Source organism: Nocardia sp. NPDC020380, assembly GCF_044386975.1.
Taxonomy (GTDB): domain Bacteria; phylum Actinomycetota; class Actinomycetes; order Mycobacteriales; family Mycobacteriaceae; genus Nocardia.
Genome location: NZ_JBIRVQ010000005.1, coordinates 1 through 56,690, shown reverse-complemented (window position 1 = coordinate 56,690; position 56,690 = coordinate 1). Strand labels below are relative to the sequence as shown.

Here is a 56,690-nt window from a genome sequence, read left to right as displayed (position 1 = left end):
CGACGGCCGCGGCGGCACCGTCTCCGCCTCGTCCACGCATTACACGCTCGTCGTGATGAGCTGGGTCGCGGTGGCCATGGTGCCGATCGTCCTGATCTACCAGGCCTGGACGTACTGGGTGTTCCGCAAACGGCTCACCGTCGAACAGATCCCGCCGTCCATCGGGCTGTCGCTGACGGACACCGCGAGCAAGTGACATCCACCCCGCAAGTGAACTCATGAGCGAGCGTAGCGAGCTCCAATAGACACAGCCGCGAGTGCGCTCGTGCTGGAGCCGAGCGCCAGCGAGGCGGAGGCATGAGCGCGCCGGTTCCGTAGTTCAGGAACCGGCGCGCTCGCTCGTAGGGCAGGAGACAGGACAATGGCCCGACCCGTGGACCCCCGACTGTGGCGGCACGCGCGATCCGCGCGCCGCTACCTCACGCTCAGCGTCTGGCTGTCACTGGTGATCACCGGCGGCATCGTGGCCGCCGCACTGGCCCTCGCCCGGATACTCGCGGGCGTCATCACCGATCCCGCACGCCGCGATATCGGGTCGTGGACAGCCGAACTGGTGATCTTCGCGGTCGCCGTCGGCTGCCGGGTCGCGGCCACCTGGTGGCAGTCCCGGCTCGCGCACCGCGCCGGAGCGCAGGTCGTCGCCGAGCTCGAGACCGCGGTACTCGACGCAGGCGCGCACCTGCCGCCCCGCGAATTGGAAAGCCGCCGCACCGAACTCGCGGTGGTGGTCGGGTCCGGGCTCAGCGGGCTGCGCGCCTACCTCGCCGGATACCTGCCCGCACTGCTGCTGTCCTGCCTGGTGCCGCCCATCGTGCTCGCCGTCATCGCCGCCCACGACTGGGTATCCGGGGCCATCATCCTGGTCACGCTGCCGCTCATCCCGGCCTTCATGATCCTCATCGGACTGCTCACCCAGGGCCGCGCCGCCGACACCCTCACCGCCACCACCCGGCTCTCCGACCAGCTCCTCGACCTCTTCGCCGGCATGCCCACGCTGCGCGCCCTCGGCCGCGAAACCGGCAGTCCCGCCGCCGATTCCCGCCACACCATGGCGCAGCGCGTCCGCACCCTCGGCGACGACCTGCACCGCCGCACCATGTCGGCGCTGCGACTGGCCTTCCTGTCCTCGATGGTCCTCGAACTGCTCGCCACCCTCTGCGTGGCCCTCGTCGCCGTCTCCATCGGCATGCGGCTGGTCTTCGGGCACATGGGGCTCTACGGCGCCATCCTCGCCCTCATCCTCGCCCCGGAGGTCTACCTCCCCATTCGCGCCGTCGGCGAACGCTTCCACGCCGCCCAGGACGGAATGGCCGCCGCCGAAAAGGCTTTCGCGGTCCTCGACCCGGTCGACGACAGCCGCGCTGCCGCAGGTGGCGACACCGCCGGAGCTGACAGGCCCGCGGCCGCGCCGCTACTGACCCCGAACATCCACGGCCATCTCGAGATCCGGAACCTCTCCGTCGCCGCCCGCGACGGGTTCGCCCCGCACCGGCTGTCGGCCGTCCTCCGACCCGGTGCCGTCACCGTTCTGGCCGGCCCCAACGGCAGCGGCAAATCGACTGCTCTGCAAGCGATCCTGGGCCTGGTCACCCCGGACTCGGGCGAGGTGCTGGTGGACGATGTCCCTGTCCCCGCCGTGGACCCCGACCATTGGTGGTCACATCTCGCCTGGCTACCGCAGCGCCCGGTCCTCGTGCCCGGCACCCTCCGTGCCAACCTCGAACTCCTCGGCCCGCCCTCCGGCCCCGAAGCCACCACGGCAGCTTGCGCCGCAACGGGTTTCGACGCCGTCCTGGCCGAACTGCCGGACGGCTGGAACACCCTGGTCGGCACAGGCGGCATCGGCCTGTCCCTCGGCCAGCGCCAGCGCCTGGCCCTCACCCGCACCCTCGCCGCCGACCGCGCCGTCCTCCTCCTCGACGAACCCACCGCCCACCTCGACCCCGACTCCGAAGCCCGCGTCCTCACCGCCCTGGTCGCCCGCGCCCGCGCCGGAGCCACCGTCGTGATCGTCGGCCACCGCCCCTCCGTGCTGGCTGCCGCCGACTGTGTCGTGCCGGTTCGCAACGACTCATTGTCGGCGCCTGTGAAAACTGTGGATATCTCCGAAACAACACGATTCGAGGTGGCCGTCCGATGAAGAACGTGTTCACGGACTTCCGGCGGACCCGGCAACTGCTGGAGTTGTCGCGAGCGCGCATGGCGCTGTCCGTGGGATGGGGGACGCTCGCGCTGGGGAGCGGGTTGGGGCTGGCGGCCTTGGCGGCCTGGCTGATCGCGCGGGCTTGGCAGATGCCGCCGGTGCTGGATTTGAGCGTGGCGGTGGTGACGGTTCGGGCGCTGGGGATTTCGCGGGGGTTGTGCCGGTATTTGGAGCGGCTGGCAACGCATGATGTGGCATTGCGGTCGATGAGCACCGCGCGGACCACCACCTATCGGACCTTGGCGGCGGCGGATATCTGGCGGCCGCGGCGCGGAGGGGCCACGGCTTCGGGTGCCGATGCCGTAGAGCGGGAAGGGGATCCGACTCAGTTGCGGCGGGGGGAGTTGCTGGGGCGGGTCATGGCGGATATCGATGATCTCGGGGCCGTGGTGGTGCGGGCGTTCGTGCCCATCGCCGTGGCGTTTCTGCTGGCGGTGTTCGCGGTGGGGTTGATGGCGGCCATTTCGGTGCCGGCGGCGTTGATTCTGGCGGGGGCGCTGGCTGTTTCGGGGGTCATCGCGCCTTGGCTGTCGGCGCGGGCCGCGCGGGAGGCGGAGGTGGCGGTGCGGGCCGATCGCACCGAGTTCACCGCGGAGGCGTTGACGGTGCTGGACCATGCGCCCGAATTGCGGGTTGCCGGAAGGCTTCCGGAGGCGGTGGCCACGGCTACGCGGGCCGGGCAACGGGCGGTGGCGGCCGAGGATCGGGCCGCGTCGCGCAGTGCGTGGTCGGCGGCCGTGCTGCCGCTGTCGATCGGGGCCAGTGTGCTGGGGGCGTTGCTCATCGGAATCGTGTTGTACGGCAGTGGGAACGGGGTGCCGACCGGTGGTTTCCAGACGGTGGCGCCGGGCGGGATCACGCCCATGGCGCTCACGGTGCTGGTATTGCTGCCGCTGTCGGCGTTCGAGGCGGTGGCCGTGCTGCCCGCGGCCGCGCAGGCGCTCACCACCGGGCGGGCGGCGCTGCATCGGCTCGAGCGGCTCGAGCAGTCCGAATCCGGGGATGGGGCAATGGATCTGCCCGAGATGCCGGAGGCGCGGCGGATCGCCGTTGTGGGGCCCAGTGGGGCCGGAAAGACGACGCTGCTGATGTCGTGGGCCGGATTGTTCGGCACTCCGCGGCCGGGCGTCACATTCTTCGCCGAGGACGCGCACGTGTTCGGCACCACCGTGCTCGAGAACCTGCGCGTCGCGCGCGGCGACATCACCGAGCAGGAGGCCGACAGCGCATTGCGGGCCGTCGGCGCGGGGGAGTGGCTGGATTCGCTGCCCGACGGCCTCGATACCGATCTGGTCGGTGGCACCGCCGCGGTCTCGGGCGGGCAGCGTCGTCGCATCCTGCTGGCGCGGGCGCTGCTCTCCCCGGCGCGTGTCCTGCTGCTCGACGAACCCACCGAGCATCTGGAGGCCGAGGCCGGATCGGAGCTGCTCCGGCGCCTGCTGGACGAGTCGAGCGGCCTCGTCGATCCGGATCGCACCGTGGTGGTGGTGACCCATCAGCTGCCCCCGAACCACAAGGCGGATCTTGTTATTCCCGTAAAAGCCGCCTGACCTGTGCGTTCACTTTCCGGAAAATACGTTGCCGCCTTTGTCTCAGCCGACTAGTTTCGTCAGTACACAGGAAGGAGGTGGTTCGAGAATGATTTCTAGGACGCGTGAGGTGGCTGCCAGCTAGGCGCCTACCGCTGCAAACGGATCACCGTGTGCGCGAGCGCATAGCGAATCCAAGGCAGTCACCCGGCCCCCGAGTCCCGGTCAGTCCGACCGGACCTGCGTGAAAATGTTGCATCTTCCGCGGGTATGGCTCGGGGGCCGTACCCTTTTCGGCCACAGAGCGATCGCCTGTACAGCCGCAAAAGCAATTCGGCCCGGTCGTCCGCAGACGACCGGGCCGAATTGTGTTGTCTCTCAGCCGATATAGCGCTGCAGGCGAGCCGACAGGCGCGGCTCCAGGGCGCCGTCGGCGGCGATGCGCTCCTCGACGTAACCCAGATCACCGCCCTCGACAATGCCGTACAGCCGCTTCGCGCCGCCGACCACGATGCCGGACTGGCTGCGGATCACCACATCGGTGGCCAGCTCCCAGGACGACTGGGTCAGGGCCTGGCCGTAGAACAGCTCCACGATGCCGGTGGAATGCGTGAGCAGCAGCTCCAGCACCTCGTCGTCACCGTCGATGCCGACCCGCCAGAAACCGCTCTCCCGCAGATCCGGCCCGGCGTAGCCGCCCTTGGCGTCGAGCTTCCAGGACCGCGATTCCCAGGCCAGATAGTCACCGCCGTCATGGGAGACGATGATCTGCTGGCCGAACCGGTAGTCACCGGTGTCGGGATCGTTGCCCTCGCCCTCACCGCGCCACACGCCGACCAGCGGCAGCAGCGCGAGCATGGAGGAACTCAGATCCGGGCCGAGCCGCAGGTTCGCGGTGTCCTCGGGCAGCGGTAGATCGGGGAGCGACGGAATGTTCAGCACTCCGGTGGCCTTGGCGCGCTCGACTGCCTCCGCGACCGCCTGATCGCCACTGCGACGAGCGTCGTCGGGGCGTGCGGCCGGCGCAGTGCCATTGGCCATTCCGTTGTCGGCGTCCTCGCGGGCCGGCTCACTCACGACTCGGTGAACAGCCGGTAGAAGACGTAGGCGGCGAAGCTGATGATGATCACCGTCATCACGCCGAGCAGGATCTCGAAGAAGGTCGCAGCGTTCACGAGGGGAAGTCTAGTCCCGGCGCCGCCGACGTGTGTGAACGACCCCGGGGTGAGAAAGACAACGGCCCCGGGATCATGAATCCCGGGGCCGTTCTTGGTCTTTCGCCTTACTTGGCGACGGTGACATCCACGCTGTGGATGCCGGCACCGTCCGGCTTCACCTCGGCGGAACCGTTGCCGGAGGCCGACAGCGCGCGAATGGTCCACGCGCCCGGCGCCGCGAAGAAGCGGAAGTCACCAGTGCCGGAGGCCACGACCTCGGCGGTGAAATCGCCGTTGCCGTCCAGCAGGCGCACGAACGCGCCACCGACGGTCTGGCCGTCAGCGGTCTTCACCTGACCGGTGATGACCGTCTCCTTCTCGACATCGACGCCGGCCGGAATGGCCTGACCCTGGGTAGGTGCTGCACACATAGGTAATTACGCTCCCAACTCGATCGGTGCACCGACGAGGGAGCCGTACTCGGTCCAGCTCCCGTCGTAGTTCTTGACGTTCTCGTGGCCCAGCAGCTCCTGCAGCACGAACCAGGTGTGCGAGGAACGCTCGCCGATGCGGCAGTACGCGATGGTCTGCTTGGAGCCGTCCAGGCCGGCGTCCTTGTAGATCTCGGTCAACTCGGCGTCGCTCTTGAAGGTGCCGTCCTCGTTCGCGGCCTTCGACCACGGCACGTTGATGGCGGACGGGATGTGACCCGGACGCTGCGACTGCTCCTGCGGCAGGTGCGCGGGCGCGAGGATCTTGCCGGAGAACTCGTCGGGGGAACGCACGTCGACCAGGTTCTTGGTGCCGATGGCGTTGATGACCTCATCGCGGAACGCGCGGATGGACAGGTCCTGCTCGGAGGCCTTGTACGCGGTCGCCGGGCGCACCTTGACGTCCTTGACCAGCGGGCGGCCGTCCAGCTCCCACTTCTTGCGGCCACCGTCGAGCAGCTTCACGTCCTGGTGGCCGTACAGCTTGAAGTACCAGTACGCGTACGCGGCGAACCAGTTGTTGTTGCCGCCGTACAGCACCACCGTGTCGTCGTTGCCGATACCGCGCGCCGACAGCAGATCCGAGAACTGCTCACGGTTCACGAAGTCGCGACGGACCTGATCCTGCAGGTCCTTCTTCCAGTCGAGACGCACGGCGCCCTCGATGTGCCCCAGATCGTAGGCCGAGGTGTCCTCGTCGACCTCTACGAGGACGACGCCCGGGGTGTTGAGGTTCTCTTCGACCCAGTCTGCGGAGACCAGGACATCGGAGCGAGCCATGTTGTTCCTTTCGGTGGTGATGCCGGGAGAAGGCGTGTGAGGTTGGTTGAGTCGATTTGTCAGACAGAAGGATTCGGGGCCGCGGACCGGAAGCGCGCGACGAGCGGATAGATCTTGCAGCCCAGGCAGATACCGAAGGCCGCGTTCAGGAAGGCCGCGAACAACGCGAAACCGGTGAAGATCGCGCCGAGCACGGTGAGACCACTCACGAACCCGAGCAGGCCCAGCACCGCGAACACCAGGCCGACCAGCTGCGCGAAACGTAGCGGCGCAACGGGTTCCAGCTCCGACGCCGGGCCGATGCGCGGCGCGACCACGCTCCGGTAGATGCGGCCGTACGGACTGCGCCCCGGGCCCTGCGTGGCGCCGAGCGCGAAGCCCACGGCCTGCACGGCCAGCAGCACGGCGGCCGCGGGGACGGAGAACGCGGCGATGATCAGGACGAGAGCCAGGACGCCGGTGGTGATCCAGGCCGAGAAACGCGGGCCACGGACATCCACCTGACCGGCGGGCGGGGTGTTCGGATTCGGGTTCGACATATCGGTGCTCCTGCGCTGAAAGGACTATGGGTCGAATCGCCGGAGGATCACACGACCACTCGACGGCGGGGACACATCCGGTCGGCGTCAGAAGGAAGACGAAAGAGCCGACCGGCTAGATGCACAGGCAGCAACAACCACCGAGCCGGCACAGGTCCACCGTGCGGCGTCGGGTGAGCATCAGCTCGCGGTTGGAATGCACGAGAGGGAGTTTACCCAATTTTCGGGGGAAATTGGACCCGGGGTTCGTAATGCTGGTCACTCGTCCGTACCAGGAACCGTCAGCGGGGCCACTGACCTGCGCAGATCCGCCACCTTCGGCACGCCCGCAATACGGAAGCGTTCCAATCCTCGAGAATCCAATACGAAAGTGGTCGGCAGCGAGAGCACGTTCAGCTCCCTGGACAGCTCCGGGTTCGCGTCGATGTCGACCTCGAGATCCAGCGGCGGCGCGGGCGCGTCGCCCAGTTCCGTCACCACGCCCGCGACCACCCGGCGTACCGCCGCGCACGGGCCGCACCAAGCCGCGGAGAAGTGCAGTACCGTCGGCCGCCCGTCCAGCACCCCGGCGGCGGACAGCAGGGCCGCGCGCCGCGATTCCGGTTGCGGCGCCGCGCTTTTCGCGGCCCGCACCCGGCCCTCATTGCGGCGCACCAGGACTCCCACCCCGAGCGTGGCCGCCAGGGCGATGACGAGTACCAGCACCGCGGTCATGGCTGCTGTAACCGATCCAGGTCGACGGTGACGTTCTGCCCCTTGCCCACCACCACGATCTGCCCGGCGCTGGCCTCCACGGTCGCGGGCCGGATGCCGAACGGCAGATCCTTGGTGTCGATGGTCTTGGTGAAACGGGCCAGCACCGCGGCCTTGTCGGCCTCGGGGACCAGCGCGGCGGGCGAGGCCTCCGAACCGCGATAGATATCGGTGGCGGTGATCCGCACCTGATCGCCGTCCAGCCGCAGATCCGCCAGCACGTTCACCAACCGGCCGCCGGTCGTGCCCGGCAGCGCGGGGGTATCGGTTTCGGAGCTCAGCGGGACGGTGCCCTGCAGGATGATGGCGCCCGTGGTGGTCATGCCCGAACCGCCGGAACCGCCGGAGCCATCGGACTTGTCGGGGGCGGGCGGGCCGAACACCTGCAGGTCCGGGATCTTGAACAGCCGGCCCAGCTCGACCGGTTCGATGCGCATGCGCGCCTGCACCGCGTCGACCGGGACATTGCGCACATTGCCGTCCACGAGATTGCGGAACGACAGGTGCACGCCCTTCAGATTGGCTTCCACGCTGATCTCGCCGGGGATGTCGGGCCGCATGGCCCGGGCGCGGATGTCGACGTTCTTATAGGTGTCGTCGTAAGCCTGTGCCACGAACGGGAATCCGTGGAAGGTCACCTCGGGGTCGGCGCTGAGGTTCGAACCGTCGCGCAGCAGCCGCGACACGCGGTACTCCGAATAGGCCGCCATCCCGAAGTCGAGCACGATCGCGAGACCGGCCACCACCAGCAGCCCGATGACCATCCGGCGGAACACGAGCCCACCGCGCGGCCCAGCTAATCCGCCTCCCCGCGCCTTTTGCCGACCGATGGGTGCCGCGACCGCGCCGCTGCGGACCGGCGGTTGCGTGCGGGGTCGGGTTTCGGGCGTCCCCGGTGAGTTACCCATACGGGCACGATATCTGTCGTCGCCTCGGGGAACGACCTGACGGGCGCTCGCAGTCGGCTAGTGAGCGGGTATCGGGCCGGTCGCGGGCGGGTGAAGGGCAGATTAAGCGGAACCGGACCAGACCAATCGGTTGCGACGGACGGCCGGAATACGTGGCAGTCGGCCGGGACACGCTAATGTAGGCAGCGATTACCTGTGATGACCTGCATGAGGTAGTGGCGGACAGTGCGGTAGCCACACACATGCCAGATGGGATGGAGGGCCCCCATGGAGCTGCTCCTGCTGACCTCCGACCCCAACCCCGAGTCGGTGCTGCCCTCACTGTCGCTGCTGCCGCACCACGTGCGGCCCGCACCGACGGAGGTGGCATCGCTGCTCGAGGCCGGGTCCGCCGATGTGGCGCTGGTCGATGCCCGCACCGATCTGGCCGCCGCGCGCGGACTGTGCCGTTTGCTGGGAAGCACCGGATCCTCGGTGCCGGTGGTGGCCGTCCTCACCGAGGGCGGTCTGGTTGCCGTGAACGCGGATTGGGGTCTGGACGACATTCTGTTGCCCGGCACCGGTCCGGCCGAACTCGATGCCCGGTTGCGCCTGCTGGTGGCGCGCAACGGCGGTGTCGCGAGTCCGGAGAACACCGGCAAGATCACCCTGGGCGAGCTGGTGATCGACGAGGGCACCTACACCGCGCGGTTGCGCGGCCGCCCGCTCGACCTCACCTACAAGGAATTCGAGCTGCTGAAATACCTTGCGCAGCATGCCGGCCGGGTCTTCACCCGGGCGCAGTTGCTGCAGGAGGTATGGGGCTACGACTTCTTCGGCGGTACCCGCACGGTCGACGTGCACGTGCGGCGCCTGCGCGCCAAGCTGGGCACCGAGTACGAATCGCTCATCGGCACGGTCCGCAATGTCGGCTACAAGGCGGTGCGCCCGGCGCGCTCGTCGAAGGGCGACGCGGTGACCTTCCCCGATACCGAGGGCGGTACCGACGATTCCGAATTGACGACGGCGAACGGCACGATCTGATGGCTCCCTGCACCGACCGGCTGCCCAGCGAGACCGCCGCGGAGGTGAGGGAGCTGCTGGAACGGGCCACCGCGGCCGATGGTGTGGCGCCCGTTTCCGAACAGGCGGTGTTATCCCTGACCGCGGTGACGCCGGCGCGTCATCTGGTGGACATCCGGGACGGCCGGGTGGCCGGATACGCGAACCTGACTCCCGCGCACGGTGAGCACCCGGCCATGGCCGAGGTCGCGGTGGATCCGCCGGCCCGCGGGCACGGCATCGGCGCTGGTCTGGTGGCTGCGGCCCTGGCGGCGGGCGGGCCCGGCGCGCGGGTGTGGGCGCATGGTGATCTGCCGCCGGCGCAGGCCGTCGCGGCCCGGCTCGGACTGTCCGTTTCGCGCGAATTGTGGCAAATGCGACGGGGTCTGGCTAACCAAGAGCTACCGGAACTGGCGATTCCCGAGGGTCTCGAGCTGCGCACCTACGCGGGCCCCTCGGACGACGCCGAGCTACTCCGCGTGAACAATGCCGCCTTCGCCTGGCATCCGGAACAAGGCGGCTGGACCGAGGGCGATATCGCGGCCCGCCGCACCGAATCCTGGTTCGACCCGAAAGGTCTCTTCATTGCCGTCGATCCGGCCGATCCGGCCCGCATCCTCGGCTTTCACTGGACCAAGGTGCATTACGACGAAGATCCGAACATCGGCGAGGTCTACGTGGTCGGCATCGATCCGGCCGCGCAGGGCCGCGGCCTCGGCCGGCTGCTGACGCTCGCCGGTCTGCACTACTTGCGCGAGCGCGGCCTCGGCGAGGTGCTGCTCTACACCGAGGGCGACAACGCAGCCGCCGTGCACACCTACACGCGGCTCGGTTTCGCGCGTTTTCACATCGATGTGGCCTACTCCACAGCCTCGTAAATTGCGCCCCGCTACGGTGCGGCAAACGTCACACAAGGTGCGCCCCAATCGGGGCGGTGTGTTCATCCCCTGTTCACCTGCCCAGGTCCAACTGTCAACCGAGCACACCTACTTTGCAAGAGGGCCGCATACCGCTGCCTGGTGCGCTAGTTCGCAGCGAACAGCCGCCACATGACGCCCGTCCGACCGTTGAGGGGTTGGACGCGCGGACCGTGATTCCCGTGGAGGAATAGGTGAATCTCAAGCGCAGCAGCGCCCTGATCGGTGTGCTGGCGGCAGCCGGTGCCCTGACCCTGTCCGCCTGTGGCAGCGACAACAACACGTCCGGCGGCACCACCGCCGCCAAGATGGACGTCGGATGCGGCGGCAAGAAGGCCCTGAAGGCGAGCGGGTCCTCGGCTCAGAAGAACGCCATGGACCGCTTCATCGCAGCGTACGAAGAGAACTGCAACGGATATACCCTGGACTACACATCCAGCGGCTCCGGTGCCGGTGTCAATGAATTCACCGGTGGCCAGACCGACTTCGGCGGCTCGGACTCGCCACTGGACCCGAAGAAGGGTGAGCCCGAGAAGGCCGCCGCTCACTGTGGTTCCCCGGCCTGGGACCTGCCGACCGTGTTCGGCCCGATCGCGATCACCTACAACCTGGGTGATGTGCACAACCTGGTCCTGGACGGCCCGACGGCCGCGAAGATCTTCAACGGCACCATCAAGAAGTGGAACGATCCGGCCATCGCGGCGATCAACCCGGGCGCCAACCTGCCCGGCGACGACATCCACGTGATTTTCCGCAGCGATGAGTCGGGCACCTCCGACAACTTCCAGCTGTACCTGGACGCCGCCTCCAAGGGTGCGTGGGGTAAGGGTGCGGGCAAGTCCTTCGCCGGCGGCGTCGGCGAAGGCGCCAAGGGCAACGAGGGCACCTCCGCGGCGATCAAGTCCACCAAGGGTTCGATCACCTACAACGAGTGGTCCTTCGCGAAGGCGCAGGGCCTGAACATGGCCCGCATCATCACCTCCGCCGGCCCGACCCCGGTGGACCTGACCGTCGAGTCGGCGCAGAAGGCCGTCGCCGGTGTACAGGTCAAGGGACAGGGCAACGACCTGGTGCTGGACACCAGCTCGTTCTACAACCCCACCGCCCAGGGCGCCTACCCGATCATGCTGGCCACCTACGAGCTGGTGTGCTCGAAGTACAGCGACGCCGGTACCGCGCAGGCGGTCAAGGCGTTCTTGACGTCCGCGGTCGGCAATGGTCAGAACGGTCTGGACCAGGCCGGATACATCCCGATCCCGGACGCCTTCAAGACCAAGCTGACGACCGCGATCAACGCCATTTCCTGATCGAAGAACGACGACACGATGACCGTGCACGACGAGAAATCATCCGCGGGCCTGTCCGAAACGACCGGCCCGTCGGAAGATCGCGCCAAGCAGCCGGGGGATACTGCGCTCATGCCGAACGAACCCAGCACGAAGCCGGCCGCGCGGCGCGGCGCACCCAAGAAGTACGGCGCGGAGTTCGTCTTCCGCTCGGCGGCCACGGCCGCCGGCGGAATCATCGTCGCCGCAATCGGTTTGATCGCGCTGTTCCTGTTGATCCAGGCCTGGCCTTCTGTGATGGCGAACAAGGCGAACTTCTTCACCAGTAGCGAGTTCAACACCACGAACGCCGACAACTTGCGTTTCGGCATCCGGGACCTGTTCATGGTCACGGTGCTGAGCTCGCTGTTCGCGCTGGCCATCGCGGTGCCGATCGGCGTGGGTATCGCGCTGTTCCTGACGCAGTATTCGCCGAAGGTGCTGTCGCGTCCGCTCTCGACCATCGTGGATCTCTTGGCGGCGGTGCCGTCGATCGTGTTCGGTCTCTGGGGATTCCTGGTGCTGGCGCCCAAGCTGGAGCCGGTCCAGCACTTCCTCAACAAGAACCTGAACTGGTTCTTCCTGTTCGCGGACGGCGACGTGACCATCGCCGGTGGCGGCACCATCTTCACCGCGGGGATCGTGCTCGCGGCGATGATCCTGCCCATCATCACCTCCGTCAGTCGTGAGGTGTTCGGCCTGACGCCGCGCTCGCACGTCGAGGCGGCGCAGGCCCTGGGCGCCACCAAGTGGGAGGTCGTGCGGCTGACGGTATTGCCGTACGGCCGTTCCGGCGTGATCGCGGGCTCCATGCTGGGACTGGGGCGCGCGCTCGGTGAGACCATCGCGGTGCTGATCGTGCTGCGCACCTCGGCCACGGCCGGGCACTGGTCGCTGTTCGACGGCGGCTACACCTTCGCCTCCAAGATCGCTTCGGCCGCATCGGAATTCAGCTCGAAGCTGCCGACCGGCGCGTACATCGCGGCCGGTTTCGTGTTGTTCGCGCTGACCTTTGTGGTCAACGCCCTGGCTCGGCTCGCGGCCGGTGGGAAGGTGAACGGATGACCGCCACACTCGACAAGCCTGTCAAGGCGCCGACTTTCCGGCATGTCAGCCCCGCCCGGCGGATCAAGAACAACCTGGCCACCGGTCTGGTGTGGCTCTCCTTCGGCATCGCGCTGGTGCCACTGTTGTGGGTGCTCTACATCGTCATCGAGAAGGGCGCGCACTCCATCGCGTCGGCGGACTGGTGGTCCAAGTCCCAGAAGGGCCTCCTGCCCGAACAGTACGGTGGCGGTGTCTATCACGCCATCTACGGCACCATCGCGCAATCGGCAGTGGCCGCGGTCATAGCGGTACCGCTAGGCATCATGGCGGCGATCTTCCTGGTCGAGTACGGGCGAGGCTGGCTGGCGAAGACCACCACCTTCATGGTGGACATCCTGGCCGGTGTGCCGTCGATCGTCGCGGCGCTGTTCATCTTCGCGGCCTGGATATCGACCCTGGGTTTCCCGCAGAGCGCGTTCGCGGTGTCGCTGGCGCTGGTGCTGCTCATGCTGCCGGTGGTGGTGCGCTCCACCGAGGAGATGCTCAAGCTGGTGCCGGATGAGCTGCGTGAAGCCTCGTACGCGCTCGGCGTTCCGAAGTGGAAGACCATCGTGCGCATCGTCGTTCCGACCGCGGCCCCGGGCATGATCTCGGGCATGCTGCTGGCCGTCGCCCGTGTCATGGGCGAAACCGCGCCGGTACTGGTACTGGTCGGCTATTCGAAGTCGATCAACTTCGACCTCTTCAACGGGAATATGGCCTCGCTGCCGTTGATGATGTACCAGGAGTTGGCGAATCCGGAGCCGGCCGGCCGGGCCCGCGTGTGGGGTGCGGCGTTGACGCTGATCCTGATCATCGCGGCGCTCTACGCCCTGGCCGCAGTGGCCAACAAGCTGCTCACGCGGAACCGATAGGAACGGAAGAGACTGATGGCCAAGCGCATTGACGTCAAAGACCTCAATATCTACTACGCAAAGTTCCATGCGGTCGCCAACGTGTCGCTGACCGTGTTGCCCCGCAGCGTGACGGCGTTCATCGGTCCATCGGGCTGCGGTAAGTCCACTGTTCTGCGCGCCCTGAACCGCATGCACGAGGTCACCCCGGAGGCCCGCGTCGAGGGCGCGGTGCTGCTGGACGGCGAGGACATCTACGGCGCGCAGGTCGACCCGGTCGGCGTGCGCCGCACCATCGGCATGGTGTTCCAGCGCCCGAACCCGTTCCCTACCATGTCCATCAAGGACAATGTGGTGGCCGGGCTGAAGCTGCAGGGCATTCGCAACAAGAAGCGGCTCGACGAGGTGGCCGAGCAGTCGCTGCGCGGCGCCAACCTCTGGAACGAGGTCAAGGACCGGCTCGACAAGCCGGGCGGCGGCCTCTCCGGTGGTCAGCAGCAGCGTCTGTGCATCGCCCGCGCTATCGCGGTGTCGCCGGACGTGCTGCTCATGGACGAGCCGTGTTCCGCGCTGGACCCCATCTCCACGCTCGCGATCGAGGATCTGATCACCGAGCTGAAGAAGGAGTACACGATCGTCATCGTCACCCACAACATGCAGCAGGCCGCGCGTGTGAGTGACCAGACGGCGTTCTTCAACCTGGAGTCGCAGGGCAAGCCGGGCAAGCTGATCGAGATCGACGAGACGGAGAAGATCTTCTCCAACCCGTCGCAGAAGCAGACCGAGGACTACATCTCCGGTCGCTTCGGCTAAAGAGCGGCAAGCATTCGCTCTTTGCCGGAGAGAATGTGCGCCTCCATGAGGCGTGCGGTCTCTCCGGCATTGCCTACCGCCAGGTACTCCAGGATTCCCGCGTGCTGGGAATTCGAAGTGTGCCTGGCGTTTTCGGTTTCCAGGCCATGCCTGCGAAAAAGGTGTAGTTCCTTCGAGACGTCGTTGTAGAGATCCAGCAGGCGTGGATTACCAGACAGGGCAACGAGATCGCGATGTAGGTCGACGTTGGCCGGGTAGTAGTGGTCGACCTGTGGCACCGCCTGATCGAGCCGGGAGACCTTGGTGTGCAGGGTTTCCAGGATCTCGGGTGTGACGCCGCGTTCCGCGGCGAGCCGTCCCGCCAGCCCGAACAGTGATGCCCGGATGTCGTAGAGTCGCGCGGCCTCGTCCACCGAGATCTGGCGGACGAACATGCCCCGGTTGGTGCGGAATTCGACGAGCCGACTGAATTCCAGCTGCCGCAGGGCTTCTCGCACGGGTCCGCGGCTGGTGCCGAGCTGGGTGGCGAGCGCGGATTCGTTGATCCGGTCGCCGGCCACCAGCGTGCCGTTGATGATCATCTGCTCGAGTTCTCCGGCGATCAGGCCGAGCAGCGAGCTCGCCTGTCGTTCGGCCACTCGCTGTTGTAGCGCGTTGATCGCGTGCGTGTGCTCACTCATAGCGTCCGCATCCTCGCACGCCGGATTGTCAATTGCAAATCGTTGACAGTTGACGATTCACGCGCCCACACTCGGTCCATGCGAATCAAGGACATCCGGGCCAGCGTGCACGCCACCTCGATCGATGTACCGCTGCTGGAACACAAGGTGCGCGGCTACGGCCGGGAAGAGCAGCGGGAGTTCGTCTTCTGCGAAGTGGAGACCGACGAGGGCCTGACCGGCGTCGCCCTCACCGGGCACTTCCTCTCCCATGCCGTGGTGGTGGCTCTCGAACAGCACTTCCTGCCCGCCGTCGTCGACATGGACCCGCGCGAAACCGAGGCCATCCACCAGAAGGTCTGGCGCACACTGAATCCCCGCACCATGACCGGCGTCGTCTCCAGCGCCCTGTCCCTGCTCGACATCGCGCTGTGGGACATCCAGGGCAAGGCGGCGGGCCGTTCGGTCGCGAGCCTGCTGGGCGGGGCCCGCACCGAGGTGCCGGTCTACGTGACCTTCGGCTTCCCGCAGTACGACCGGGAAACCCTGGCCGCCGCCGCGAGACTGCAACTGGATCAGGGTGTTTCGGCGCTCAAGCTGGTGGTGGCCGTGGACGAGGGCGGCTGGCGCGAGGACGCGGCCCGAATCCGCGCCGTGCGCAGCGAGATCGGCGACGACATCGACCTCATGATCGACGCCAACTATCTGTTCACCCCGCCCGAGGCCAAATTCCTGTGCGGCGCCGTGGAAGACGTGAACCTCACCTGGTTCGAGGAACCACTGCATCAGAACGATGCCCGCGCGCTCGCGGATCTACGGGCGCACACCAGGATTCCGATCGCCGCCGGCCAGATGGAGGGTCACCGTTGGCGGTTGCGGGAACTGGTGGAGAAGCAGGCGGTCGACATCCTGCAGCCGAATGTCTGTTACTGCGGCGGTTTCACCGAGGCGCGCAAGGCCGCGCATCTGGCGCAGATCTACAACCTGCCGCTCGCGCACGGCGGCGGCTGGCCGCTGTTCAACCTGCACACCCTCGCCGGGCTGATGAACGGCTGGATCCTGGAATGGCATCTGGGGATGGTGCAGGTCGGTGAACTGCTCTTCCCGGACGCGCCGAAACCGGTCAACGGGGTGATCACGGTGCCGGACAAGCCGGGCCTGGGTCTCACCGTGGACCGGGACGCGTTGCGCTCGACCCTCGTACCGGCCAAGTGAAACCGGGTGAGTCGGATGAGCAGTATCACCGTGGACACACCGGCGGACGCCGTGGCCCCCCGGCCGCGCTGGCGCCGGGTGCTCGGCAACACCACCTTCCAGGTATTGATCGCGGCCGTGGCGGCCGCCGTGTTCGGGATCGCCGCGCCGGGTGCGGCGGCCGGAATGCAGCCGATAGCCAATGCTTTCATCGATCTGATCCAGATGCTGATCGCGCCGATCGTGTTCCTGGTGACCGTGACCGGGATCGTCGCGACCGGCGGCATGAAGGCGGTGGGCCGGATCGCCGGGCGGGCGCTGCTGTATTTCGAGGTGGTCACCACCCTCGGCATGCTTCTCGGCCTGCTCGCGGTGAATCTGCTGCATCCGGGGTCCGGAGTGTCCGCGCCCAAGCACGCCTCGGGTGAGATCGGCTCGTATGTGAAGGGCGCGGACGCGAACAATTCGTTCACCTCGTTCCTCGCGGATGTGGTGCCGGACAATGCCGTCGGCGCGTTCGTGACCGGGCACATCATTCAGGTGCTGATCTTCGCGGTGCTGTTCGCGGTGGCGCTGCTGCGGCTGCCGGACAGTGTTTCGCAGCCGATCGTGGCGGGCTGCGGCAAGTTGTCCGAGGTGTTCTTCCGGATGATCCGGATGATCATGCTGCTGGCGCCGGTCGGCACCTTCGGCGCGGTGGCGGCCACGGTCGGCAAGTACGGGCCCGAGACGCTGACCGCCCTGATGAAACTGGTGGCGGTCTCCACGCTGGCCCTGCTGGTCTTCGTGGTGGTGGTACTGGGCTCGGTGGCATGGCTGGCCGGATTCTCGCTGTGGCGCTTGATCTTCACGCTGCGCAAGGAGCTGCTGGTGGTGCTGGGCACGTCCTCCTCGGAGGCGGTGCTGCCGCAGTTGATGGAGCGGCTGGAGCAGGCCGGATGCCGGCGCAGTGTGGTGGGCCTGGTGGTGCCGACCGGGTTCTCGTTCAATCTCGACGGTGTCGCGGTGGTGGTGCCGATCTGCGTGGTGTTCATCGCGCAGGTGTACGGCGTGCCACTGGGTTTCGGGAATCAGCTGGGGTTGTTCCTGGCCTTCCTGGTGTTGTCCAAGGGCACCGCGGGCATCAGTGGTTCGGCCTTCATCACGCTCGCCAATACGGTGGCCGCCACCGCGCTGGTGCCGATCGCGGGGCTGGCGCTGGTGTTGTCGGTGGACCGATTTCTTTCTCTCGTCCGGGCTTTGACGAATGTGCTCGGCAATGCGGTGGCCACCGTGGTCGTCGCGCGCTGGGAGCCGGGCGGGCTGGATCCCGAGCCCGCGCTCGCCGCGCTCGGATATCGCCCGAAAACTGTTCAAGGAGTGTAGATATGCCTCGTATTGTCGCCATTCACGAAGGCGTGGTGCCGATCAGTTCGTCGATGAGCAATGCGTTCATCGATTTCAGTGCCATGGATTGTTCGATCGTCGCGGTGGAGTCCGATGTCATTCGCGACGGAAAGCCGGTCGTGGGTTACGGATTCAATTCCAATGGCCGTTACAGCGCGGGTGAGATTCTGCGCCGCCGGGTCATTCCGCGGCTTATGCATGCCGCGACCGAAGAATTGCTGACCACGGACGGCGCGTTCATCGATCCCGCGAAAGCGTGGATTCTGATGACCCGCAATGAAAAGCCCGGCGGGCACGGGGAACGCTCGGTCGCGGTGGGCGTCGTGGATATGGCGTTGTTCGATCTCAATGCCAAGCTTGCCGGTTTGCCGCTGTACCGCTGGCTGGTGCAGCATTACGGTCTCGGCGAGCCGGATTCGGAGGTGTTCGTCTACGCGGCGGGCGGCTATTACGCGCCGGGCAAGGATCTGCCGCAGCTGCAGGACGAGATGCGCGGTTTTCTCGCGCAGGGCTACGACGTGGTGAAGATGAAGATCGGCGGCGCGCCGCTGGCCGATGACATCAAACGGGTCGAAGCGGTGCTGGAGGTGCTGGGCGGCGACGGTGCGCGGCTGGCCGTGGACGCCAATGGCCGGTTCGACCTGGCCACCGCGCTGGAGTATGGCCGGGCGCTGGAGCCGTACGGGTTGTTCTGGTACGAGGAGCCGGGTGATCCGCTGGATTACGCCCTGCACGCCACGCTGTCGGAGCAGTATTCGGGGCCGCTGGCCACCGGCGAGAATCTCTTCTCGCTGCCGGACGCGCGGAATCTGATCCGGTACGGCGGGATGCGGCCGGATCGGGATTACCTGCAGTTCGATCCGGTGCTCGGGTACGGCTTGGTGGAATATTTCCGCATTCAGGAGATGCTGCGTGCGCACGGCTGGTCGTCGCGGCGCTGCATTCCGCACGGCGGGCATCAGTTCTCGCTGCATATCGCGGCGGCGCTGCGGCTGGGCGGCAACGAGTCGTATCCGGGGGAGTTCCAGCCGACCGGCGGCTTCGCCGATGACGCGGTGATCGAGCACAGCCGGTTGCGGCTGACGGAGTCGCCGGGGATCGGGTTCGAGGACAAGGCCGAGCTGTACCGGGTGTTCCGCGACCTGCACTGAGCTGCGCGAAGTGTGTCCTGCGTCATACGACCACAGCATGATTGTGTGACACCGTCAGTTACAGATAGCCTGACCTTCACTGGGTAAACCGATCGGTTTAGTAAGGGAGGTGTCGGATGACGGTGTCAACGGCGATCCGGGGATCCGGACAGACTGTGGCGACGCTGTCGCAACGCGGGAAGATGGCGGCCCTGGTCGCCATCTGCCTCGCGGAACTGCTCGTGGTCCTGGACAACACACTCGTCAACGTCGCACTGCCGTCCATGGCCGTGCAGCTGCAAGCCGACATGAGCGGCCTGCAATGGATCGTGGACGCGTTCACCCTGGCGTTCTCCGGCCTGTTGCTCGCCATGGGACACCTCGGCGACCGCTACGGGCGGCGGCTCTTCATGATCATCGGCCTGACCGGCGTCGCCGTCATGTCCGCCGCCGGCGCGCTCTCCTCCGGACTCGGCCAGGTCATCGCCGCCCGCGCCGGCATGGGCGTCTTCGCGGCCGTCGTCTTCCCGGCCACGCTGGCCCTCATCACCAATATCTTCACCAAGCCGCGGGAACGCGCCGCCGCCATCGCACTCTGGACCGCCATGGCCGGCATCGCCATCGCCGTCGGGCCGACCATCGGCGGCTGGCTGCTGGAGTACTTCTCCTGGCACTCCGTGTTCTGGATCAATGTCCCGGTGGCGGTCGTCGCGGTCGCCGCGGTACTGATCACCGTGCCGGAATCCCGTACGGACCACGTGGATCGGCTCGACCGCATCGGCATCCTGCTCTCCCTCGCCGGCGTCACCACGCTGGTGTGGAGCATCATCGAAGCGCCCAAGCACGGCTGGCTGGCCACGGAAAGCCTGGCCGGATACGTACTCTCGGTCGTGCTGCTGTCGGTGTTCGTGGCCTGGGAACTGCGGGTGAGCACCCCGGTGCTGAACATGAACCTGTTCCGCATCCGCCGCTTCGCACTGCCCTCGCTGGCCATCACCGTGTCCTACTTCAGCGCCTTCGGCTTCCTGTTCCTGATCACCCAGTACTTCCAGGGCGTGAAGGAGCTGAGCCCGCTCCAATTCGGGCTGCACTCACTGCCTTTCGCAGTGGCGGTCGGCTTCTTCGCACCCCTCGCGACCATGGCCGCCCAACGGCTCGGCACCACGGCCATGGTGGTGTCGGGACTGCTGATCCTGGCCGTCGCCATGTTCATCGCCGGGCAGGTCACGGTCGACACGCCCTACGTGGGACCGGTGGTGATCTCGATGATCCTGATGGGTCTCGGGTTCGCGGTGGTGCAAGGTCCCGCCACCGAATCCATCATGGGCTCCGTGCCTTTGGAGGAGGCGGGCGCGGGCTCCGCGGTCAACGACACCACCCGCGAGGTCGGCGGGGCGCTCGGTGTCGCGGTGCTCGGATCCATCATGACCTCGGTCTATTCGCACCAGATCGCGAGCCGGATCGGGAGCATCCCCGAAGCGATCATGAACGCGAAACAGAAGGACCTGGCGAGCAATACGCCGATCAGCGTGATCCAGATCGTCAAGGCCCCGGTCAATCCGTTCCTGGCTTCGGCCAAGGCGGATCTCATCCACGCGATGAAGGTTGCGGCGCTACAGGGTTCGCAATCCGCCTCGTTCGTCGCGGTCGGTGCGCTGGTGGTCTGCGCCCTGATCGTGGCGGTGGCCCTGCCGTGGCGGCCGGAAGGCGGTCAATCGATGCTGCTCGCCTGGCGTGAAAAGGAACCCGCCGCAGCGGATTCCGAGAACTGATACGACTCGGCGCCCGCACCGTGCCGTGCGGGCGCCGAAATGTCAGTTACTTCAGATGGACTCTTTTTCCGAATCTGGGTCCGGGGGCAGGACGCCCGTGACCAGGAAGACCACGCGGCGGCCGATCTCCACGGCGTGGTCGGCGAAGCGCTCGTAGTAGCGGCCCAGCAGCGCCACATCCACGGCCGCGGCGACGCCGAACTGCCAGTCGCGGTCCATGATCAGCGTGAACAGGTGCTTGCGCAGGTCGTCCATCGCCTCGTCGTCATCGGTGAGCTTGGCGGCCCGCTCGGGATCGCGGGTCTCCAGCACCTCCCTGGCGGTGGCGCCCATCTTGACGGCGACGCGGCCCATTTCGGCGAGGTAGCTGTTGACCGCTTCCGGCACGGCGTGATTGGGGAACCGGCGCCGCGTCATCTTCGCGACGTGCAGGGCGAGCACGCCCATCCGGTTCACGTCGGCGACGATCTGGATGGCGCTGACCACCTGCCGCAGATCGCCGGCGACGGGGGCCTGCAGGGCCAGGAGTGCGAAGGCCTTCTCCTCGGCCAGCTGAATCATCTCGGCAATGCGGTCGTATTCGGTGATCACCTGCTCCGCGAGCTCGAGATCGGCGTCGAGCAGCGACTGGGTCGCCCGCTCCATCGCCGACCCGGCGAGCCCGGCCATGCCGCCGAGCAGATCGGCGAGTTCGGCCATTTGTTCGTTGTAGATGACACGCATGACTCAAGACATTAGCGACAGCCGCTGACCAAGTCACCAACGGTGGGTGAACCATCGGTGCCGGTCGGTCCCGGTGCCGTCGCCGCAGTTCCGCCCGGGTGCCGCGGCACCCTACTTACACAGGTCGTCTGCGGCGTTGACGTGTTCCAGATCGGACGGCAACGTGACCGGAGCCGCACTCGGACCGCCCGCGTCCATCGGCGTGTCGGGCAGTTGCTGACCGAATGCGGTCGGCGCCTGCACGGTGCCCGCGAAGTCGGTGCCGGCCACCACTTCGATGATGCTGCCCAGCCCGCTCGCCGGTTCCAGTACCGCGCCCGGCACCGCGCTCGCCACGGTGCCCGCCTCGGCCTCGTGCCCGCTGGAGTAGCGGACCTTCGTCCGCGGCGAGGTGCCGTCGGTGTAGTTGCCGGTGCTGTAGATCTGGAAACCCTGATTGGACAGTTTGGTGGCGGTGGTGGCCGCGATGCCCGCTTGCCCGGAGCCGTTGGAGACCTGCACCGACACCGTGCTCGGATCGACGGCCATGGGTTTCGGCTTCTCCGTGGGAGTTTCGGCGGTGGCGGTGGTCGCGGTCTGCTTCTCACCGGGCAGCGGCTGATCGTCGATGACGGCGCGGAAGATGGCCTTGATATCGGATTCGCGCGGAATCTCGTTGCCGTACGAGGTGGTGCCCGCGGTCGGCGTGGTCAGGAAGGTGATATTGCCGGCCTGCATCTTCTGCAGCGAACGACCCAGTGTCAGCAGGTCTTTCGTATTCACATTGTCCATGAACGAGTGCTGCGCGAAGGCGTCGATGAAGCCGTTCAGCTTGCCCGGATCGAGCAGCACCTTGTTGGACAGCGCACCCCGCAGCAGCGACGACAGGAAGCGCTGCTGCCGGTTGATGCGGTCGTAGTCGCTGCGCTCCTCACCGTAGACATGGCGTGCGCGAACGTAATTCAGCGCGGTGCCGCCGTCCACCACCTGCTTGCCCGGATCGGTGAGGACGGTGCCGAGGATCTCGTCGACGAGCGGTTTGGTGCTGCACACCTCGACGCCGCCGACCACGTTCACCATGGATTCGAAGCCGGCGAAATCGATGCCGATGAAATGGTTGATCTTCAGGCCGGAGAGCTTGGTGATCACCTTGGTGAGGCATTTGGGCCCGCCGAGCGCATACGTTGCGTTCAGTTTGTCGCCGATGGCGGCCGGGTAGTTGGCGCCGGTGTAGGCGGCCTTCTCGTTGTCCCAGCCCTCACAGACCGGGCGGGACACGTCGAGGTCGCGGGGGAAGGAGACGGCGACCACGCGGGCCCGGCTGGCCGGGATATTGACCAGCATGACGGTGTCGGATCGGGCGCCCTCGGCATCGTCGGTGGTGCCGGCGCCCAGGCTGCCGTTCACGCCGGCGCGGGTGTCGGTGCCGACGAGCAGGAAGTTCTCGTCACCGTTCTGGCCGTCGGCGTCGACCACGTCGGTGGAGTTGTCGTCGAGCGCGGAGACCTGCTGGAAGTTGTTGTCCTTCTCGCGCAGGTAACTCCAGCCGCCGCCGGTGATGAGCAGCGCGACCACCGCGAAAACCACCAGCGCACTGCGCCCGGCCAGCTGGATCCGGCGATTCCGCTTGCGCCGGTTGAGCATCGGCTTGGTGAGCGGCATGCCGCCGACGGGCGACGGCAGCGCGGTGGTCGGATAGTCGGCGGGTGAGCTCACCCGGCGCGTCAGCAGGAACTTCCCGCGCGTCGCGGGCAGCGCGGCGGCGACGGCCTCGGTTACCGTCGGTGCGACCTCGGCAGGAACCGGAATGACGGCCTGTCCGCCGGTTACCGCCGGTAATTCGCCGCTGACCACCGGTAGTTCTTCGGTGATGGGATCGTCCGGCGACCCCACGGCCCGCACGCCGGGCCCGCCCTCGCTCGCCCGAAATGTACTGGAGTGCGCCGTTTTCGGTGAATTGTCCTGTTCCGCAGCGTCTTCCGCGGCGTCCGCCCGCGCAATCCCCCGCGCCCCCGTCGGCATCTCGGGCACCGGCCGGAACAGCGGCGCACTACCCACCGCGGGCCGATCCACGGGCCCACTGGAGTTTTCGATCGCCCGGGCAGGCGGCTCGGCCGGGGCCTGAGCATCCTCGTCCGCGGGGAAGCGCTCCCAAGGGGCGCGACCGCCGGGGCGCGGCGTCCGCCCATACCGATCGTCACCCACCAAAGAACCTCTCTTCGCTCTCGATGCCGCCGTCATGATAACGATTTCGCCACGACGAAACACTCGGGCAACCGTCCACCGCAGGTAGTGCAGAGAGAAGTGTGCCAGGGCGACCCCGTCACACCGCGGAACCTACGGTCACAATCGGCGGCGAACCGCGCGCCCGCTAACCGCCGCTGTGCATGACATCGGCGGCCGCGGGAACGGTGTCGTCCTCCGGGTCGTCGAGCCAGCCGTCGGGGAGGGCGACCTTCGCCTGCGGGGAGCCCTGGCGGCCGCGGGGGCCGAGGGCATCGGTGGGGAAGGGGATCTCGGGATCGAGCTGGGACACCAGGTCGGCGATCTGGTCGAGACCGGTGACAGTCGCGAACTGGCGGCGGAGGGCCGAGCCGACCGGGAAGCCCATCAGGTACCAGGCCATGTGCTTGCGGATATCGCGCATGGCCTTGTCGGCGCCGTCGTGCTCGACCAGCAGGGCGGCGTGGCGGTGCAGGATCTCGCCGACCTTGCCGAGGGTCGGGCCCTCGGGAATCGGCTCGCCGCGCAGGGCCGCGGAGAGTTCGGCGAAGAGCCAGGGGCGGCCGAGGCAGCCGCGGCCGACAACGACTCCGTCGCAACCGGTTTCGGCGATCATGCGGAGGGCGTCGTCGGCACTGAAGATATCGCCGTTGCCCAGCACCGGGATGCTGGTGACGGCTTCCTTCAAGCGGGCGATCGCGGTCCAGTCGGCCTGGCCGGAGTACAACTGCTCCGCGGTGCGCGCGTGCAGCGAGACCGCGGCCGCGCCCTCAGCCTCGGCGATGCGGCCGGTGTCCAGGTAGGTGTGGTGCTCGTCGTCGATGCCGATGCGGAACTTGAAGGTGACCGGGACATCGCCGGCCGCCGCCACCATCTCGCGCACGATATTGGCGAACAGCCGCCGCTTGTACGGCAGCGCGGACCCGCCGCCGAGCCGGGTGACCTTGCGGACCGGGCAGCCGAGATTCATGTCGATGTGGTCGGCCCAGCCCTCGCCGACGATGATGCGCACGGCCTCGCCCAGCGTCTTCGGGTCGACGCCGTACAGCTGCATGGACCGCGGCGACTCGTCCGGCCCGAAGGACATCATGTGCAGCGTCTTCTCGTTGCGCTCGACCACGGCGCGCGCGGTGATCATCTCGCACACGTAAATCGAGGTGGCGCTGCCGAATTCGCGGCACAACCGCCGGAAGGCGACATTGGTGATGCCGGCCATCGGAGCCAGCACGACCGCCGGGTCGACCGGGTACGGGCCGATCCGCAGGGCGGTCTTGGGGGCTTCGAGCGACGTCGTCACGCCGTCCAGTGTCTCATCCGCGCGGAAGTGCCCTGTCCCACATGCCCGCCACTATGGCCCCGCTCACACGCCGCGACCCTCACAGGATGCGCAACCCGCGCCACCGCATGAACCAGACCGCGACGACCGTGCCGATCGCCCACACCGCCAGCCCGACCCCGAGATGGATCAGCGCCCGGAAGTCCGCGGGCATGCTCCGGCCCAGGTGGTAGCCGAGAATGCCACGCTGCTGACCGTCGATGGGCGCGACGAAGTAGTAGAGCGCGTAGGGCAGCCCGAGGTGCGTGATCCAGGGCAGCGTCGTCCGCCACTGCCGGCGTTCCTGCCAGCGCCGCATGAGCGACCTGGGCTGCACCGCGAGCAGCGCCGACACCAGATTGCCCACGCCCAGCCAGGCCAGGATCGGCAGCGCGACATCGGGCACCGTGATGGCGATCGAGTGCAGGGAATGCTTGGTGGTCGCCGCCGTGATGATCGCCGTGGCCGCCAGCGTCGGCACACCCACGATCACCAGCAGCGACAGATTCTTGACCAGCAGGATCCGCCACATCGGCAGTCCCTCGCCGAGGCTCAGCCGTACTCGCGCGGTATCGACGCCGAGCACATTGGTGGTGGTGACATCGGCCAGCACGAAGGTCGCGAAGTAGACGCCGATGATGACCACCCACCCGTGCTTGTGCAGGGTCAGCGGCGAGATCAGCAGATACAGCCCGGACAGCACCACATTGAAGGCGATGCCCTCCAGCCACAGCGCGGGCGGCGTGAACGACCACCGCACCTCACCCGCGACCTGCCGCCACAGCCGTTGCTGCAACGGGATCGGCCGCGGCGCGAGCGGCGCGCGCTCGTGCTGGAGCTGCGTGAGCGCGCGGTCGCGAACAACGATGAGGGTGCCACGCATGGTTCACTCCAACGAGTCGACAAAGGCGCCTATCCGGGCCGCCACCACGTCGGGTACCCGCCGCGGTAGATGATGACCGCCGCCCTCGACCAATTCGAGTCGCGCCTCGGGTAATCCGTCGCGCAGGGCGTAGGCCGTGGAAATCGGCACGACTTTATCGGCCGGGTCGGCCAGGATCAATGCCGGGACGCGAATCTGCGCGAGTTTGTCCGTCCAGCTGCCGAGTTCGCGCAGCAGCGCTCGCTGTTCGACGAGGAAGCTGCGCCAGACCTGACCGTGCTCGTGGTGCACGCCGGCCAGCAACTGCCAGTACTCCGGCGCGGTGTGCGTGTCGGATCGATTGTGGTCCAGGCCCTTCCGCGCCAGCCACGGCAGCAGCGACCAGGCGGTGAGGGACAGTGCGGGCCCGGCGACGGGCAGGGCCAGCAGCTCGTCCAGCGGGGTCAGGCAGTGCGGCCCGACGCTGGCCACCAGGACCAGGCCGCGGACGCGTTCCGGGGCGAGCGCCGCGGCCGCGAGTGCGACGCCGCCGCCGTACGAGTGCCCGGCCAGCACCGCGCGCTCGATGCCCGCCTGGTCGAGGGAGTCGAGCAGCCAGCGGGCATTGTCCTCGATGGATCCGGCGGGCCGGTGATTGGCGCCGTAGCCGGGCCGATCCCAGGCGAGCGCGCCGACAGTGCCGGGCAGTCGCGGCAGTACGAGATCCCAGTCGGATCGATCGCCGGGCTGACCGTGCAGCAGCACCACCGGTTCGGTCTCGGTCGCGGCGTGCGCGGACTGCGCGGCCCGGTCACCGGACCGCGAGAAGGCATGCGCGCCTGATCCTTCCGGATCCCGCAACTCGAGGCTCATTTCTCCATGGTCGATCACCAGTGCTGGGCCGGCCTGTGCCGCAGCCGACAGATTGCTGTGAGTGGCGTTCGCACCCGGGAATTATGGCTGCGGGCGGGCACTTCCACGCAGGTTCCGGTGGCACGCGCGGAACGGCCCGGTGACACGCGGTCACCGGGCCGTCCGGGGTCTTTCGTGTTCGATCGGGCTCGCGGCGCGATCAGCTCGCCGACGCGGCGGAGAGCTCCTTCTCCCGCTTGGCGGCCTCACGGGCCAGCATGCGGTCGCGCTGCTCCTCGAACTTGTCGACGTCCTTGCTCAGCTTCTCCAGGAAGAGGCCGAGCCGCTCACGAGTTTCCTCGCCGCGGGCGGTGAAGTCGGTGCGCTCGAAGATGTTCCACTTCTTGAGCACGGGCAGGACCACTTCCTCCAGATGCTGGCGGAGGTCGTAGATGCCGTGCTTGGCCATCAGCACGCCGTTGCGGCGGAAGTTGGGCATGCCCGCACCCGGCATCTGGAAGTTCTCCAGGATGAGGGTGATCGCGTCGAGGGCCTGGTCGGGGCTGAGGTCCAGCGCCGCGCCGCACATGTTGCGGTAGAAGATCATGTGCAGGTTCTCGTCGGCGGCGATGCGCTGCAGCATGCGGTCGGCGATGGGGTCGTCGCACACCTTGCCGGTGTTGCGGTGTGAGACACGGGTGGCGAGTTCCTGGAAGGTCACGTACGCGACCGAGTGCAGGAAGCCGGCGTCCGCCTCGGTGGGGGAGGCGAAGCCGTTGGTCATGTGGATCATGCGCGCTTCTTCGAGCGCCACGGGGTCGACGCCGCGGGTCACGACCAGGTAGTCGCGCATCACGATGCCGTGCCGGTTCTCCTCGGCCGTCCAGCGGCCGACCCAGGTGCCCCACGCGCCGTCCTGCGAGAAGTTCTCCGCGATCTCACGGTGGTAGGAGGGCAGGTTGTCCTCGGTGAGGAGGTTGGTGATCATGGCCGCCTTGGCCAGTTCGCTCAGCCGCGACTGGGAGGGGTCCCAGTCGATGCCGCCCATGGCGGCGAAGTTGCGGCCCTCGTCCCACGGCACGTAATCGTGCGGGTGCCATTCCTTGGCCAGGGAGAGGTGGCGGTTGACATTCTCCTCGGCAACCGGCTCCAACTCCGCCAGTAGCTCGAGTTGAGTCAGATCCCTTGCCATATATGTGCCCTTCGTGTCGAACGTCTAGCGGTTGTACCCTCGCTGGCCTGCCGCCGCGGCCCATACCTTACGTCACCGTATGGTGATGTGAAACTCATCCGTGCGCCATTGCGGGACCAGTGAGAGATGTCATAAGAAGAGCGGCCCACGGCTTGTGTGTATCGCCGTGGACCGCAGTTCGTTAGCCGCGCACCGGACTCCGGTGCTCCACTGGAGATTTCACTTCTTGCCGAGTAGTCCGCCCAGCACATTGCCGAGCACGTTGCCCGCGTTCTGGCCGACCGCCTTGCCCAGGATGTCGCCCAGTCCGCCACCGCTCTTACCGCCGGTGGCTCCGCCGAGCAGGCTACCGAGGATGTCCCCGATGCCGCCTCCGGCACCGGATTCCGCGGCCGCGCCGCCGCCTCCACCCAATGCCTTCTTACCAAGATAGGCGAGAACGATGGGGGCGAGCATGGGGAGCAGCTTGGACATGAGGTCCTGGCTGATGGCGTTGCCGCCGACATTGCCGAGGGCGCTCATGACGGTGTTCTTCTCGGTGCCGAAGGTCTGGTCGACTATCTGGCTACCGTGGCCGGTGTCGACCTGGTTCATGTCGACGCCGCCATCGAGCAGGCCGGCGGGCTGTTGGGCGATCGCGCCCTCGATATCCGCGGCTGCCTCGGGGTTGCTGGCTTTTGCCTGAAGACCGCCCAGTAGGACCGGGACGGCCGCGGTGATGGCGGTTTTCGCCGTCGCCTCGTCGACGCCGAGCTTCTCGGCAATCTGGGCGACCGGAACGTTGGAGAGCAGGTCATCGAAGGAAGTCATGAACTCCGCCTGTGGTGATGGATCCCGGGAATAGCTCTACACAGGTCACGGTAGGTGAAATCCGGACAGATTGCTACAGATTCGCAGATGTGGCGAGGGGCCCGGAGTATGATTCCGGGCCCCTCGCTGTACTCCAGGATTGGAGCGCGCTGTGCCCCCACCAGGGCTCGAACCTGGGACCTGCGGATTAAAAGTCCGTAGCTCTACCAACTGAGCTATAGGGGCGCGGGACGACAGTTTACGGTGCCGACCACGCAACTGTTAAATGAGTATCCCATTGTGCTGGATGGCTCGATGTTTGTGCAGGTCAAGGTGGTTGACACGGGTGGGGTCCGGGCGTGCCCGGGGTGTCGGGCGGCGCGGCGCGCGATCCCGGCGGGTGTGTCGGGGGTGCCGCCGGCGGCGGGGCTCGATGATCGGTGGCGGCAGGCCCGGTTGACGGTTTGTTCGGCGTCCGGCTGACCGGCCGTGCCGATCGGGTGACCGGCCGTGCCGATCGGCGCGGCATAGGGGTGTCGGTCGTTGCAATCGGGGGGACGATGGGGCGCTGTGAGGGTGCGGACCGGTCGGTGGGGCACGCCAGTGGATAAAACCGGGGGGTCGGTAGCGTCCAACACGGATGCGTCCGGGGTGGGAGTGTGGGTGCCGGACGGTGCATTCGGAGGTAAGCGCCCGCTGATGTCAGGGGGCCGTCCCTGGTTCTGCAATCGTGTTGCCACTCAGTTTGTTTCGTTGAGGCAAGGTGTGAATATCATCCAATGGTGATGCGTGGCAAGCATTTTGGTGTAGGGGGAGGGGAACGGCGACAGCCGATGCCGGTGCGGGGGCGCCGGACGTCCGGCGATGCCCCATGCGCGGACACGTTTCCGGGATGTTTCGAGCCGTCGGCGAACGTCCGTGGGATATGGGCGAATTCGTCCTTTCGGACCAATCGCCCAGCTGGTAACTGGGAATTTGCGATTAACGTCAGGGGGTACGCTGGTTAACTGACTTTCCGGTACACCTCACGCGGGGTGTGCTTTACGGGTACGGTGACCGACTGGTGAATTCCCGAAGAACCGGGATTGCCCCGGCGGCACGGGATTCGGCCTATCGTTGATGTGCCCGAACGTGTCGCGACCGGTCTGGCCGATCGCGACTCGGACCGATCGAGGTTGCGGGAGGCGGACCGAGACAACTGCGCCCGAGTGCGCACCCCTCGTGGTGCACCCGGGCGGAAAAACTATACCAGTTGGTGTGTTTCAAGTTTTTCGCGCTTTTTCGTACCAAAAGTTTGGTAATTCGGGCAAGAGCCCGTTCTGAAGTATTTGAAAGACACGTAACTTTGCGTCGGGGACAGTTCTCGTAACCGATCCGCGACGGTAGCTAGCTTCGGAGGCGTTTCGAGCATGGCACGGCAGCAAGAGCGGGCCCGCCGGACACGCGCGGCGATCATCAGGTCCGCCGCCGTTGAGTTCGGGAAGAGCGGCTATGCCGCTGCATCGCTCAACCGCATATTGGAAGGTTCACGGGCGACCAAGGGCGCCATGTACTTTCACTTCGATTCGAAGGAGGATCTGGCACGCGCGGTGCTGGAGGCAGCGGTCGACCGCTATCGCGCCTCAACTGAAAGATGGCTTGCCCGAACAGATCTCGGGCCACTGGATGTCCTGCACGGCATGATCGACGAGATCGCGCTGCGACTGGAGAACGACATCATCATCCAGGCGGAGTTCCGGCTCATCATCGAGCCGGAGTTCTATCGCGACATCCAAGCCGGCGGCGGCCGCATCCTCGGCCGCGCCATCCGGCTGCTGACGGTCCGGGCAACCGAACACAAGCAGTTGCGACCCGACACCGATCCGGATCGGTTCACCCGCACCCTGGCGGCGGCCCTCGCGGGCCAGCGCTACATCGCCGACGTGCTGGGTGGTCCCACGGATCTGCGTTCCCGGTTCGCGGAGGCCCTCGAAATGCTCATCGAGGCCACCGGCACTCCCGAGTGGATGGAAGAGTTCCGCCGGGTGGGCTGGCGCACGTCCGCACGTCTGGAAGATCTCAATTTGGGACTGTGACCAGCAGATTTGGGATTAACGCGGATGCTGTCATAAGCTATCTCCGCTCCCAACGGAAGCCGTTGAGCAAACGGTCCGGAGAAATCCGGCGGGCCCCCTTCGTCTAGCGGCCTAGGACGCCGCCCTTTCAAGGCGGTAGCGCGGGTTCGAATCCCGTAGGGGGTACCAGCGATGGCAACATCACTGGTGTGGAGCAGCAAGGCCCTGTGGCGCAGTTGGTTAGCGCGCCGCCCTGTCACGGCGGAGGTCGCGGGTTCGAGTCCCGTCAGGGTCGCAAGTACAAGCTCGGCATTCGAATCGGGTGCCTACGGCCAGGTAGCTCAGTTGGTACGAGCGTCCGCCTGAAAAGCGGAAGGTCGCCGGTTCGATCCCGGCCTTGGCCACCACGGCAATCCCCCCGGTATCCCTGGGGGGATTTCGTGTATCCGGACCACCTCGAAATCTTGTAGCGCCACAAGGGGTTCGGCGGGATCATCGGGTCATGAGAACTCGTCGGGGGGCGGGTGGCGCGCGGCGCCGCCTGAATCGAATTCATTCACTGAGACGCCCGGAGACAGCTCCTGTGCGACAAGAGGGTCCGGGGCGGACCGTGTCCGTGCGGGGTGGACGGACAGTGGCGGCATCGCTGGCGGCTGCCGTGGCCGTGGCGGGAGGCCTCTGGTTTGCAGATCGGTCGGTGCATGCGGCCGACGATCGCAACGCGCTGGCGCGGCAGACCGCGGTGACCGAGCGTTTCTCGAAGGGGGTCGAGGATCTCGGCAACAGCAGTGCGGATATCCAGATCGGCGGCGTCTACCTGCTGGAACGTCTCGCCACGGACGTGCCGTCGGATCGGTCCACGATCTTCGAGATGCTGAGTACGTTCGTCCGCATGCACGCGCCCGCCGGCCCGGAGTGTGGAAAGTCGGCCACGGACCGGCCGGCGCCGGCAGTTCGGACGGCGCTGACGGTGATCGGCCGTCGCAGCGCCGGCGGCCCTGAGCGGATCGACCTGTCGGACACCTGCCTGGCGAACGCCGAATGGTCGGGCGCGAATCTACAAGGCGCCCGGTTGGACAGGGCTGATCTGAGTCATGCCGACCTCGAAGGGGCGGACTTCACCCTCGCGCGTCTCGCCTCGACCGATCTGGACAACGCGAATCTCTCCGAGGCGAAGCTGATTGCCGCGAATGCCGATGCTGCGAACATGCAGGCTGCCGACCTCACGTACGCGAAGTTGACCAACACCATCCTGGGGAATACTGATCTGCGGCGGGCTCGGCTCGAGACCGCGGTGCTGGGCGGGACGTTGTTCGTGGACGCCGACCTGCGCGGCACGATCCTCGGGACAGGCACGCAGTCGGCTACCGAAGACCCGCGTTCGGTGCGACGGGCCAAGGCGGAGTCGAAGTTCGGTGCGAGCGACTTCAGCATGGCGCGATACGACAACCAGACCGTCTGGCCCGACGGATTCGTACCGGTCCCCGATCCCGACCCGACCCCCTAGCCGCGGGCAGGCCCGAAAACCCGTGGCGCGCCCGCAGATCCAGAGGGATCATCGGGCGGTGAAATCTCGTCGGGGGGCGGGCGTCGCACGGCGGCGTCCGAATCGTATTCATTCACTTCAACGTCCGGACACTCGGCGCACGCGACTGCGCAGTGCCGGGCGTGCGGTCTTCGGGTGGGGCGGCTGGACAAAACTGGCGGCCATGGCGACCACCGTCGCGGCGGTCGGGGCGCTCTGGTTCACGAGTCAGTCGCTGCACGCGACCAACGATCAATACGCTCTCGCGCAGCGGACGGCGGTGACCGACCGGTATGCGAAGGCCGTCGAGGAGCTCGGGAACAGCACTCTCGAAATGCGATTGGGCGGCATCTATCTGCTCGAACGGCTGGCGAGCGACTCGCCGGACGACCGGGCGTCGATCTTCGCCGTGCTGAGCGCCTTCGTCCGGACGCATGCGCCGAGTGGCCCCGGCTGCGGCGGGGCCGACCGCGGTTCGGCTCCGACGGCCGACGTGCAGGCGGTACTGACTGTCATCGGGCGCCGAGATACCAAGGGCACCGAGCAGATCGATCTGTCGAACACCTGCCTGGTGAAGGCCGATCTGAACGGCGCGAATCTGCGCGGGGCGAGACTGGAGCACGCCGATCTGACACAGGCTCAGCTGGAAGGCGCCGATCTCGTGGGCACAACCATGGGGCGCGCCGTGCTGACTTCGGCGGACCTGGCGAACGCGGATCTGACGGGCAGCAAGTTGGAAGATGCGAGTTTGCAATTTGCGACCTTGCCGAATGCCGCGCTGAACGGGGCAGACTTGAGTGGGGTGGATCTCAGGCTGGCGAGGCTGGCGGAGGCTCGCCTCGACGGTGCGGACTTCTCGAATGCCGACGCTCGTGGCACGTTCTTCGATATGCCGCGCAGCGTCAATGGCGGCGCCATGCTGTCACTCGACACCGGTGACCCGGCAAAAGCGCAGCGGACCTCGATGAACAACCAATGGCATGAGGCGGACTTCGCATTTGTGATGTTCGATGCGGCGACCGTGTGGCCCGCCGGTTTCGTGCCGAAGGTCGACACCGATCGATGATCTTGGTGCCATGCTGGACGGTATGGCTGATGAGCAGTGGTACTACTGCCTGAAACATCATCGGGCGGAGCAGGGGAAGCAGCATTGGTTCGCGGAGCGGATGGGGCCGTATCCGGACAAGGAGACAGCGGAGCGGGCGTTGGATATTGTGCGGGAACGGAATCGGCGTGCGGATGACGCCGGGGATTGACACCGGGCCGGCGGGGGAGGACGCGCCCTCCGGTGCGCTCACGAGGCGCTCAGGTACATCGAGTACGGTCTCTCGAGAAGAAATCGTCCAAGCGGGAGGGCAAAGCCTTGAAGGTCACCGTGGTGGTGCCGACCTACAACGAGCGGGAGAACCTGCCGGTGGCGGTGGAGCGGCTGACCGCGCTACCGGTGGCCGACCTGCACGTGCTGGTCGTGGACGACAACTCCCCGGACGGTACGGGTGAGGTGGCCGACAAGCTGGCCGCCGACCTGCCGAACGTGGTGAGTGTGCTGCACCGCACGGAGAAGGACGGTCTGGGCCGCGCGTACATCGCGGGCATCACCAAGGCGCTCGACGAGGGTGCGGACGTGGTGATCCAGATGGATGCCGACCTGTCGCATCCGGCGGAGGTCATTCCGGCCATGCTGGAGAAGCTGGAGACCAGCGGCGCGGGTGTGGTGCTCGGATCCCGTTATGTGCCGGGTGGTTCCACCGCGGACGAGTGGAAGTGGCATCGGAAGGCGTTGTCCGCCTGGGCCAACTTCTACGTGAACCTGATCCTGCGCCTCGGTGTGAAGGACGCCACCGCCGGTTTCAAGGCGTGGGAGGCGGATACGCTGCGCGCCATCGACGTGGCGTCCATCAAGAGCAACGGTTACTCGTTCCAGGTGGAGATGAACTACCGGACCGTGAAGAAGGGCATCGCGATCGCCGAGGTCCCGATCCGGTTCGAGGAGCGCACCAAGGGCGCGTCGAAGATGACCCTCAAGGTCCAACTGGAATCGGCCGCGATGCCGTGGAAGCTGCTGTTCGGCCGCGCGGTCTGAACACTCTCGGGATCTCGTGTTCGCGATCCTGACGGATCGCGAACACAGTGGCGAACAAAATCATGTTTTGTTCGGCCAGTTCAGCAGGGTTTCGACGAACAGTTGGCGGACCCGCTCGACGTCCGCGTCCATATGGGCCGGGTCCCAGCTGCGCATGTCGATGGGTGGTAGTACCGCCACGTCGACGACGCCTTTGCGCACGATGGCCGAATTGCGCCACGAGATTTCGCCCGCATTGCGGATGACGACCGGGATGATCGGCACGCCCGCCTGAATGGCGATATGGAAGGCGCCCTTCTTGAACGGGCCGAGGCGCGGTGTCATCGATCGGGTGCCTTCGGGCGCGATCACGACGGACAGTCCGCCGCGCAGGGTTTCGACGACCGGTTCGAGTGCGGCCTTGGCGGCCACCGTGTTCTCGCGGTCGATGAAGGTAACTTCGACGAAACGCATGAGCGGTCCGAAGATCGGATTCTTCGTCACTTCCTGTTTGGCCACCCCGGTGATGCCGGCGCCGAGCACCTCGGCGAGCACGATGATGTCGAACTGGCTCTGATGATTGAAGATGAACACGGCCGGGCGTGGGGAGCGCGCGTGCTCCTCTCCGACGACCCGTACTTTGACCCGGCTGCCGACGAGTGTGGACCCGGCGGCTCGCACCAGCATCGAATCCGCCATCTGCCGTCGCTGTTTCGTGTGCGCCTTGGCGGCCACCCCGAACAGCGCCCCGCCGAGCAGTCCGGCGAACCCGCCGAGGGTGCGCGCGTAGTCGGTGGCCCGGGGCGACTGCCGTGGCCGGAAATGCAGGATCGGCCAATTCTTTTCGACGGCTTCGAGCGCCACCCGCGGGTCGGGGTTGACGGCGGTGGGCCGTCCGGCGAGCTGCAGCAGCGGCAGGTCCGCCGCACTGTCGGCGTAGATCCAGCTCTGCGCGAGGTCGATGTCGTGGCTGCTCGCGAACCGGCGCACGGCGTCGGCTTTGCCGTTGCGCCACAGTGATTTCCCGGCCACGTGCCCGGTGAGCAGTCCGTCCTGGACGGCCATGGTGGTGCACAGCACGTGCGGTATCCCGAGTTCGTCGGCGACCGGTTGCACCTGGTAGCGGGTGACGGAGCTGACCAGGACGAGGGTGTGCCCGGCGGCCTCGTGTTCGCGCACCAGCCGCCAGGCTTCGGGGTAGATGTGCCCGTATACGCTGCGCCGGAACAGGTCCGCGCCGAGTTGCTCGAGTTCGCTCTCGGGTACGCCGGCCCAGTTGTACATGGCGTGCTGCAGGAAGCGTTCGTATTCGCCGGCGCTGCGGGCGCCGCGGATGCTGCCGAGCAGGGTGGCGGTGAGCGCGCGCTGACTGTCACGCCGCAGCATCCGGTGCAAGAGCGGTGGCGGGTTGAACCCGCTGACGACGGTGCCGCCGAAGTCGAAGACGGCCGCGATGTGCGGTCCCTGTGGTCCGGTGCGGACGGCGTCTACGGCGGTGTCGAGTTCTCGGTCGCTGACGGCCTGGATCGGTCGCGCGGGTAGGGCGCCCTCCGATGTCCGTTGGGTCACAGCGCTTCCATCCGGTTGGACGGGTCGAGGGTGGCGGCGCGCGAGATGCGCCCGCCGATGGCGCGCAGTTCGGCGGCGAAGCGGCTGCGGCGGGCGGCCAGGTCGGCGGGATCGGAGCTGGGGGTGAGCAGGCCGTGGTTGTCGGCGAGTTTGATTGCGCTGCCGAACAATTCGGAGGACACCGATTCGGGGCTGTGCAGGCGCTGTTGCAGCAGCATCTGTTTGCCGACGAGCAGGCATTCGTCGCCGAATTCCTTGCGGTCGACGGGCAGTGCGGGATCGCGGGCGGCGAGGCGTTCGGCGACCACCAGCTGGGCGTCGAAGAAGGAGCGCAGCACGCGGTGCGCCATGATGAACCCGGATTCCGCGAGTCGCGCCAGGATGTCGGCGCCGACGGTGCCGGCGGCGGTGCGGCGATGCCAATCCGGGTCCACGAGCAGCATTTCCGCGGTCAGCTGACTGGTGAATTCGGCGCGTTCGGGGAAGAAGAACTCGAACTTGAGCAGATCCCGCAGCCGATACGCGGCCTCCCAGCCGACCCGCAGCTGATCGCCCTCGGGCGCTTCGACCGCGGTGAGGATGGCGAGTTCGAGAATGGCGCGATTCACGAACCAGTGCACGGCGCTGTTGCGATAGAACGCGGCCTCGAGATGCGCGCCGGGATTGATCGAGTAGATCGGTTCCAGCCCACCGCGATACACGGTCACGACCTTGGCCACGGCGAGTTGTTCGAGCACCACCGCGAGCCCGTGATCGTCGCGCAGGGTGTCGAGTTCGCCGCGCGGCAGATCCCGGTTCTCGATGTAACCGAGCACGGGCCCGATGGCGGTGCGCAATTCGCCGCGGGTGAGGGCGCGTTCGTGCACGCCGAGCAGGACGAGGGTGGTGAGGGCGTTGACGGTGATCGGGGTGACGTCATTGATCCCGACCGCGACCTCGAAGGCGAGGCGCTGCACGGCCAGGTGTTCGGCGTCGGTCGTCTCCGCGGCCTCGCCGTCGGTTTCCGACGGTCCGGCGGCGAGCGGGTCGCCGAGCGCGGCCAGCCGGTCGCGCGCCGAGAGCGGTTGCCCGAAGCGCACGTACACGTGCCCGGCCGAATGCTGTTGGTTGCGTACGTAACTGGCCAGCCAGGTGAGTCCCTCGGCCTGCTTGCTGCCGCCGGTCTGTTCGTCGGCGATGGCGCCGATCTCGTTGAGCCGTTCGTAGGTGATGGAGACCGGTACCAGCATGACGTCGTCGATGCGGGCCGAACGCAGCGCCGCGGCAAGGTAGTTGAGCAGTCCGTAGCGGGGTGGCCGCAGTTTGCCGGTGCGGGTGCGCCCGCCTTCGAAGTACCACTCCAGGTTGAAGCGTTTGGCCAGCAGGTAGGCGAAGTATTCCTCGACGACGGCCTTGTAGACCTCGTCGTCGCCGAAGCTGCGGCGGATGAAGACGGTGCCGGTACGGCGGGCGATGGGTCCGATGGGCCAGAACTTGAGGTTGGCCCCGCCGACCACATGATTGGGCGGGAAGTCATTGCGCGCGAGGATGTCTCCGAGGACGAAGGCGTCCACATAGGACCGGTGGGACGGCAGGAAGACGAGCGGGTGGGTCCGGTTCAGCGTCCGCAGCCGGTCCAGTCCGGTCTCGTCGGCGTCGACCTTCCAGGTGGAGGCGTGCACGGGCCGCATGGCCTGGGTGAACAGGTCGGATACCAGCCGGCTCTGCGCGGCGACGAGTTCGCGCAGCGCCTTCTCGGCGCGGCGGTAGACCTCGCGTGCGGGCGTGCCGGTTTCGGCGGCGATGGCGTCGAGGCGGCGCAGGAATTCGGGTGAGTCGAGGATTTCCTCGACGACGAGTCGCGGCACCTTGTAGCGGTCGCCGATGACGGCGCGTTCCGCGCGTTCGAGGGCGACGATGCCCGCGCGCACGATGGCGCGCGCGAAAGCGTCGGGTGCGCCCGCGGATCCGGGATTGTTGGCGCGCAGCTCGCTGAGCCGGGCGGGCTGCCCGGTGAGTACCAGGTGCCGGTCGGGCGCCTTGTTGATGAGCCGCCGCTGCATGATCGGGTGGGGTTTGCGCGGGTTGGTGAGGGTGAGCAGATCGCTGAAGGTGGTGCGCCGCACGCCGTCCCGTTCGGGTGGCAGCCAGAGCACGCGGACGGGGACGACGAGTGGATCGTCGTGGCGGCCGACCAGCCGGGTGCCGACGGCGCCGGGGTCGAGGTCGAGTTGGGTGACGGGTGCGGTGAGGCCGAATTCCTGGGCGATGCCGCCTTCGGCGAGCCAGTTGCCGATGAGTTCGCGCTCGACGCGGGAGGCGGCGTCGACGAGCGCGACCACCGAACTCGGAGCGGTGATGGCGGCTTCGGGAAGCCGGCTGTCGTGATCGAGCATGGTGGTTTCCTCCGCGCATGAGACGCCGTAACCCATTGAAGCCCAAACGGGGGCGTGGAGTCGGCGGGTCGCGCAATTCGCCGATCGCCCGGCGGGTTTCGCACGCGGTGTCGCGGCGACGGGGGTGCTGCGGTGTGCGGCGGGGTGATCGACCTCGCTTTACCGTCCTCCCACTCATGAGCAAGGTAATGCTAACCTCACAGCACGCAGTTAGGTAAGCATAACCTTGGAGGTCTGGTGTCGGCCACGGACGAACGGCTAAGGCTCGCTGGTGAGCAGCGTTGGGGCGAGTACGTCAGCGATCCGGTGGCAGCGGTGTCCGCGCTCGCCGCGGCCGATCGTTTGGGCGAATACGTGGTCTACGAACGCCCGGGGGAATGGGTGTTCGCCGCGGATCCGATCGGCGGCGTGGAACTCGACGCCCACGAACTCCGGACGAACTGGGACGGAAAGGTCACCACCGGTCCGTGGGATGGTTCCCCCGCCCAGGCCGTCGACCGCGCCCTCGCCGGCCTGCCCCTGGACGGCCGCCACGCTTACGGCTGGATCGGGTTCGAATTCTGCGCCTGGTCGCTCGGCGCGACCGGGCATGTGCACCCGCGAGCCACCCTGGCCTACTTGATGATTCCGCGCATCGAGGTGCGGATCGACGCCTCCGGCGTGCGGGTGTCGGGCGCGACCCCGGCCGAGACCGGCGATATCCACGAGCTCATCACGGCCTCCCAGGGCAGTGCGCTGCCGGTATCCCACGCTGTGGATATCACTGTGGATCCCACCGGCTATCAGGATCGGGTCGCCACCGGCGTCGCCGAGATCCGCGCCGGCAAGTACCAGAAGGTGATCCTGTCGCGGAAGGTGGAACTGCCGTTCGCCGTGAACATTCCGGCCACCTACCGGCTGGGCCGCGAGCACAACACCCCCGCGCGTTCGTTCCTGCTGCGGCTGGGCGGGCTGGAAGCGGCCGGGTTCAGCCCGGAACTGGTGGCGGCCGTGGACGCCGACCGCGTGGTCACCACCGAACCGCTGGCCGGTACCCGCGCCTTCGGCCGCGGCGCCGAGGCCGACCGGGCCGCCCGCGCCGAACTGGTCGGCGACCCGAAAGAGATTGTCGAGCACGCCATCTCCGTGCAGACCTCGTTCGCGGAGATCGCGGCCGTCGCGGAACCGGACACCACGGTCGTCTCCGACTTCATGGCCGTGCGCGAGCGCGGCAGTGTCCAGCATCTGGCCTCGACGGTGCAGGGCCGGCTGGCCGCCGACCGCAGCCCGTGGGAGGCGCTGGAAATGCTGTTCCCGTCGGTGACGGCCTCCGGCATCCCGAAGTCCGCCGGCGTGGACGCCGTGTTCCGGCTCGACCACGATCAGCGCGGACTGTATTCCGGTGCCGTGGTGACGGTTTCACCGGACGGCGCGCTGGAGGCGACGCTGGTGCTGCGGGCGGTCTATCAGAGCGGTGCGGGCGCGTGGCTGCGCGCGGGCGCCGGCGTGGTGGGGCAGTCGCGGCCGGAACGCGAATTCGAGGAGACCTGCGAGAAGCTGAGCAGCGTGGCGCCGTACGTGGTGCGCGCCTGAGCTTTTCACAATGAGCAACACACGCGGTCCGGACACCGTCCGGCGTGCCCGGGCCGCATGCGATGGTCGGCGGGTGCGTGGGCTGCGCACCCGCCGATCAGTTTTCGCCGATCGGTGCCGCCGATCAGAGGGGGAAGTTCACGCCCGTCAGCTGCTCGGCGAGTTCCCACAGTTGCCGGGCGGTCTTCTCGTCCCGGGCGGCGGCGCTCTCCCCGACCCGCTTCGGGAATCCACGCCAGTCGAACCATTCGGGCCCGTAATAACCGCCGGGTTCGACCTCGGCGGTGGCGGCGTAGACGGTGGGCAGCGCACCCATGTCAGCACTCTGCGCGACCAGCCGATTGCCGAGTCCCACTAGCTGTTCCAGGAAATTCTGGGTCTTGGAGCTGATCTCGGTGGCCGCGTACCCGGGGTGCGCGGCCAGTGCGAGCTTGGGCGAATCGGCGAGCCGTAGTCGCCGCTGCAGTTCGTTGGTGAACAGCAGCAGCGCGAGTTTCGATTGCGCGTAGGCGCCGAACCTGGAGTAGGCGCGATGCTCCCAGTTGAGGTCGTCGAGGTCGATGCGGCCGATGTAGTGGGTGATGCTGGAGACGTTCACGACGCGATCGGTGATGCGGTCCAGCAGCAGCCCGGTCAGTGCGAAGTGGCCGAGAAAGTTTGTGCCGATCTGCATTTCGAAGCCGTCGGCGGTGGTGGATTTCGGCACCGCCATGACGCCCGCATTGTTGATCAGGATGTCGGCGCGGTCGACGCTCTCCGCGAAGGCGCGCACGGAACCCAGGTCGGCGAGGTCCAGTGACCGCACCTGTACTTCGCCCGCAATCGAATTCGCGACGCCCTGCGCCTTGACCTGATTCCGGACGGCGATGATCACCCGCGCACCGGCTTCGGCGAGGGCGCGTGCGGTGGCCGCGCCCAGGCCGCTGGTGGCTCCGGTGACGATGGCCGTCCGGCCCGTCTGATCAGGAATATCCGATACGTTCCACCCGCCCATGGGGAAGACCCTATGTCAGCCCTGGGCGGCCAGCATCTTCTTGTCGATCTTGCCGACCGCGGTGACGGGCAGGACGTCGGCGCGGCGCAGCACGTCGGGCAGCTTGTAGGTGGCCAGGCCGCGCGCGGTGAGGAAGGTCTTGATCGCGGCCAGGGCCGGCATGTCGCCGTCCACCACCAGGACGGCGCAGACCTTTTCGCCCAGTGCGGCATCGGGCAGCCCGACGGCGGCGGCATGCCGGACGCCGGGATGCGCGAGCAGATGCTCCTCGAGTTCGTCGCAGGAGATGTTCTCGCCGCCGCGATTGATCACGTCCTTGATGCGGCCGGACACCATCAGATGCCCGCTGGGCAGGCGGCGCACCAGGTCGCCGCTGCGGTAGAAGCCGTCGGGGGTGAAGGTGCGCGAATTGTGCTCGGGGGCGCGGTAATAGCCGCGGATGGTGTAGGGGCCGCGGGTCAGCAGTTCGCCTTCCTCGCAGTCGGTGACGTCCCGGCCGTCGGCGTCCACCACGCGCACCTCGTCGGCGGGGGACAGCGGGCGGCCCTGGGTGGTGCAGACGATCTCGTCGGAATCCTCGGTGCGCGTGTAGTTCAGCAGGCCCTCGGCCATCCCGAACACCTGCTGCAGCCGTACTCCCAAGGCGGGCGCGACATCGCGCGCATTCACCTCGGCGAGGCGCGCGCCGCCCACCTGCAGCAGCCGCAGCGAGGACAGGTCGGCCTCCTCCCATTCGACGGCGGCGCACCACAATTGCGCGAGCGGCGGCACCACGGCGGTGACGGTCACCCGATGCCGTTCGATGGCGGCGAAGGCGCTCTCCGGACTGGGATCGGTGACGAAGGCCATGGCCGCCCCGACCGCCACCGTGCCCAGCACGCCCGGGCAGCAGAGTGGGAAGTTGTGCGCCACCGGCAAGGTCGCCAGGTACACGTCCTCGGGACCGAGCTCGGCGACCTCGGCGCTGGCGGCAGCGTTGTAGGCGTAGTCGTCATGAGTGCGGGCGATGAGCTTCGGCAGGCCCGTGGTGCCGCCGGAGACCAGCATGAGCGCGATATCGGAGGCGTCGACCGCGGACAGTGGATCACCGTCGGCGGGAATCGAATCCAGCGCGGTGAAGCGGCCCGGCTCGCCCAGTACCAGCACGTGCCGCAGGCCCGGCACGGCGGCGGTGATCTCCTCCGCGAGCGTGCGGTAGTCGAAATCCCCGGCCCGGTCGGCGATCACGTAGCCGACCGCGCCGGACAGCCGGGTCAGATGCTCGATCTCGGCGCGGCGGTGCGCGGGCAGTGTGAGCACCGGGATGATTCCGGCCCGCAGCAGCCCGAACAGCACCGGCACGAATTCGGGGACGTTCGGCAACTGCACCACCACCCGGTCGCCGGGCGCGATGCCCAGTGCGAGGAAGCCGTGCGCCATGCGGTCGGCGTCGCGGTCGAGTTCCGCGTAGGTGGCGGGGTGCTCGCCGAGCAGGGCGGGCCGGTCGGGTGTCCGCTGGGCGGTCTCGCGCAGCAGTTCGCCGAGCGGGCGGCCGGCCCAGTACCCGGCCTGCCGGTACTGCTCGGCGAGGTCGGCGGGGAAGGGAACGAAGCCGTCGCGGTGCTCGGTGGCGGCGGTCGATGTCGATGTCACGGCTCAGGACCTCAGGCAGATAGGGTGCTGTTACATAGGTTAGGCAACCCTATCTCACGGCTGATGTGTACCCAACACCGCCGAACAGCGGACGATCCCCGCACCCGAAGGTGCGGGGATCGCCGATGCCGTGGCCGGTTTATCCGGTGACCGTGCAACCGCCGCTGAGGATCCCCAGATCATGGAACAACCGGTAGCAGGACGGGTCGTCGGGCAGGAACCAGTGGAAGCCCGCCAAGGCGAACACCGACACCAGATTGATGACGATCACCAAGCCGCAGAACCAGATCGCCAGCTTGCCCAGCAGCGTGTGCAAGCCACCGGTCGGAATACGCTCCGCCGCGGTCATATTCGACACCGACAGCACCACGCCGATGGTGGTGATGGCCGCCACGAACAGGATCCACGCCCACACATATAGGTGCAGGCCCAGCACCGCGCCGCCGTACCCCTTGTCTCCGGGCATGATGTGCAGCATGGTCTGCCGCCAGGCCGCGAACCCGCCGCCGAAGCAGCCGACGACGCACAGCCCCCAGCCGATCATGTAGTCGCGCCGGGCGATGCTGCCGGACATGCCTTTTCGCACGATGTACGCGCCGCCGAGCGCGGCCAGGATCATGAAGTTGCGCTGCACCATGCAGAGTGGGCACGGATAGTCCCAGCTGCCGAACTGGACGCCCAGCCCGCCGCACACCACACCGGTCCAGCCGGCCACGAAGATGACGGCGAGCCAGTACTGCACCTGCCCGAGCGGACCGGACTCGGCCGCGGTGGTCGCGTTCTCGTTCGCCGGCGCGGTCACCACGTGTACCCCAGGCCGAGGCCGCTGGTGATGTGGTGCCGCAGCAGCAGTCCGGTCAGCAGCAGCATGACCCACCACGCGGCCTGGACCGTGCGGCGCGAACTCTGCCGATAGATCAACACCAGAACGACGAGCAAACCCGCCCAGATGATGGTGTCCATGGCGCGGACGCTACCGGTCTCATCAGGGAAGACAGGTGCAATGCGGGACTGACACGCCGCTCGGGCGGCGCCCTCCGAACCGCTGTCGGCGAACTTCCGGCATCGCACGGTTCGGTCCGAGACCCGACGGCCGGAGGCGCACGCCCCTAGACTCGTTCCTGTGAGTGGCTGGGACATCTCGGACATCCCCGATCAGGGCGGTCGCACGTTCATCGTCACCGGGGCCAACAGCGGACTCGGCGCGGTCACCGCGCGGGCCCTCGCCGGCGCCGGCGCGAAGGTGATCATGGCGTGCCGCAATGAGGTGAAGGCGCGCCCGATCGCCGCCGAGATCGGCGGCAATGCGCAGGTGCGGCGCCTGGATCTGGCCGATCTGGCCTCGGTGCGCGAGTTCGCGGATTCCATCGACTCCGCCGATGTGCTGATCAACAATGCGGGCGTCATGGCGGTCCCGTCGAGGCGCACCGCCGACGGCTTCGAAATGCAGATCGGCACAAACCATCTCGGCCATTTCGCGCTGACCGGCCTGCTGCTGGACAAGATTCGCGATCGGGTCGTCACCCTCTCCAGCGGCGCGCACACCTTGGGCCGCATCGACCTGGAGGACCTGAACTGGGAGCGGCGCAAGTATCAGCGCTGGTCCGCGTACGGTCAGTCCAAGCTGGCCAACCTCATGTTCGCGCGGGAACTGCAGCGCCGCCTCACCGCCGCCGGTTCGGCGAAGCTCTCGGTCGCCGCGCATCCGGGTTACGCCGCCACCGATCTGCAGTCGCACACCGAATCCCTCATGGACGGACTCATGGCGGTGGCCAACCGGGTCGTCGCGCAGAGCGCCGAAATGGGCGCGCTGCCAAGCCTTTACGCCGCCACCGCCGAGGTGAAGCCGGGCGGCTACTACGGTCCGACGGGTCTCCGCGGCCTGCGCGGCCACCCCGGCCCGAGCGGCTCCTCGGCCGCCTCCAAGGACGAGGTCACCGCCCGCCGCCTGTGGGAACTCTCCGAGCAGCTGACCAAGGTGAGCTACTCCTTCCGGCGTTAGCCCGCCCCGGCGCCCCGCACGCGGTCGTGTTGCACCTCACACGCCCTTTTCGCGATCTCTGGTACAGTGCCGGGCATGCAGCGCACGTATTTCTGGTTTAGCCAGCCGGCCCCGGGTGGGTCGCGCGGCGTGAACCTGCGCTGACATCCTCCACCCCGAGCCGGACGAAACCAGACCGGCTGCAAGGGGTTTCCCAGTGACTCTGCGTGGATCGGCCTGAGAACAGGAACCCACGATCATGAATCCCGCCGCCGATATCGACCGGCATGCAGACCTCGACGACCAGCGCACGCTCAGCGTGAGCCCGCTGCGCTCGCCGCGTGAGGTCCGCGAGGCGCACCCCATCGACGATGTCCTCGCCGACACCGTGCGCGCCGGCCGCAAGGCCACCGTCGACGTGCTGAACGGGGACGACGACCGCCTGATGGTCATCGTCGGCCCGTGCTCCGTGCACGACACCGCGGCCGCCATGGACTACGCCCGGCTGCTCGCGGCCAAGGCCGCCGAGCTCGGGGACCGGCTGCACGTGGTCATGCGCGTCTACTTCGAGAAGCCGCGCACCACGCTCGGGTGGAAGGGCCTGATCAACGATCCGCGCCTGGACGGCAGCTTCGACATCAACACCGGTCTCGACCTGGGCCGGCAGCTGCTGGTCGACATCACCGCGCTCGGCCTCCCGGTGGCCTGCGAATTCCTCGATCCGATCACTCCGCAGTACATCGCCGACCTGGTGTCCTACGGGGCGATCGGCGCGCGGACCGCGGCCAGCCAGGTGCACCGGCAGCTGTCCTCCGCGCTGTCCATGCCGGTCGGCATCAAGAACGGCACCGACGGCGACGTGCAGGTCGCGGTGGACGGCGTGCGCGCCGCGGCCGCCTCGCACGTGTTCCCCGGCACCGATCTGGACGGGCGTTCCGCGCTCATCCGCACCGCCGGCAACCCGGACTGCCACGTCATCCTGCGCGGCGGCTCCAACGGCACCAACTACGACGCCGCCTCCTGCGCGGAAGCCCTGCTGCGCCTGGAGAAGTCGGCGCTGCCGCAGCGGCTCGTGGTGGACGCCTCGCACGGCAACAGCAACAAGGACCACAACAAGCAGGTCGATGTCGTCACCGATATCGCCGGCCGGATCGCCGCCGGCGAGACCACCGTCACCGGGCTCATGATGGAGAGCTTCCTGGTGGCCGGTCGCCAGGACCTCACCCTCGGCCACGCCGAGGACCTCACCTACGGGCAGTCCATCACCGATGCCTGCCTCGACTGGGACACCACCGCCGCGCAACTCGACCGCTTGGCCGACGCCGTCACCGAAAGGAGGGCCCGCCGTGTCTGAACAACCTGCGGCTCAGGCGCTTCCGCGTTTGATCCGTAGAAGCAGAGCCCGCCTCGCCCGCTACGCCGTGAACCGCCTGGCCGACGGCACCGCCGATCACCAGGCCGGGAACGGCCCGCGCGGGCGCGGCGCGGCCATGCCGGCGCCGGGGGCCGGTCCGGCGCGAGCGGCGAAATACGCTCCGCGACAGATCGACTGACCGATTCGGCTTCGGTACCGCTCTGGCATTGTCCTCGAAGTCCAATCATCACAGGACAATTCGAGGGGAAATCGAAGCATGATTCGCAAGACCGCCGCCGCCGTCGCGGTGGGGCTGGCCGCTGCCACCGTCGCGGCCGGCGCCGCGCACGCCGATCGCGGCGACAATATCTTCACGCAGGCCGATCGCGGCGACAAGGCGTACGAGTGGCCGATCGACAACTCGGGTGAGTCGTACGCCATCCGCCCGGGGTCGTGGCTGATCGAACCGATGGCGGGCAGCGACCACTGCCTGTACGCCTTCGAACCGAACGACGGCGCCGACCCGTCCACCTGGTGGGGCGGTGGCAGGCTCACCGGTCCTACCTGGGTCAACATGCCGGCGAACGCATTCCTCGTGACGGATTGCTACCCGTTCGACGATGTGAACACGCGGCATGCGCCGGGTGGGCTCGGCACCGGCAGCGCCGGCAGCTCATAGCGCCCGGCGTCCTGCGACGCACCGCGTTTCCGCACGGCCCCGGCCACCACGGCCGGGGCCGTGCATGTTCCCGGGTCGCATTCAGACGCCCGCGGGCCAGTCCGGGTCCGGGGTGCGGGGGTCGGTGGGGAGGCGGCCGGCGATCCAGCAGTTGCGGCGCACGCCGCGTTGCACGACGCCGCCGCGCAGCAGGCCCTCGAAGCGGAAGAAGGCCCGTCGGGCCACGGCGGCCGAGGCCTGGTTGCCGATCATGGCGCGCCATTCGACGCGTTCCAGGGACAGGCCCGCGGGCGCGAAGGCGACCTCGCAGACCATATCGACGCCCTGGGTCATGAGGCCCTGCCCGCGGGCGGCCGCGGAGAGCCAGAAGCCGATCTCGGCGGCGCCCGGATCGCGGCGGCCGGAGATGGTGCCCAGGCCGATCATGCCGATCACCGGGCCGTCCGCGGCGCGGCGCAGGGCCCAGGTGGGGCTGCCACCCGCCCAGCCCGGGGCGACGATGTCGTAGAGGAACTTCTCGGCGTCGGCGCGGTGATAGGGGACCGGCATGGTGGTCCACCGGCCGATGGACGGTTCCTGGCAGCAGGCGGTGATGGTGTCGATATCGTCAACCGTCGGCGGCGAGAGCCACACGGTTCCATTCGATAGGAATTCCGCGTCCATGGCCGCCATGCTGTCACGGAAGTGCCCGCGGGTCACCGTGTTTCCGCAGCCCGCACCGTATTTCCGCGGCCCGCGGCGAGGGATCGGGACCGGTGCCGGGGCGATTCGAGCACGGCCGTAGGATCTGTTCGATGGTTGCCGCTCTCCTCGCCGACTTGTTCGAATCGCATCGGCCGCATCTGCTCTCGGTGGCCTACCGGCTCACCGGCAGCGTCAGCGACGCCGAGGATGCGGTGCAGGAGAGCTGGTTACGGCTCGCGGTGGCCCGCCAATACGAGATCGAGGATCTGCGCGCCTGGCTCACCACGGTGGTCAGTCGCATCTGCCTGGACCGGCTGCGCAGCGCCGCGGCGCGCCGCGAAACCTATGTGGGGCAGTGGCTTCCGGAACCCGTGGTCACCGCCGTCACGCCGTCGAGCACACCCGATCCGCTGGCCGCGGTGGTGCGCAAACAGGATTATCGCTTCGCCGCCCTGGTCGTGCTGGACACGCTCACCCCGCCGCAGCGGGTGGCGTTCGTGCTGCACGAGGGCTTCGCGGTGCCGTACGAGGAGATCGGCGAGATCCTCGGCATCTCCGACGAGGCCGCCCGGCAACTGGCCGCGCGGGCGCGGAAAGCCGTGGCGCGCACACCCGAACCGGTTTCCGACGAGGAACACGATGCGGCCGTCATGAGTTTGCTGGCGGCGCTCGCCCGCGGGGACATGGACGCCGTGGTCGCCGTCCTGCATCCGGACACCCACACCATCGGCGATGCGGGCGGGACCACCGCCACGGCCCTCAATGTGGTTACGGGCGTGGACAAGATGGCGCGCCTGTGGCTGGGACTGCGCCGCATCCACCACATGGACGAATCCACGCTGACCTCCGGCGAACTCGAACTCGTGCTGGTGAACGGGCAATTGGGGGTGCTGGTGCACGAACGCGCCTCCTGGAACGGGGCGCCGGGCACGCCGCCCCGCGTGTACGGGTTCACGGTCGTCGACGGGAAAGTCTGGGCCGCATACGATCTCGTGAATCCGGCCAAGCTCAAGGGTGTCCGGGTCCCGCACTGAGGCGCGGGGGCACCGGAGCCCGGCGGTATCGATCGCGCTGCGCCGAATCATTGATTTCGCGGCGCGGGCACTTCGACCCCCTAAGGGGTAGCCGGTTGACCTCGGTGTCCGGAAAAGCGCCCGGATCGGTGGACTATCGTCGGGTCATGCCGCCGATTCCGACCGTCGAACGCCTGCGCCCCTTCGCCTCGACGATCTTCGCCGAGATGACCGAGCTCGCCGTCCACCACGGCGCCGTCAACCTCGGCCAGGGCTTCCCCGACACGGACGGTCCCGCCGGCATGCTGGAGGTCGCCCAGCAGTCCATCGCCGGCGGGCTCAACCAGTACCCGCCCGGGCGCGGCATGCCCGTATTGCGGCAGGCCATCGCCGCCGACCGCGCCCGCCGCTACGGCACCGAGTACGACCCGGACACCGAGGTGCTCGTCACCGTCGGCGCCACCGAGGCCATTGCCGCCACCATCCTGGGCCTGGTCGAGCCCGGCGACGAAGTGGTGCTGATCGAGCCCTACTACGACTCCTATGCCGCCGCCATCGCTCTGGCGGGCGCCCAGCGCCGCACCGCCCGGCTGGTCCCCGACGGCGACGGCTTCGCCCTCGACCTGGACAGCCTGCGCGCCGCCATCACCCCGAAAACCCGCTTGCTGCTGGTGAATTCACCACACAACCCCACCGGCGCCGTGCTCTCGCGCGCGGACCTGACCGCCATCGCCGACATCGCCATCGCCCACGACGTCTACGTCATGGCCGACGAGGCGTACGAGCACCTCTACTTCGACGGACACCGGCACATCAGCCTGTCCGCCCTGCCCGGCATGCGCGAGCGCACCGTGGTGATCTCCAGCGCCGCCAAGACCTTCAGTGTCACCGGCTGGAAGATCGGCTGGGCCTGCGCGCCCGCGCCACTGCTGGACGCCGTGCTGGCCGCCAAACAGTGGCTCACCTTCGTCGGCGGCGGCCCCTTCCAGCCCGCCATCGCGCACGCCCTCGAAAACGAACAGCAATGGATCGCCGACCTGCGAGAGGGCTTGTCCGGCAAGCGATTGCAGCTCTCCGCGGCCCTGGCCGACGCGGGCTTCGAGGTGAAGCGCAGCGACGGAACCTATTTCGTCTGCGCCGACATCCGCCCCTTGGGCGCCACCGACGGCCTCGCCTTCTGCCGCGAACTGCCCTCCCGCTTCGGCGTCGCCGCCGTCCCGGTCAGCGCCTTCGCCGACGACCGTGCCTCCTGGAACCACCTGGTGCGCTTCGCCTTCTGCAAGAAGGACGCCGTACTCGACGAAGGCGTCCGCCGCCTCCGCTCGGTACACACCGCCCCCTGATCAGCGGGTGTATGCCGTTGCCGGTCGAGGGGCACGTGCCGTGCTGGGCCGCCGTCGCCGACAGCGGCGAACTGGGCCTCGCTTCCGTGCGCCCGACGGCGGATCCGGGCCGCGGCGCCCGGGGAATCGCCGGGCGCAGATCGTGCGCGTCGCCGCCGACGCGCGGAGCCTCGGCGTGGGGCGGACGCGGAGTCTCGACCTGCGGACGCGCGCTGCGTAGCGATCGGCCGGCGTGTAGGCGGTCCACCGGGCTTCGACTGGACCGCGACCGAAGCGGTTGCTGTCGCGCACGATGGACGGATGATCGAGACGACTGCGGTGCTGGGGGTGGCGGCCGCCGCGCTGGGGCTGGTGCTGACGCCGGGGCCGAACATGATGTATCTGGTGTCGCGCACCGTGTCGCAGGGGCGGCGGGCGGGGCTGGTGTCGCTGGGCGGGGTGGCGGTCGGGTTCGGTGTGTATCTGGCGGCGGCGACGGCCGGGATCACGGCGGTGTTCGCGGTGGTGCCGGAGGTGTATCTGGCGCTGAAGCTGGCGGGGGCGGGGTATCTGCTGTACCTGGCGTGGAAGACGTTGCGGCCGGGCGGTGTTTCGGCCTTCGCACCCGTGGAGCTGCCTGCCGACTCGCCGCGCAAGCTGTTCACCATGGGGCTGGTCACCAATCTGCTGAACCCCAAGATCGCCATCCTCTACATGGCTTTGATTCCGCAGTTCGTGGTGACCGCGCACGGCCGGGTATGGCTGCAGAGCCTGTGCCTGGGCTCGATCCAGATCGCCATCGCGGTCACGGTGAACGGGCTCATCGTGCTCAGCGCCGGGGCCATCGCGGGCTTCCTGGCGGGGCGGCCGCTCTGGCTGCGCATCCAGCGCTTCGTCACCGGTTCGGTGCTGGGCGCGATGGCCGTCCTGGTCGTCAGCGATCGGGCCCGGCCCGTGCCGGCCTAACGCTCAGGCCCGCAGCGATCCCGGATACAGGAAGTCGTCCGATGGGCGCTCCTCCCGATCCAGCCAGGCGGTGAAGAAGCCGTCCAGTCCTTGCGGCGTCCGCAACTGCATGAATGTGCGGAACTCCGGCATGGACGCGTTCCCGTACCGGTGCGCCGTCACGAAATCGTGGATGGCCGCGAAGAACGCGGCATCGCCCATGGTGCGGCGCAGGGCGTGCAGGAACAGCGGTCCCCGGTAGTAGACGGAGGTGAATTCCCGTCCGGCCCCGGGATTCTGCAGCGGGATCTGCCAGAACTTCGGATCGTCCCGGTATTTCGCGACCGTGTCCCGGTACATGCCGTCGACGTCCTTGCCCTCCTTGCGTTCCGGCCACAGGTAGTCGGCGGTGTAGCTGGCGAAGCACTCGTTCAGGCACACGTCCGCCCAGTAGTGCACGGACATGGAATCGCCCCACCACTGGTGCGTGATCTCGTGCACCAGCGTGTCCATATCGGTCCACGGCGCATAGATGGGCCGGGACTGCGTTTCGAGCGAGAACTTCAGATCGGTGTCGCCGTAGATGCCGCCGCCCGCGTCGAACGGGTACGGCCCGTACAGCTGCTCCTGGAAATCCAGCACCTCCGGCAGCCGCGATTCGATCTCCTTGTCCTTCACCGCATCCGGGGCGAAGCCGCTCAGCAGCGGCATGCCGTTGGCGCGCCGCTGCTCCAGGAAATCGAAATGCTCCACGGCGATGGTGGTCAGATAACCGGCGACCGGCTGCCGCATCTCCCAGTCCACGGTGCGGTTCGCGCCCTGCACCACATCGCGCGTCCGCACCCCGTTCGACATCACCTCCCACTCCTGCGGGACGGTGGCGTGCACGGTGAAGGTCGCCTTGTTCAAGGGGGAATCGTTGAGCGGATACCAGGCCGAGGCCGAATGCGGTTCCCCCGCAACGAAAGCCCCGCCGCTGGGCGAGAAGACCCAGCCCTCGCCGTCGGTTCCGGTCACCGGGCCCGCGTAGTCCACCTGCACTTGGAACGGCAGGCCGGGCAGCAGCGGCAGCGAAGGAGTGATCACCAGTTCGTGCTCGCCGGTGGTGTCGAATTGCGCCGGCTGATTGCCGACCCGCACCGCCGAGATCGGCGGGCCGCTGTAGTCCAGGTCGAAGACGCGCAGCGGCTGGGTGGCCACCGCGTCCACGCGGGTGGATCCGGTCAGGTGGTGGGTAGGCGGGTCGTAGTCGACGGTGACGTCGTAGTGCTGGGCGAGGTAGCCGCCATTGCCGTCGAGCGGATAGTACGGGTCACCGAGTCCTGGGGAGCCGGCGAACGGATCGGCCCAGTCCGCCTGTGCGAGAGGCGCACTCACCGCCGCCAGCAGTACCGCGCCCACTGTCGTGTACCGCCGCCACCTGTAGCCCATCCGCCGATGTTAATCGGACGAACAGCTCAGTTCGACGACCCCGAGACCGCGACACTCGCACCCAATCCGATGATCATCACGCCGCCCGCGCCGCCGATCGCTTCCAGCCGCTTGGGCGAACGCGCGAACCAGCCGCGCGCGGTGGCGGCAATCAGCGCCCACACCGAGTCCGAGACCAGCGCGATGCCCAGGAACAGCACGCCCAGGAACAGCATCTGCAAGGGCACCGGGCCGGAATGCCGGTCGACGAACTGCGGCAGCACCGCCGAGAAGAAGATCATGGACTTCGGATTGGTGAGGCCCACCAGTACCGCCTGCCGCAGGGCCCGGGCGCGGGACACCGGTTCGGCCTTGGCCTGCATGGCGTCCCACAGCGAACGCCGCTGGCGCACGGCTTGAATGCCGAGGTAGATCAGGTACAGCGCCCCGGCGACCTTCACCACCGACAGCGCGATGGCCGAGGCGGCGATGAGACTGCCCAGCCCGGCGGCCACCAATCCCAGGATCACCAGCACGCCGAGCGAATGCCCGAGCACCGAGAACAGGGCCGCCTTGCGGCCGTGGGTGAGCGCCCGCCCGATCACGAAAAGCACACCGGGACCCGGGATTACGATGATCACGAAGGCGGCGATCAGGAACGCCACCAGATTCGCGGCAGGAATCATCTGTGTATATTACCCTCCGCTTCGCTCCGGGAGGGCTTGCGGCCCTGTAAGTCTCGTTCTTCCCTCCCTCCGCTCCTCCGCTTCGCTCCCCCGCTCCACTCAGTCCAGAACGAGACGGGCCGCAAGCCATGAATGTTCAGTTCGAGCCGCGGAGCTCGCTCGGTAGCTGTTGCGGGTCCAGCAGCAGGCGCTTGGAGTCCGCGCCGCGCACCTTGTCGGCCAGGTCCAGGTTGTCGCTGAGCAGTTGCCATTCGACCTCGCGGATGGAGTTGCGGGCGCGGTCGATGGTGTTCAGGTCGCGGGTGCCCCAGGCGATCGGCATGGCGCTCACCGACTGCCACATCTCGCCGACGCCGGGCGCGCGGTCGATGCGCACGGTCACCGCCGGGACGCGCTCGCCGGTGCGGGCGCGATGGCCGGGCAGCGAGCGCACGGTGCGGGTCACCAGGGCGTAGCGCGGGCCGTGCGCGTCCGGCTTGGCCATGTCCACCAGGGCCAGCAGGGTCGCGCCCTTGCCATTGGCCTCCGACACCACGGCCGGGACCAGTTCGCCCGCGGCGTACAGCTTGTCGACCCGGCCGCGATGTGGTGTCCAGTAGCCGATGAACAGTGCGGTGACCGCGCCGAGCAGGAAGGCCACCGCCAGCAGCCAGGACCACGGATGGTTCACCCAGACCAGGAATGCCGTGCCCAGTCCCAGGAAGACGGCAGCAGCGTACGCGAGCACCCGGAGCCGCCGCAGATCTGCGACGACTTCGTTGACCGCTCGGGCATGGTCGCGGTCCACCGCGAATTCGAAGCGCCGCACGTTGCGTCCCTCCCGCCTTTCGGAGGCTTCTCCTCCGCTTATCCTATCGTCGGGCCGAGCAGATCGTCGGCATCGGTGATGCGATAGGCATACCCCTGTTCCGCCAGGAATCGCTGACGGTGTTGGGCGTATTCGGCGTCAAGGGTGTCACGTGCGACAACAGAATAGAAGTGAGCCTGTCCGCCATCGTGTTTCGGCCGCAACAGCCGCCCCAGCCGCTGCGCCTCCTCCTGCCGCGAACCGAAGGTGCCTGAAACCTGGACCGCCACAGACGCTTCCGGAAGGTCGATGGAGAAGTTGGCCACCTTCGACACCACCAGCACCGGGATCTCCCCGCGCCGGAAGGCGTCGAACAGCTCCTCCCGCTCCTTGGTGCGGGTGGAACCCTGGATCACCGGGGCGTTCAGATGCTCGCCCAGTTCGTCCAGCTGATCCAGGTAGGCGCCGATGACCAGGCTCGGCGAATCCTTGTGCCGCGCCAGGATCGATTCCACCACCGGCAGTTTCGTGCGCGCGGTCGAGCACAGCTTGTAGCGCTCCTCCGGTTCCGCGGTGGCGTAGGACATGCGCTCGGCATCGGTCAGCGTGACCCGCACCTCGACGCAGTCGGCCGGCGCGATCCAGCCCTGCGCCTCGATGTCCTTCCACGGCGCGTCGTAGCGCTTGGGGCCGATGAGGGAGAACACGTCACCCTCGCGGCCGTCCTCGCGCACCAGCGTGGCGGTCAGGCCGAGCCGGCGGCGGGACTGCAGGTCGGCGGTCATGCGGAAGACCGGGGCGGGCAGCAGGTGCACCTCGTCGTAGATGACCAGGCCCCAGTCGCGGGAGTCGAACAGCTCCAGATGCCGGTACTCGCCCTTGGTCTTGCGGGTGATCACCTGATAGGTCGCGATGGTGACCGGGCGGATCTCCTTGCGCTCGCCCGAGTACTCGCCGATCTCGTCCTCGGTGAGCGAGGTGCGGGCCAGCAGCTCGCGCCGCCACTGCCGGCCGGCCACGGTATTGGTGACCAGGATCAGGGTGGTCGCCTTGGCTTTCGCCATGGCCGCCGCGCCCACCATGGTCTTGCCCGCGCCACACGGCAGCACGACCACGCCGGAGCCGCCCGCCCAGAAGGAGTCGGCCGCCATCTGCTGGTAGTCGCGCAGCTCCCAGTGGCCGTTCTCGAAATCCAGGTCGATCTCGTGCGCCTCGCCGTCCACGTACCCGGCGAGGTCCTCGGCCGGCCAGCCGATCTTGAGCAGCATCTGCTTGATGTGGCCGCGCTCGGAGGGGTGCACGATCACCGTGTCGTCGTCGATGCGCGCACCGAGCATGGGCGCGATCTTCTTGTGCCGCAGCACTTCTTCCAGCACCGCGCGATCCAGGCTGACCAGTACCAGCCCGTGCGCGGGATGCTTCACCAGCTGCAGCCGGCCGTACCGGCCCATGGTGTCGACGATGTCGACCAGCAGCGGCTGCGGCACCGCGTACCGGGAGAACTTCACCAGCGCGTCGACGACCTGCTCGGCATCGTGCCCGGCCGCGCGCGCGTTCCACAGCGCCAGCGGCGTGATCCGATAGGTGTGCACGTGCTCCGGCGCGCGCTCCAGCTCGGCGAACGGGGCGATCGCCTGCCGCGCCGCGTCGGACGACTCGTGGTCGATCTCCAGCAGCAGCGTCTTGTCACTCTGGACAATGAGCGGACCGTCGGTCACGGCACCTCCTGGGGTTGGGACCCGTGTCCGGGCCGTCGTCCATTCTCCCCGAAGCCACCGACACGGCCACGTGACCTGCGCCCCTTTTGCTGAGAGCGCAGTTCAACTGGGGATATGCCGAATCTGGTCAGGTCGCGGGGGCTGTGGCTACGATCACTCGAAGTTCTGGACGCTTGTCCATTTAGGGCTCGACTCGGATCTCGTGAGGGGAAACCCATGGCAGGTCTCGGTAGACGATGGTTGGCCGCGGCGGCGGTCCTCATGGGCGCGGTGGGAATGGTGATGACCCCCGCGGCGGCCGCACCGGCGGGGGACGCCCCGCCGGGCCTCGGCGCGATACGCGTCGAGGGCAACCGCTTCGTCGACGAATACGGGCGGGTCGTGCTGCTGCACGGCGTCAACAACGTCGACAAACAGCCGCCGTACCTCGAACCCGGCGACGGGTTCACCGTCACCGCGCAGGACGCCGAACTGCTGTCGCGGCACGGGTTCGATACGGTTCGGCTCGGGGTCAGCTTCGACGGGCTCATGCCCACCCAAGGTGTCGTCGACACCGCCTACCTGGATCGCGTCGCGAACATCGTGGACACGCTGGCGCAGTACGGGATCCACACCCTGCTCGACGATCATCAGGACGGGCTCTCGAAGATCTGGGGCGGCAACGGTTTTCCCGAATGGGCGCTGCGCGCCCGGCCGGGACCGCTCGAACCCAATCCGGGCTTCCCCCTCTACTACCTCATGCCCAGCATGAACCGGGCCTGGGACGAGGTGTGGAACAACAGCAACGGCGTGCTCGGCTACCTGGGTCAGGCGCTCGGCGCGCTCGCGGACCGGATGAACGGGCATGCGGGCGTGCTCGGTATCGAATTGCTCAACGAGCCGTGGCCGGGATCGGCGTTCCTGTCCTGCTTTCCGAACGGCTGCCCGGCCTTCGACGTGAAATATCAAGCCGCCATGCAGCAGCTGACCGATGCGGTGCGCGCCCGCAACAGCGGTCTCATGGTGCTCTGGGAACCGAATGTCACCTGGAACGAGACCATGCCCTCGAATCTGGGTGAGAATCCGCCGATCACGGCACCCGATATCGCCTTCGCGCCACACGATTACTGCATTCCGAGCCAGCTCGCGATCTATCTCGGGCTGCCGGCCGCGCTGCGCGGCCTGTGCCCGGTGCAGCAGGACAAGACCTGGGGCAATATCGACGCCTTCACGCAGCGCACCGGAATTCCCACGCTGGTAACCGAATTCGGCGACGGTGATCCGGCGGTGCTGCGCAATACCCTGGTGAATGCCGACAATCGATTCGTGAGCTGGCAGTACTGGCATTACGCGTCGATCTCCGGGTCCGGTGCGGCGAAGCCGGATCCATTCCTGGGTGACATCGGGCAGCAGCTGGTGCGGACCTATCCGCGGGCCACGGCGGGCATACCGGACCGAATGGTCTTCGATGCGGCCACCGGGGATTTCGCCTACCGCTACACGCCGCGACCCGCCGCCGCGCCGACCGAGATCTACGTATCGGATGTTCACTATCCGGACGGTTATGTGGTGCGCGCCGACGGTTGCACGGTCACTTCACCGCCGGGAGCGCGAGTGGTGACGCTCGAGTCCTGCGGGAGCGGGCCGGTCACGATATACATCAACCGTCGGGGTTCGACGGGGGCATCCCTGTAACGGGGTGTGGACGGCGAACGACACCAAGCGGGGAGGGCCCATCTGGACATGCGCCCAGATGGTGAATTTGTGAATATAGGAGAAGAGGGAATCTCAATGAAGATGTCAAGCCCCTCCGGTGGCTGGGATCGGTGCCTGAGGAGTGAATTCCCGGCCGTCGCGCAGCAGTGCCCACAGCACGT

52 protein-coding genes and 4 tRNA genes (1 of these 56 running past the window's edge) are annotated in these 56,690 nt (G+C 67.6%); 30 read left to right on the top strand and 26 right to left on the bottom strand.

Translation table 11 applies throughout. The annotated features are described in order from the left end of the window. The 3 genes from cydB to ACH438_RS14155 all read left to right on the top strand — a co-directional run. On the top strand, positions 1 to 196 hold the 3' portion of the coding sequence (gene cydB, locus ACH438_RS14165; RefSeq protein WP_397005000.1) for a cytochrome d ubiquinol oxidase subunit II. 857 nt of this gene lie to the left of the window's left edge; only the last 196 of its 1,053 coding nucleotides appear in the window; its start codon lies beyond the left edge, outside the window; the stop codon is at positions 194 to 196. A gap of 165 nt (positions 197 to 361) precedes the next feature. Next, entirely contained in the window at positions 362 to 2,140 is a 1,779-nt protein-coding gene (gene cydD, locus ACH438_RS14160) for a thiol reductant ABC exporter subunit CydD (protein WP_397004998.1), read from the top strand. After that, entirely contained in the window at positions 2,137 to 3,753 is a 1,617-nt protein-coding gene (locus ACH438_RS14155; RefSeq protein WP_397004996.1) for an ATP-binding cassette domain-containing protein, read from the top strand. Before cydD ends, ACH438_RS14155 begins: the two co-directional genes overlap by 4 nt. 357 nt (positions 3,754 to 4,110) lie before the next feature. Here the strand turns inward: ACH438_RS14155 and ACH438_RS14150 are convergent, their stop codons facing one another. The 6 genes from ACH438_RS14150 to ACH438_RS14125 form a co-directional block, all read right to left on the bottom strand. Then, positions 4,111 to 4,773: an FABP family protein gene (locus tag ACH438_RS14150; protein ID WP_397005979.1), complete on the bottom strand. Its 663-nt coding sequence runs from the start codon at positions 4,771 to 4,773 to the stop codon at positions 4,111 to 4,113. Between the two features lie 241 nt (positions 4,774 to 5,014). After that, complete coding sequence (locus ACH438_RS14145) at positions 5,015 to 5,320, bottom strand: DUF1416 domain-containing protein (RefSeq protein ID WP_397004994.1); 306 nt, start codon at positions 5,318 to 5,320, stop codon at positions 5,015 to 5,017. 6 nt (positions 5,321 to 5,326) lie between these two features. Further along, complete coding sequence (locus tag ACH438_RS14140; protein ID WP_397004992.1) at positions 5,327 to 6,160, bottom strand: sulfurtransferase; 834 nt, start codon at positions 6,158 to 6,160, stop codon at positions 5,327 to 5,329. A 59-nt stretch (positions 6,161 to 6,219) separates the two neighbouring features. After that, entirely contained in the window at positions 6,220 to 6,699 is a 480-nt protein-coding gene (locus ACH438_RS14135) for a DUF4395 domain-containing protein (RefSeq protein ID WP_397004990.1), read from the bottom strand. A 258-nt stretch (positions 6,700 to 6,957) separates the two neighbouring features. Further along, positions 6,958 to 7,413 (bottom strand): thioredoxin family protein, encoded by a 456-nt coding sequence (locus tag ACH438_RS14130; protein ID WP_397004988.1) that lies wholly within the window; start codon positions 7,411 to 7,413, stop codon positions 6,958 to 6,960. Then, complete coding sequence (locus tag ACH438_RS14125; protein WP_397005977.1) at positions 7,410 to 8,216, bottom strand: LmeA family phospholipid-binding protein; 807 nt, start codon at positions 8,214 to 8,216, stop codon at positions 7,410 to 7,412. The genes ACH438_RS14130 and ACH438_RS14125 overlap by 4 nt, the downstream gene beginning before the upstream one ends. 411 nt (positions 8,217 to 8,627) lie before the next feature. Here ACH438_RS14125 and ACH438_RS14120 point away from each other — a divergent pair, with 411 nt between their 5' ends. The 6 genes from ACH438_RS14120 to pstB all read left to right on the top strand — a co-directional run bounded on the left by ACH438_RS14120 (position 8,628) and on the right by pstB (position 14,396). Next, complete coding sequence (locus ACH438_RS14120) at positions 8,628 to 9,383, top strand: winged-helix domain-containing protein (protein ID WP_397004986.1); 756 nt, start codon at positions 8,628 to 8,630, stop codon at positions 9,381 to 9,383. Continuing rightward, the gene (mshD, locus tag ACH438_RS14115) at positions 9,383 to 10,279 is read left to right on the top strand and encodes a mycothiol synthase (protein ID WP_397004984.1); all 897 of its coding nucleotides are present in this window, start codon (positions 9,383 to 9,385) and stop codon (positions 10,277 to 10,279) included. The genes ACH438_RS14120 and mshD overlap by 1 nt, the downstream gene beginning before the upstream one ends. Positions 10,280 to 10,512: 233 nt before the next feature. Beyond that, the gene (gene pstS / locus ACH438_RS14110) at positions 10,513 to 11,625 is read left to right on the top strand and encodes a phosphate ABC transporter substrate-binding protein PstS (protein WP_397004982.1); all 1,113 of its coding nucleotides are present in this window, start codon (positions 10,513 to 10,515) and stop codon (positions 11,623 to 11,625) included. Between the two features lie 18 nt (positions 11,626 to 11,643). Then, a complete protein-coding gene (pstC, locus tag ACH438_RS14105) occupies positions 11,644 to 12,708 on the top strand; it encodes a phosphate ABC transporter permease subunit PstC (protein ID WP_397004980.1) in 1,065 nt (354 codons plus the stop codon). Further along, positions 12,705 to 13,604, top strand: coding sequence for a phosphate ABC transporter permease PstA (gene pstA / locus ACH438_RS14100; RefSeq protein ID WP_397004978.1), 900 nt, complete (start codon positions 12,705 to 12,707; stop codon positions 13,602 to 13,604). Before pstC ends, pstA begins: the two co-directional genes overlap by 4 nt. A 15-nt stretch (positions 13,605 to 13,619) precedes the next feature. Further along, positions 13,620 to 14,396 (top strand): phosphate ABC transporter ATP-binding protein PstB, encoded by a 777-nt coding sequence (gene pstB / locus ACH438_RS14095; RefSeq protein ID WP_397004976.1) that lies wholly within the window; start codon positions 13,620 to 13,622, stop codon positions 14,394 to 14,396. Here the strand turns inward: pstB and ACH438_RS14090 are convergent. Next, positions 14,393 to 15,076 carry an FCD domain-containing protein gene (locus tag ACH438_RS14090; RefSeq protein WP_397004974.1) on the bottom strand — a complete coding sequence of 228 codons (684 nt, stop codon included), beginning with the start codon at positions 15,074 to 15,076 and terminating at the stop codon, positions 14,393 to 14,395. The genes pstB and ACH438_RS14090 overlap by 4 nt on opposite strands. A 78-nt stretch (positions 15,077 to 15,154) precedes the next feature. Between ACH438_RS14090 and ACH438_RS14085 the strand changes: the two genes are divergently transcribed. From ACH438_RS14085 to ACH438_RS14070, 4 genes are all read left to right on the top strand, one after another. Then, positions 15,155 to 16,270, top strand: a complete 1,116-nt coding sequence (locus ACH438_RS14085; RefSeq protein WP_397004972.1) for a mandelate racemase/muconate lactonizing enzyme family protein — start codon at positions 15,155 to 15,157, stop codon at positions 16,268 to 16,270. Between the two features lie 15 nt (positions 16,271 to 16,285). Beyond that, positions 16,286 to 17,614 carry a cation:dicarboxylate symporter family transporter gene (locus ACH438_RS14080; RefSeq protein ID WP_397004970.1) on the top strand — a complete coding sequence of 443 codons (1,329 nt, stop codon included), beginning with the start codon at positions 16,286 to 16,288 and terminating at the stop codon, positions 17,612 to 17,614. Positions 17,615 to 17,616: 2 nt separating this feature from the next. Beyond that, positions 17,617 to 18,786, top strand: a complete 1,170-nt coding sequence (locus ACH438_RS14075; RefSeq protein ID WP_397004968.1) for a mandelate racemase/muconate lactonizing enzyme family protein — start codon at positions 17,617 to 17,619, stop codon at positions 18,784 to 18,786. 116 nt (positions 18,787 to 18,902) lie between these two features. Then, complete coding sequence (locus tag ACH438_RS14070) at positions 18,903 to 20,537, top strand: MFS transporter (RefSeq protein WP_397004966.1); 1,635 nt, start codon at positions 18,903 to 18,905, stop codon at positions 20,535 to 20,537. Positions 20,538 to 20,588: 51 nt separating this feature from the next. Here the strand turns inward: ACH438_RS14070 and phoU are convergent, their stop codons facing one another. From phoU to ACH438_RS14030, 8 genes are all read right to left on the bottom strand, one after another. After that, positions 20,589 to 21,260, bottom strand: a complete 672-nt coding sequence (phoU, locus tag ACH438_RS14065) for a phosphate signaling complex protein PhoU (RefSeq protein ID WP_397004964.1) — start codon at positions 21,258 to 21,260, stop codon at positions 20,589 to 20,591. 111 nt (positions 21,261 to 21,371) lie between these two features. Beyond that, positions 21,372 to 23,444: an LCP family protein gene (locus ACH438_RS14060; RefSeq protein ID WP_397004962.1), complete on the bottom strand. Its 2,073-nt coding sequence runs from the start codon at positions 23,442 to 23,444 to the stop codon at positions 21,372 to 21,374. A 166-nt stretch (positions 23,445 to 23,610) separates the two neighbouring features. Beyond that, entirely contained in the window at positions 23,611 to 24,759 is a 1,149-nt protein-coding gene (dusB, locus tag ACH438_RS14055) for a tRNA dihydrouridine synthase DusB (protein ID WP_397004960.1), read from the bottom strand. A 79-nt stretch (positions 24,760 to 24,838) separates the two neighbouring features. Then, complete coding sequence (locus ACH438_RS14050; RefSeq protein WP_397004958.1) at positions 24,839 to 25,660, bottom strand: hypothetical protein; 822 nt, start codon at positions 25,658 to 25,660, stop codon at positions 24,839 to 24,841. A gap of 3 nt (positions 25,661 to 25,663) precedes the next feature. Then, positions 25,664 to 26,512, bottom strand: a complete 849-nt coding sequence (locus ACH438_RS14045; protein ID WP_397004956.1) for an alpha/beta fold hydrolase — start codon at positions 26,510 to 26,512, stop codon at positions 25,664 to 25,666. A 199-nt stretch (positions 26,513 to 26,711) separates the two neighbouring features. Continuing rightward, on the bottom strand, positions 26,712 to 27,683 hold the full coding sequence (locus ACH438_RS14040; RefSeq protein WP_397004954.1) for an acyl-ACP desaturase: 972 nt from the start codon (positions 27,681 to 27,683) through the stop codon (positions 26,712 to 26,714). Between the two features lie 219 nt (positions 27,684 to 27,902). Beyond that, on the bottom strand, positions 27,903 to 28,493 hold the full coding sequence (locus ACH438_RS14035) for a DUF937 domain-containing protein (protein ID WP_397004952.1): 591 nt from the start codon (positions 28,491 to 28,493) through the stop codon (positions 27,903 to 27,905). Between the two features lie 152 nt (positions 28,494 to 28,645). Beyond that, positions 28,646 to 28,718 (bottom strand) — tRNA-Lys (locus ACH438_RS14030). Between the two features lie 1,163 nt (positions 28,719 to 29,881). Here ACH438_RS14030 and ACH438_RS14025 point away from each other — a divergent pair. The 8 genes from ACH438_RS14025 (at position 29,882) to ACH438_RS13990 (ending at position 34,134) form a co-directional block, all read left to right on the top strand. Beyond that, positions 29,882 to 30,547, top strand: coding sequence for a TetR family transcriptional regulator (locus ACH438_RS14025; protein WP_397004950.1), 666 nt, complete (start codon positions 29,882 to 29,884; stop codon positions 30,545 to 30,547). Between the two features lie 92 nt (positions 30,548 to 30,639). Next, positions 30,640 to 30,715, top strand: a tRNA-Glu gene (locus tag ACH438_RS14020). Positions 30,716 to 30,747: 32 nt separating this feature from the next. Next, positions 30,748 to 30,821 (top strand) — tRNA-Asp (locus ACH438_RS14015). Positions 30,822 to 30,856: 35 nt separating this feature from the next. Continuing rightward, a tRNA-Phe gene (locus tag ACH438_RS14010) sits at positions 30,857 to 30,933 on the top strand. Between the two features lie 227 nt (positions 30,934 to 31,160). Next, positions 31,161 to 32,033 (top strand): pentapeptide repeat-containing protein, encoded by an 873-nt coding sequence (locus ACH438_RS14005; RefSeq protein ID WP_397004948.1) that lies wholly within the window; start codon positions 31,161 to 31,163, stop codon positions 32,031 to 32,033. Positions 32,034 to 32,055: 22 nt separating this feature from the next. Continuing rightward, positions 32,056 to 33,117: a pentapeptide repeat-containing protein gene (locus tag ACH438_RS14000; RefSeq protein ID WP_397004946.1), complete on the top strand. Its 1,062-nt coding sequence runs from the start codon at positions 32,056 to 32,058 to the stop codon at positions 33,115 to 33,117. A 22-nt stretch (positions 33,118 to 33,139) separates the two neighbouring features. Further along, entirely contained in the window at positions 33,140 to 33,307 is a 168-nt protein-coding gene (locus ACH438_RS13995) for a hypothetical protein (protein ID WP_397004944.1), read from the top strand. Positions 33,308 to 33,432: 125 nt separating this feature from the next. Further along, positions 33,433 to 34,134, top strand: coding sequence for a polyprenol monophosphomannose synthase (locus ACH438_RS13990; RefSeq protein ID WP_397005975.1), 702 nt, complete (start codon positions 33,433 to 33,435; stop codon positions 34,132 to 34,134). A gap of 60 nt (positions 34,135 to 34,194) precedes the next feature. Here ACH438_RS13990 and ACH438_RS13985 read toward each other — a convergent pair whose 3' ends face one another. Beyond that, entirely contained in the window at positions 34,195 to 35,682 is a 1,488-nt protein-coding gene (locus ACH438_RS13985) for an HAD-IB family hydrolase (RefSeq protein ID WP_397004942.1), read from the bottom strand. After that, the gene (locus ACH438_RS13980; protein WP_397004940.1) at positions 35,679 to 38,057 is read right to left on the bottom strand and encodes a glycerol-3-phosphate 1-O-acyltransferase; all 2,379 of its coding nucleotides are present in this window, start codon (positions 38,055 to 38,057) and stop codon (positions 35,679 to 35,681) included. Before ACH438_RS13980 ends, ACH438_RS13985 begins: the two co-directional genes overlap by 4 nt. A gap of 237 nt (positions 38,058 to 38,294) precedes the next feature. On the opposite strand from ACH438_RS13980, the gene ACH438_RS13975 reads away from it, so the two are divergent. Beyond that, a complete protein-coding gene (locus ACH438_RS13975) occupies positions 38,295 to 39,629 on the top strand; it encodes a salicylate synthase (RefSeq protein WP_397004938.1) in 1,335 nt (444 codons plus the stop codon). A gap of 124 nt (positions 39,630 to 39,753) precedes the next feature. Here the strand turns inward: ACH438_RS13975 and ACH438_RS13970 are convergent, their stop codons facing one another. From ACH438_RS13970 to ACH438_RS13955, 4 genes are all read right to left on the bottom strand, one after another. Beyond that, positions 39,754 to 40,623 (bottom strand): oxidoreductase, encoded by an 870-nt coding sequence (locus tag ACH438_RS13970; protein WP_397004936.1) that lies wholly within the window; start codon positions 40,621 to 40,623, stop codon positions 39,754 to 39,756. Between the two features lie 15 nt (positions 40,624 to 40,638). Next, positions 40,639 to 42,255 carry a (2,3-dihydroxybenzoyl)adenylate synthase gene (locus tag ACH438_RS13965; RefSeq protein WP_397004934.1) on the bottom strand — a complete coding sequence of 539 codons (1,617 nt, stop codon included), beginning with the start codon at positions 42,253 to 42,255 and terminating at the stop codon, positions 40,639 to 40,641. Positions 42,256 to 42,394: 139 nt separating this feature from the next. Next, positions 42,395 to 43,057, bottom strand: coding sequence for a disulfide bond formation protein B (locus ACH438_RS13960; RefSeq protein ID WP_397004932.1), 663 nt, complete (start codon positions 43,055 to 43,057; stop codon positions 42,395 to 42,397). After that, the gene (locus ACH438_RS13955; protein WP_397004930.1) at positions 43,054 to 43,218 is read right to left on the bottom strand and encodes a DUF5993 family protein; all 165 of its coding nucleotides are present in this window, start codon (positions 43,216 to 43,218) and stop codon (positions 43,054 to 43,056) included. Before ACH438_RS13955 ends, ACH438_RS13960 begins: the two co-directional genes overlap by 4 nt. A 160-nt stretch (positions 43,219 to 43,378) precedes the next feature. Between ACH438_RS13955 and ACH438_RS13950 the strand changes: the two genes are divergently transcribed. The 4 genes from ACH438_RS13950 (at position 43,379) to ACH438_RS13935 (ending at position 46,269) form a co-directional block, all read left to right on the top strand. After that, positions 43,379 to 44,257 carry an oxidoreductase gene (locus tag ACH438_RS13950; protein WP_397004929.1) on the top strand — a complete coding sequence of 293 codons (879 nt, stop codon included), beginning with the start codon at positions 43,379 to 43,381 and terminating at the stop codon, positions 44,255 to 44,257. A gap of 238 nt (positions 44,258 to 44,495) precedes the next feature. Continuing rightward, positions 44,496 to 45,590, top strand: a complete 1,095-nt coding sequence (locus ACH438_RS13945) for a 3-deoxy-7-phosphoheptulonate synthase (protein ID WP_397004927.1) — start codon at positions 44,496 to 44,498, stop codon at positions 45,588 to 45,590. Beyond that, positions 45,583 to 45,789 carry a hypothetical protein gene (locus tag ACH438_RS13940; RefSeq protein ID WP_397004925.1) on the top strand — a complete coding sequence of 69 codons (207 nt, stop codon included), beginning with the start codon at positions 45,583 to 45,585 and terminating at the stop codon, positions 45,787 to 45,789. The genes ACH438_RS13945 and ACH438_RS13940 overlap by 8 nt, the downstream gene beginning before the upstream one ends. 78 nt (positions 45,790 to 45,867) lie before the next feature. Beyond that, positions 45,868 to 46,269: a hypothetical protein gene (locus ACH438_RS13935; protein WP_397004923.1), complete on the top strand. Its 402-nt coding sequence runs from the start codon at positions 45,868 to 45,870 to the stop codon at positions 46,267 to 46,269. 81 nt (positions 46,270 to 46,350) lie between these two features. Here the strand turns inward: ACH438_RS13935 and ACH438_RS13930 are convergent, their stop codons facing one another. Beyond that, positions 46,351 to 46,941: a GNAT family N-acetyltransferase gene (locus tag ACH438_RS13930; protein WP_397005973.1), complete on the bottom strand. Its 591-nt coding sequence runs from the start codon at positions 46,939 to 46,941 to the stop codon at positions 46,351 to 46,353. 122 nt (positions 46,942 to 47,063) lie between these two features. On the opposite strand from ACH438_RS13930, the gene sigJ reads away from it, so the two are divergent. From sigJ to ACH438_RS13915, 3 genes are all read left to right on the top strand, one after another. Next, positions 47,064 to 47,987, top strand: a complete 924-nt coding sequence (gene sigJ, locus ACH438_RS13925) for an RNA polymerase sigma factor SigJ (protein ID WP_397004921.1) — start codon at positions 47,064 to 47,066, stop codon at positions 47,985 to 47,987. Between the two features lie 146 nt (positions 47,988 to 48,133). Next, positions 48,134 to 49,309 (top strand): pyridoxal phosphate-dependent aminotransferase, encoded by a 1,176-nt coding sequence (locus ACH438_RS13920; protein ID WP_397004919.1) that lies wholly within the window; start codon positions 48,134 to 48,136, stop codon positions 49,307 to 49,309. 300 nt (positions 49,310 to 49,609) lie between these two features. After that, on the top strand, positions 49,610 to 50,254 hold the full coding sequence (locus ACH438_RS13915) for a LysE family translocator (RefSeq protein WP_397004917.1): 645 nt from the start codon (positions 49,610 to 49,612) through the stop codon (positions 50,252 to 50,254). 3 nt (positions 50,255 to 50,257) lie between these two features. On the opposite strand, the gene ACH438_RS13910 is transcribed toward ACH438_RS13915, so the two are convergent. From ACH438_RS13910 to ACH438_RS13895, 4 genes are all read right to left on the bottom strand, one after another. Next, complete coding sequence (locus ACH438_RS13910) at positions 50,258 to 51,664, bottom strand: M1 family metallopeptidase (RefSeq protein ID WP_397004915.1); 1,407 nt, start codon at positions 51,662 to 51,664, stop codon at positions 50,258 to 50,260. Between the two features lie 26 nt (positions 51,665 to 51,690). Next, a complete protein-coding gene (locus ACH438_RS13905) occupies positions 51,691 to 52,329 on the bottom strand; it encodes a LysE family translocator (protein WP_397004913.1) in 639 nt (212 codons plus the stop codon). 136 nt (positions 52,330 to 52,465) lie between these two features. Beyond that, entirely contained in the window at positions 52,466 to 53,137 is a 672-nt protein-coding gene (locus ACH438_RS13900; protein ID WP_397004911.1) for a DUF3239 domain-containing protein, read from the bottom strand. Between the two features lie 38 nt (positions 53,138 to 53,175). Beyond that, entirely contained in the window at positions 53,176 to 54,834 is a 1,659-nt protein-coding gene (locus ACH438_RS13895) for a DNA repair helicase XPB (protein WP_397004909.1), read from the bottom strand. Between the two features lie 216 nt (positions 54,835 to 55,050). Here ACH438_RS13895 and ACH438_RS13890 point away from each other — a divergent pair, with 216 nt between their 5' ends. After that, positions 55,051 to 56,508 (top strand): cellulase family glycosylhydrolase, encoded by a 1,458-nt coding sequence (locus tag ACH438_RS13890; protein WP_397004907.1) that lies wholly within the window; start codon positions 55,051 to 55,053, stop codon positions 56,506 to 56,508. The last annotated feature ends 182 nt before the right edge of the window (positions 56,509 to 56,690 follow it).

Excerpts from the sequence above, each read along its gene's own strand:
- phoU (WP_397004964.1), bottom strand. The coding sequence starts at position 21,260 with ATGCGTGTCATCTACAACGAACAAATGGCCGAACTCGCCGATCTGCTC.
- mshD (WP_397004984.1), top strand. The coding sequence starts at position 9,383 with ATGGCTCCCTGCACCGACCGGCTGCCCAGCGAGACCGCCGCGGAGGTG.
- ACH438_RS14050 (WP_397004958.1), bottom strand. The coding sequence starts at position 25,660 with ATGCGTGGCACCCTCATCGTTGTTCGCGACCGCGCGCTCACGCAGCTC.
- ACH438_RS13890 (WP_397004907.1), top strand. The coding sequence starts at position 55,051 with ATGGCAGGTCTCGGTAGACGATGGTTGGCCGCGGCGGCGGTCCTCATG.
- ACH438_RS14070 (WP_397004966.1), top strand. The coding sequence starts at position 18,903 with ATGACGGTGTCAACGGCGATCCGGGGATCCGGACAGACTGTGGCGACG.
- ACH438_RS13945 (WP_397004927.1), top strand. The coding sequence starts at position 44,496 with ATGAATCCCGCCGCCGATATCGACCGGCATGCAGACCTCGACGACCAG.
- ACH438_RS14045 (WP_397004956.1), bottom strand. The coding sequence starts at position 26,512 with ATGAGCCTCGAGTTGCGGGATCCGGAAGGATCAGGCGCGCATGCCTTC.
- ACH438_RS14125 (WP_397005977.1), bottom strand. The coding sequence starts at position 8,216 with ATGGTCATCGGGCTGCTGGTGGTGGCCGGTCTCGCGATCGTGCTCGAC.
- ACH438_RS13980 (WP_397004940.1), bottom strand. The coding sequence starts at position 38,057 with ATGCTCGATCACGACAGCCGGCTTCCCGAAGCCGCCATCACCGCTCCG.
- ACH438_RS14150 (WP_397005979.1), bottom strand. The coding sequence starts at position 4,773 with ATGGCCAATGGCACTGCGCCGGCCGCACGCCCCGACGACGCTCGTCGC.
- ACH438_RS14035 (WP_397004952.1), bottom strand. The coding sequence starts at position 28,493 with ATGACTTCCTTCGATGACCTGCTCTCCAACGTTCCGGTCGCCCAGATT.
- ACH438_RS13995 (WP_397004944.1), top strand. The coding sequence starts at position 33,140 with ATGGCTGATGAGCAGTGGTACTACTGCCTGAAACATCATCGGGCGGAG.
- ACH438_RS14155 (WP_397004996.1), top strand. The coding sequence starts at position 2,137 with ATGAAGAACGTGTTCACGGACTTCCGGCGGACCCGGCAACTGCTGGAG.
- ACH438_RS13935 (WP_397004923.1), top strand. The coding sequence starts at position 45,868 with ATGATTCGCAAGACCGCCGCCGCCGTCGCGGTGGGGCTGGCCGCTGCC.
- ACH438_RS13955 (WP_397004930.1), bottom strand. The coding sequence starts at position 43,218 with ATGGACACCATCATCTGGGCGGGTTTGCTCGTCGTTCTGGTGTTGATC.
- ACH438_RS14025 (WP_397004950.1), top strand. The coding sequence starts at position 29,882 with ATGGCACGGCAGCAAGAGCGGGCCCGCCGGACACGCGCGGCGATCATC.
- cydD (WP_397004998.1), top strand. The coding sequence starts at position 362 with ATGGCCCGACCCGTGGACCCCCGACTGTGGCGGCACGCGCGATCCGCG.
- sigJ (WP_397004921.1), top strand. The coding sequence starts at position 47,064 with ATGGTTGCCGCTCTCCTCGCCGACTTGTTCGAATCGCATCGGCCGCAT.
- ACH438_RS14090 (WP_397004974.1), bottom strand. The coding sequence starts at position 15,076 with ATGAGTGAGCACACGCACGCGATCAACGCGCTACAACAGCGAGTGGCC.
- ACH438_RS13930 (WP_397005973.1), bottom strand. The coding sequence starts at position 46,941 with ATGGCGGCCATGGACGCGGAATTCCTATCGAATGGAACCGTGTGGCTC.
- ACH438_RS14130 (WP_397004988.1), bottom strand. The coding sequence starts at position 7,413 with ATGACCGCGGTGCTGGTACTCGTCATCGCCCTGGCGGCCACGCTCGGG.
- pstA (WP_397004978.1), top strand. The coding sequence starts at position 12,705 with ATGACCGCCACACTCGACAAGCCTGTCAAGGCGCCGACTTTCCGGCAT.
- ACH438_RS13910 (WP_397004915.1), bottom strand. The coding sequence starts at position 51,664 with ATGGGCTACAGGTGGCGGCGGTACACGACAGTGGGCGCGGTACTGCTG.
- pstB (WP_397004976.1), top strand. The coding sequence starts at position 13,620 with ATGGCCAAGCGCATTGACGTCAAAGACCTCAATATCTACTACGCAAAG.
- ACH438_RS13905 (WP_397004913.1), bottom strand. The coding sequence starts at position 52,329 with ATGATTCCTGCCGCGAATCTGGTGGCGTTCCTGATCGCCGCCTTCGTG.
- ACH438_RS14135 (WP_397004990.1), bottom strand. The coding sequence starts at position 6,699 with ATGTCGAACCCGAATCCGAACACCCCGCCCGCCGGTCAGGTGGATGTC.
- ACH438_RS14120 (WP_397004986.1), top strand. The coding sequence starts at position 8,628 with ATGGAGCTGCTCCTGCTGACCTCCGACCCCAACCCCGAGTCGGTGCTG.
- ACH438_RS14085 (WP_397004972.1), top strand. The coding sequence starts at position 15,155 with ATGCGAATCAAGGACATCCGGGCCAGCGTGCACGCCACCTCGATCGAT.
- ACH438_RS14040 (WP_397004954.1), bottom strand. The coding sequence starts at position 27,683 with ATGGCAAGGGATCTGACTCAACTCGAGCTACTGGCGGAGTTGGAGCCG.
- ACH438_RS13920 (WP_397004919.1), top strand. The coding sequence starts at position 48,134 with ATGCCGCCGATTCCGACCGTCGAACGCCTGCGCCCCTTCGCCTCGACG.
- ACH438_RS14075 (WP_397004968.1), top strand. The coding sequence starts at position 17,617 with ATGCCTCGTATTGTCGCCATTCACGAAGGCGTGGTGCCGATCAGTTCG.
- pstC (WP_397004980.1), top strand. The coding sequence starts at position 11,644 with ATGACCGTGCACGACGAGAAATCATCCGCGGGCCTGTCCGAAACGACC.
- ACH438_RS13970 (WP_397004936.1), bottom strand. The coding sequence starts at position 40,623 with ATGGGCGGGTGGAACGTATCGGATATTCCTGATCAGACGGGCCGGACG.
- ACH438_RS14080 (WP_397004970.1), top strand. The coding sequence starts at position 16,286 with ATGAGCAGTATCACCGTGGACACACCGGCGGACGCCGTGGCCCCCCGG.
- ACH438_RS14145 (WP_397004994.1), bottom strand. The coding sequence starts at position 5,320 with ATGTGTGCAGCACCTACCCAGGGTCAGGCCATTCCGGCCGGCGTCGAT.
- ACH438_RS14140 (WP_397004992.1), bottom strand. The coding sequence starts at position 6,160 with ATGGCTCGCTCCGATGTCCTGGTCTCCGCAGACTGGGTCGAAGAGAAC.
- ACH438_RS13915 (WP_397004917.1), top strand. The coding sequence starts at position 49,610 with ATGATCGAGACGACTGCGGTGCTGGGGGTGGCGGCCGCCGCGCTGGGG.